Genomic DNA, 56164 nt, shown 5'->3' with positions numbered 1-56164 from the left:
GCTCATCAACGGGATGCGGTCCGGCGCCCTCGACGACATGACCAGCGCCCTGGTCGGCAGGCTCGCCGTGCTCGTCTCGGCGGGCCTCTACGCGCTCGGCTTCTTCCTCATCAACCGCCTCACCCGCGTCCGTATCTGATCCATGTCCGTATCTGAATCCGTGTCCGTATCCGGTCCGTGTCCGTCTGACGATCCGTATCCGAAGGGAGGGAGTACACCATGGGACTGCTGCTCGCGGCCGTCATCGGACTCGCCGTCTACGGAGCCTTCCTGGGCGTGCGCATGTACCGCGCCGAGGCAAAGCTCCCCGGCGACCTCGCCGTCGCGCTGGAGGTAGGCGCCACCCGCACCACCGCAACAGGTTCCGTCATCGACCGCCTGGGTATGCGGTACGCCCCGTACGTCCTGCGCATGATGGGGCCCAAGCGGGTCGACGCGGTCCGTCGGAAGCTGGACATGGCGGGCAACCCGGGCGGTCTGACCGTCGACCGCTACGCCGCCCGGCGCGCCGTGTACGGCGGCCTCGGCTCACTGGTGGCCCTCGGCATGCTGATGAACGGCCGGTTCGTACTCGCCGTGTTCTTCGTCCTGTACGGCCTGTTCTGGACCGACATACTCCTGTGGGCGGCCATCAGCAGGCGCAAGGACGACATCGAGCGCACGCTCCCGGACTTCCTCGACGTCCTCGCCGTCGTGGTCTCCGCAGGACTCGGGTTCCGGCAGGCCCTGGAGCGTGTCGCGGAGAAGTACGAGGGGCCCTGGGCGGACGAACTGCGGATCACCCTGCGCCAGATGGACATGGGAGTGAGCAGGCGCGAGGCCTTCGAGCAGCTGCGCAGACGGAACCAGTCGGAGCAGGTGTCGATGTTCGTGTCCGCGCTGCAGCAGGGCGAGGAACTCGGAGCGCCGATCGTCGACACCCTCATCCAGATCGCCAACGACATGCGCAGGACCGACGCGCAGAACGCCCGCCGCAAAGCAGCCAAGGCCGTCCCCAAAGCCACGCTCATCGTCACCAGCTTCATGCTCCCGGGGACGATGATCCTGATCGTGGTCGGCTTCTACTACGCCGCCAACGTCAATTTCAGCGACATCTTCGGAGGCTGAACCGGACATGGGACGGGTTCCGCGGCCGACCAGGACGGCGCTGACCGGTGGGGCCGGGACGAGCGCGCCCGCGAGCGCCCCGGGACATGTGCCGTCGCTGCCGATCCAGGTCAACGCGCTCCAGGCGCTGTGCCGCCAGCTGTTCGGCTTCCGCCTGGCCATGACCGCGCTCGCCACCCCGTTCGCCCTCGCACGCGTCGACCGGGGGCTGGGCGGCTGGCTGGTGGGCGCGGCCGTTCTCGTCACGGTCATGGTGTCCTATGTGCTGCTGCGCGACTGGGAGCGCTTCGGCCCCGTGCTGCTGCGGCACCCTTCGCTGCTCGCCGTCGACATGCTGTTCGGGGCACTGCTGCTGTTCTCCGCCTCGCCGGGTTCCACGCTCACCTACGTCACGTTCTGCACCCCGCTCCTCGCCGGGCTCGTGTACGGGTGGCGCGGTGCCGCGATCTTCGCGCCGCTCCAGTCCCTGCTGCTCGCCGCCGCCTACGCCATCAACCAGGAGATCGAGGCGGACGCGTCGGCGCTGCTGATGGTCGGCCTCTGTGTGATGGCGGGAGCCGTCGGCAGCACGCTGCGCAACCTCCTGCTCGGATTCGGCGCCGCGTCCCAGGCGCTCACCGAGACCCGGGCCCGGCTCGCCGTCAGCGACGCGGTGGAGGAGGAGCGGGCCCGGCTCGCCCGCGAGATGCACGACTCCGTCGCCAAGACGCTCCACGGCCTGGCACTGGCGGCCGACGGCCTCGCCCGCACCGCCGACAGGATGGACCCGCTGACCGTCAGGCACCAGGCCGAGCTGGTGGCCCGCTCGGCCCGCCGGGCCGCGACCGAATCACGCGAGCTCCTGTCGGATCTGCGCCGCGAGTCCGGCCTGGACGGCGGGGTCGACATCCTTGCCGAACTCCGCGCCAGGACGGAGGACTTCGCCCGCCGCCACGGCATGCGGGCCGGCTTCCGCGGGCTCGGCGACATCCCCGTGCCGCCGGTGCCCCAGGCGGTCGCCCGGCAGGCCCTGACCATCGCCACCGAGGCCATGGAGAACGCCTATCGCCATGCGCACCCCACCTGTCTGGACGTCTCGGCGGGACTTGTGGGCGAGGTGCTGAGAATCAGCGTGTACGACGACGGGCAGGGCTTACCTCCCGGGACCACACTGGAAGACCTGCGGCGGGCGGGCCACTTCGGCCTGGTCGGCATGGTCGAGCGTGCCGCCGCCATCGGGGCCCGTATCCGGATCGGCAGAGGCCGGGCGGCGAAGGGCACCGAAGTCCGCCTGGACCTGCCTGCCGCCGTACTGAGACTCGCGCCCGGCATCCCCACGCAACCAGCTCGGCCCGCGCACCACCGGACCCCGCTGCTCAACTGACCTGCTCAACCGATTTGTTCACCGATCTGTTCACTGACCTGCTCACTACCTCAACCCAACCCACCGTCCCCCACTTCCGAGACGAGGCTGCAGCATGCCGGACGACATCTCCCACAGCTCGGGGCAGAACTGGACCCAGCAGTCCCATGTCTCGCAGCACACGTCCTCGCACGCCACCCCGGTCAGCTCCGGCCACACCACGGGCATTCCCCCGGCCTCCGCGCCACCCGCATCACCCGTACCCACCGGCGAGTTCCCCGCCCTGCCGGGACCGGCCCGCATGCCCAAGGCCCCGCCCCTGCGCGTTGTCGTCGCCGACGACAACCCGGTCGTACGGGCGGGCCTGACCGTTCTGCTCCAGGGCCGCGACGACCTCGAGGTCGTCGCGGAGGCGGCGGACGGACGTCAGGCCTACGAGGCCGCGGTCCAACTCCGCCCGGATGTCGTACTGTTGGACGTCCGCATGCCCGGCGTCGACGGTATATCGGCCCTGCCGCACCTGGTGCGACTGGCCCCGGTGCTGATGATGACCTACAGCCGGGAGAGCGAGATCGTCCACGAGGCGCTGCGCCTGGGCGCGGGCGGCTATCTCGTACACGGCGAATTCACCGCCGACCAACTCGTCACCGCAGTACGGGAGATCAAGCTGGGCCGGGTGCACTTCACGCACTCGGCCTCCAGCGCACTGCTGGCGAGGGTGCGGGACGAGGGGGCGGGCGGGGGCCGCGGCCCGGCGTTGCCCGACGGTCTGGGCACGGCGTTCACCGGCCCCTGCCAACGGTCGGCTTCGCCCGAGCAACCGTCTGCGTCCGTGTACGGCGCGGACCCACACGCTGCGGGCGACCGGTCAACGAGCCAGTCGCCAGCTGCCTTTCCAGCCGACCTGGTGGCACAGGGATTTGCTCGAATGCCTTCGCTTTCGCAAGCGGATGTGGCACATTCGTCTCGGGGCCGCGGAGTGGCCGCAGGGCTGCGCGGAGTGATCACGGAGCTGAGCCGACGGGAGGTGGAGGTGATGGAGCTGATTGCGTCCGGCATGACCAACCAGCAGATCGCCGCGTCCTGCTTCATCAGCCAGAAGACCGTCAAGAACCACATCAACCGCATCTTCGGCAAGCTGAACGCGGGGAGCCGCGGCGAAGCCATCGCCATCTGGCACGCCGTTGCGCGAGGGGGGTCGGCAGCGCATGGCTGAGCGTGTGCCGCCCCGTTGGCAGAGGGCCCAGCCCGGGGTTTGGGCCCGGAGTTGGGCCCTGAGGCCCATGGCGGGCGATTCCTTACAGTCGTACGTTTCCGGTGTCGCCGGGTCCGGTCAGGGGGAAGCCGGAAACGGGAGAGCCGACATCAGGGAGTCGTACAAAACCGGAGGGGAACGCCATGACGGACGTCGGGCTGAAGGCCGCGACAGCGGCCAGGGTCTATGTGGCCGGCTGGAGGGACTCGGTCCTCGAGGGCATCAAGAGCCGCAAGGACAGGGGTCAGGGCGCGATCGAGTATGTGGGCATCACGATTCTGGTGGTGGCCATCGTGGTGCTGTTGCTGCAGACCAACATGGGTACTCAGATCGCAAACACGTTCCGGGAGAAGATCAACTCGGTCCTCAACAGCGGCGGTGGGGGCGGTGGTGGAGGGGGCGGCGGAGCCGGCTGATTCTGCCAGTACAGACAGACACGGGGCAGGCCACACCGCTGTACATCACAGCGGTGGTTGGCCTGCTCTTTTTTGCGCTCGTATACCTCGCGTTCGGTCAGGCGGACATCAGCCGCAACGGCACCCAGACGGCGGCCGACGCCGCTGCCCTGGCGGCCGCCCAGGAGTCCAGGGACCAACTGGATCTGGCGGATTTCGTCAATGACTTGCCAGGCCTTTTCGACGGAGATGTGACAGGGACGGCCAACGGCTGCTTGGAAGCCACTCGGTTCGCCGCCCGCAACGACGCGAGCGTTGGCTGCACCCAGCTCACGGACGGGCGCTGGGGTTTCACCGTGGAGGCCACGTCCCTCAAGCCAATGGGGGACAACATCGTCGAGGGGACGGCAGACCGGCACGCGACGGCCAGAGCCACGGCTGTGGTCGAGCCCCGCTGCGCCTTCACGCCTCGTGAGCCGGATGAGTCAAAGGGGCCTCCCGGGAGTGGGGACGAGAAGGAGAAGCCGCCTCTGGGCAAGCTCGTCTGCGATACCCAGGAGTGGGAGATCGACCCCGGGCACCTGGAGCTGCTTCCCGACGTTGCGGACCTCTTCACCGTCCGACTGGCCGAGGACTGACCTCGAATGAGTGCAAAGGAACAGGATTGATGAGTATGCGGCACATGAGGACCATGCGCCGGGCCGGGGCGGCTGCGTTGCTCTCTGCGGCCCTGACCTTTTCGCTGACCGCTTGCGGGGGTGACGGTGGAGAGGACAAGGGCAAGGAGCCGGCCTCCTCTTCCTCGGCCCCGGACAAGAGCGATGACGGGAAGAGCGACAACGCGACCGCGCCCACGTCCGGAGACCCCATCGCGAACGTCAAAGGCGATGGAGGGCTGGAGCTGGCCGTCTATTCAGCAAAGCGTGATGACGGCGGATTTCTCACTGTGGACGGACAGTTCAAGAACCCTGGCAGTGAGGGGTACACCGTACCCGTGAGCTGGAACGGCCTGGAGCAGTCTGTAGCAGCTACGGGCAACTCATTCGCGGGAATGACGCTAGTCGATTCCAAGGGCAGGAAGCGCTACTACGTACTGCGCGACACCGACAACCGCCCCCTGACCACGTATGCCTACAACAGCTACATCAAGCCCGGTCAGATTCTCACCTTCTTCGCCCAGTTCCCCGCGCCGCCGACCTCCACTACGAAGGTCGCCCTCCAGCTCCCGGGGTTCCCCAGCACGACGATCGAGATCTCCTGATGAGCGCCCCCACCACCCACACCCGGCGCCGCTCGCGCTCGGCGGTGACCGTCCTCGTGGGCGCCCTCTCTCTGGGCCTTGTGGGTCCCGTGGATGCCGTGGCCGAGGACGGACCGTATCCCACCCCGTCGGCTTCCGCGCCCGTCCAGATCGATGCCAAGGACTCCGACCTCAAGCTCCCTGAAGGGGCAACTCTCGCCGCGCCCAAGGTGATCGACATCAAGTCGGTCGTCGAGGAGATCGGCGGCGAGGAGCGCCGCGAGGACACCAACGCCGACATCACGTTCGCCCTTCAGGCCGAAGTCCTCTTCGGCAAGGACAGCGCGAAGCTCTCCAGCGAGGCGAACGCCCGCATCGCCGCGATCGCCGCGGAGATCAAGAATCAGGACGCCAAGAAGGTCCGCGTCTTCGGCTTCACCGACGATCTCGGTACCTCCGAGCACGGTGACGTGCTGTCGAAGCAGCGCGCGGTCGCCGTACACAGTGTGCTGTCACAGCAGTTGAGTTCCCTCGGCATCACCTATGAGATCCGTGGGTACGGCGAGCAGTACCCCATCGCGAACAACGCGACCGAAGAAGGACGCAAGAAGAACCGCCGGGTCGAGGTTTCCTTCCCCAAGGGGTGAAAGTCCCGGCGAGGGCCGGCCCGCAGCATGCCGCGGGCCGGCCCTCGCCTGTGCGGGCAGACCTGGCGGGCAGACCTGTGCGTGCAGACTGGTCGGGTGCGGAGGAGAGCGGATCAGTGACAAGTGGCAGAGCCGGAGCGGTCATCGTGCTGGCCCTCTGTACCCTCGGTTTGGCGGCCGTGCCGGTCGAGGCCTCGTCTCCGGTCGGGCCGGAGAACCTGGCGCCGTACCGGACGGCTCAGGGCGCCATTCCCGTACGAGGAGCCGCGGCGAGTACCGATGGGCCGAGGCTGCGGCCGGGGACGTACACCGACACCATCTCCGCCGGGCAGAAGAAGTACTACCGGGTGGAACTGGATGCCAGGACCAATGCCTACGTCTCGGCCGTTCTCGCTCCACCGCCCGGGAGCGCGGTGCAGCCCACGGACGGAATCCGGGTCACGCTGGAGTCCACCGACGGCGTGAAGTGCAGCGTCAGCAACGAGGTCAGCTTCGGCAGCGCCACCTCCCGTCCCATCGCCGACTACGCCACCCGGCGCATCGGGGACGGCCGGGAATGCCAGAGCGCGGGCGACTATCTCTACAGCGTCGAATGGACCGGTTCCGGCAGCGGCCCGGGCACAGGTGGCTGGCCAGTGGAGCTGAAGTACATGACGGAGCCGGGGCTGAAGGCCGGGGCGGTGGTGCCGTCGGCGCCGTCCACATGGGGTACGCAGGCACCCGAGCCCGCTGCCGGGACAGCAAAGGGTGTGAGCGGCGGCACCGGCTTCAACGATGCGCCCGCGGTGGGACAAGGGGCCTGGAAGGACGAACTGAGCCCCGGTGAGAGCCGCTTCTACAAGGTGCCGGTCGACTGGGGGCAGCAGCTGTTCCTCGACGCGGAGTTCGCGAATACGACGACCGAACAGGCGCCGGTGGTGGTCGGCGGGCTGCGGCTGTCCCTGTTCAACACCGCCCGTGGATTCGTGCGGAGCGCAGACACCAACTACCTGGGCAAGCCCGCGGCGGTCGGCTTCGGCACTGCTCCGGCCGCCTTCTCCAACCGTGTCTCGGCCCAGGACGACACGGGCGCGATGCGCTTCTCCGGCTGGTACTACGTGAGGGTCACCCTCGACCGCCAGATCGACAGCACCCTCCCCATGACCCTGCGCGTGGGCATCGGGGGCGAGCCACAGCAGGGCCCGGCGTACGACGGGGACGCGACGGCGGCCGGGTTCGGCATCACGGACGCGGACCGGGCGGCCGCCCAGGAGGGCCGCATCGAGGACGGCGGCGCGGAGAACGCGGCGCTGAAGGCGCTCGGCATCGGGGCGATCGGACTGGGGACGGTACTGCTGCTGGGGCTCGGCGCGTGGGCGCTTGTCGGGCGTCGCGGAGAGGCGACGGAACAGGTCCCGTCGCCGTGGGAGCTCTGAGCCGCCACCGCGACGACCCGCGCCGCGCCCAACAGGAGCCGTGGCCACGTCGCCCGGCCCGCCCAACAGGTCTGAGCCGTCGCCACGACTGACCCCACAGGTGGCTGCGTACAGGTGGCTGAGCTCGCTGAGCTCAGGCAATCATCACCTGCACACCCGGGCGCAGGCCCCAGCCGGCCATCGCCCCCGCCTCCGCCTCCAGTACATGCCGCGCCCTCAGCCGTGGCCTGCCGAGCCGCCCCGGCTCCATCACATTTAGGTCGACGACCCTCAACTCCTTGTCCAGATACGCCACATCGATGGCGAAGCGCATCCGGAAGGTGTGCACGCTGTTGCACGGCGTCAGCAGGATCGCGCCCTCGATCCCGTCCCGCCCCAGCAGCCCCCGCCGCCGCGGCCCGTACGTGGCCGCGATCTCCACCGGCACCGCCGCATCCCGTCCGGAAACCCTCAACGTCCCTGTGCCGCCGTGCCATTGATGCCGTCCAGCCATGGTCGTAGACCGTAGCGCCCGGCGTGCGGTCATGGGCCCTGGAGCGCCAGGAGTGGGCCCCAGGGCCCATGACCGGACCCGGACCGGCCGCCTACGCTCGCTGCCGTGTACGCCACGCTGATCGCCGTCGCCGTCCTCTGGGGCGCCGCCGCCGGGCTGCTCGTCCCGCGCGCCGCGTACCGGCTCTCCGTCGAGCCGGGGGAGGCGTGGCGGGACGCGTGCCCCGCCGGGCACCCCTTCACCGGGCCCGCTGGGGGCTGGCTCGGCGGCTCTTCGTGTGCAGCCTGTGCGGTCCCTGCGGTCTGTGCCACGGCCGTTCCGGTCCGTACGGCCGACGGTGCGGCGACACGAGAGCCCGACGCGCCGCCCCGGTACACCGTCCCCCTCGTCACCGCCGTCAGCTGCGCCGTCCTCGCCGCCGCCACCGGGCCGCGCCCCGAGCTGGCCGTCTGGCTGCTGCTGACGCCCTTCGCCGTACTGCTAGCCGTCGTCGACCGCACGGTCCACCGGCTGCCCGACCAGCTCACCCTCCCGCTGGCCGCCGCGGCCGCCGCCCTGCTCGGGCTCGCCGCACTGTTCCCCGGCGCCGCGGGCTCCTGGCCCGCCGCGTTGCTCGGCGGGCTCGTCCTCGGGGCCGCCTACCTGGTGCTCTTCCTGATCCACCCGAACGGCATGGGCTTCGGCGACGTCAAACTCGCGCTCTCGCTCGGTGTCGTCCTCGGCTGGTACGGCTGGACGGTCCTTTTCTTCGGCGCCTTCTCCGGGTTTCTGCTCGGCTCGCTGTACGGCCTCGGTCTGATGGCCCTGCGCCGCGCCGGCCGCAAGACCTCGATCCCCTTCGGGCCCTTCATGATCGCGGGGGCGCTGTGCGGTCTGCTGCTCGGAGCCCTCGCGGCGACGAGGTAGCACCGGCTGCGCACGGCTCGGCCACGGCGTGGCACCGCCGCCGCACGGCTCGGCGACGCGCTTCCTCATCGAGGCGGTCAAGCCCGTCCGGCGCCGTCAGGCCCGTCTAGCATCCGGATGCATGCGGACATTTTCTGACAATGCGGTGGCGCGACGTGGACTGCTGCGGTCCCCCGTCCCCGCCCCTTCGCCGGAACCCGGATCCCGCCCGACTGCCCGCTTCCCCGCCGCCCTGCTCCCCTGGACCTGGGCGGCGGCGTTCTTTCTGCTCTACGCCACCGTCGCCGTACGGCGCCACCTGCTGCTGCGCACCACCGGCTACGACCTCGGCATCTTCGAGCAGGCCGTACGCGCCTACTCCCAACTGCGGCCGCCCATCGTGCCGTTGCGCGGTGAGAAGTTCAATCTGCTCGGCGACCACTTCCATCCGGCGCTCGCCGTCCTCGCCCCCCTCTACCGCCTGTGGCCGTCCCCCCTGTGCCTGCTGCTCGCCCAGTCCTCGTTGCTCGCGCTGGCCGCCGTGCCGCTCGTGCGCCGGGCGCTGCGCGTGCTCGGCCGCCGTCCGGCGCATGCCGTCGCCCTCGGCTACGGCCTGAGCTGGGGCATCGCATCCGCCGCCGCCTTCGACTTCCACGAGGTCGCGCTCGCCGTGCCGCTGCTCTCCTTCGCCCTGGAGGCGCTGGCCCGACGTCGCTGGGTCCCGGCGGTCGCCTGGGCGGCACCGCTGGTGCTGGTCAAGGAGGACCTGGGGCTCACCCTCGCCGCGCTCGGCTGCTACGTCGCCTGGAAGGGCCCGCGCCGGCTCGGCCTCGTCACCGCGGCGGCCGGCCTGCTCGCCTCGGCGATCGAGATCGAGCTGCTGCTGCCCGCCTTCAATCCGGCGGGCGGCTACGCCCATGGCGAGAACCTGGCCGAGGGCACACACAGTTCGCTGCTCACCACGATCGCCTTCGCCCCGCTCGACGCGCTGCGCCCCGACATCAAGGCCATGACCCTGATCCTGGTCTTCGCGCCGTCCGCGCTGCTCGCCCTGCGCTCACCGCTCGCGCTGCTCGCCCTGCCCACACTGGCCTGGCGGATGCTGTCCCAGAACGGCTTCCACTGGGGCACGTCCTTCCACTACAGCGCCGTACTGATGCCGGTCGTCTCCGCCGGGCTCATCGACACGCTGCGGCAGTGGCGCGGCGCGGATCATCCGCTCGCCGCCCGCCACATCCGCGCCTCGCTCGTCACGGTCCTCGCGGTCACCGTCGTCATGCTGCCGTCGTTCCCCCTCGCCCAGCTGGCCCAGCGCGCCACCTGGCAGACGACCCCCCATATCGAGGCCGCCCGCTCACTCATCGCGAAAATCCCCGACGGCGCCACCGTCGCGGCCTCCAACCGCCTCGCCCCGCAACTCACTTCACGCTGCGAGGTGGTTCTCTTCCCGACCTTCCCGGTCCGCGCGCGGCTCTATGAGTACGACACGAAGCGGCTGCCCCGCCCCACCGCCGAGTGGATCATTCACGACAGCAGGGCGCCCGAGGCCTGGCCGTACCGCACGGGCCACTGGCCCTATCCGCTCGCGCAGCAGGTGGCCGAACTCGGCCTGGCACAGCGCAGGTACGGCTACGAGCGCATTGCCCAGCGCGACGGCATCACCCTGCTGCGTCTCAGGCATGCGGCCCGACCGTGACCCTCCCCACCGTCAACTCCGCCCGGCCTTCCAGAACTTCGCCGACCCGCCGCACCTGCTGCGTCAGCTCACCGCGTGCGGCGGCGGAGGCCGGCCCAGCCCCGATCGGCTCCACCGTCACCGCGATCCGCCGCCCGGACCGCCGCTGGTGCCAGACGCCGGCGACGGTCCCGTCCACCAGCACCACCGGGTAGTTCCCGGCCTGTCCGCCGGCCAGCGCCCGCTCGTAGGCGGCACCGGGGAAGAGCAGCTCGCGGGGCTGGGAGGCGATGGTGTACGCGTCGAAGTACGGCAGCAGCCGCACACCCCGTGGCGGCGCGTCGGGGAAGGCCGTGTCACCGGCCGCCACCCACGCGGGGCTTCCCTCGAACGCCACCTCCTCGATCGTTCCCTCGCCCGCCAGGGTCGTGAACAGCTCATCAGCCCAACTCTTCGGAGTGGCAAGCCACTTGGCGAAGTGCTGCGGCGTTGCGGGCCCGTAGGCGTGCAGATACCGCCGTACGAGCTCCGAAAGCGCGGCGGCTGACTCCATGGGGGTCACGCCGGGGCTGGTGTAGGTCACTTTGCGGCCGCGGTTGGGCCCGAAGGCAAGCACCCCGCGGTGCGCGGCCGTGTGCGTCATCTGCCGCCAGCGCGGCCACTTGTCCTGGAAGGCGTCCATCACCCGGTCCCCGGCCCACGGCCCGGTGCGCGCCACGATCGCATCCGTCAGCTCGTCGATCGTCAGCTCGGCACCGGCGAGTGCGTCCCCGATGGCCGCGACGACCTCATCGGTCTGCTCGGCGGTCATCCGTACGTCCGCCGGCATCGGGCTCGCGCCGGACGGGATCGCGGACAGCGCCCCGGTCCACATCGGCAGATCCGCCGTGGCCAGCAGATGGACCGTGCCGCGCGGTCCGTACGTCTTCACCAGGCTGCGCTCCGTCCACAGCGCCTCGCGCACATCGGCCCGGGTCGCGCCGCCGTCCAGCCGCAGCGCGAGTGACAGCTCGGCGGCGGACAGCACCTGCGCATGCGCGCCGAGCATGGCGGCGGCCATCGCGGTGGGGGAGCTCTTGGCGGGTTCGGCCAGCCCCTGGCGCAGCATCCGGCGGGCGTTGGCCCCGGTCCACGTCACACTGTGCGTCGTCATGGGACGACTCTAGGGCCGAATTAGGCCAGTTTCTGTCCGCATTACCGCTCTGGCTCGGGCCTCGCCCTCGTACGGTGGTGTACTGGCGAAACGGTAAGTGTCGCCAAGTGTCGTACATCTGCGAGGAGTTGCGGTGGCCAAGATCAAGACTTCCTACCGCTGCGGCCTCGACGCGGCTGTGGACGTCGTCGGCGGAAAGTGGAAGCCCCTCATCCTGTGGGTGCTGCACGACGGGACGTACCGCTTCGGAGAGTTGAAGCGCCGGGTGAGCGGCGTCAGCGAGAAGATGCTCATCCAGCAGCTGCGCGAGCTGGAGGCGGACGGCATCGTCCACCGCGAGGTGTACCGGGAGGTACCGCCGCGCGTCGAGTACTCCCTCACCGAAATGGGCCAGGCGCTCAACACCGCTCTGCTCCCGCTCGGCGAGTGGGGTGACACCTTCATGGAGCGGATTCTCGCCAACAAAGCCCGCCAGTCGTAGGCCTGACCCGCCGTCAACCTGGCGCCCGTATGCGGGGGTCGCTCTTGTGGGGTACGGCCCCGGCAGCGGTCCGCCGCCGACCGTGCGCTGTACGCGGAATCCGCAGCATGGTTGCGGCATGGCGTGGCACCCAGCAGGACGTACGAAGGGTTATGGTGGAAACCCCCCCTCGGGCCGGTCCGTATCCCCCCCACGGACCGGCCCGTTTTCTCTTCCCGGTTCCGCCCGTCAGCTCCGCCCGGCCCAGATGTTGGTGCCCTCGGTGTCGACCGCGAAGGTGTCGATCTCCTTCAACTCCTCCGCGCTCAGCGGCGGTCCGGCCAGCGCCGCGACGTTCTCCTCCAGCTGCCGCACGCTGGACGCGCCGATCAGCGCGGAAGTCATCCGCGGGTCTCGCAGCACCCAGGAGATCGCCAGCTGGGCGAGGGACTGACCGCGCGCGGCCGCGATGTCGTTCAGACCCCTCAGCCGCCGCAGAACCTCCTCGGAGAGCAGGTTCGGGTCCAGGGACTTGCCCTGGGTGGCCCGCGAGCCCTCCGGGATGCCCTTGAGGTACTTGTTGGTGAGCAGGCCCTGCGCGAGCGGCACGAAGGAGATGCATCCCATGCCGGCGCTCTCCAGTGTGTCGAGCAGTCCGTCGTCCTCGATCCAGCGGTTGATCATCGAGTACGAGGGCTGGTGGATGAGGGCGGGGACGCCCATCTCCTTCAGCAGCCGGGCCGCCTCGGCACTCTGCTCGGAGCTGTACGACGACACGCCCACGTACAGCGCCTTGCCCTGCTGTACGGCGGAGGCCAGCGCGCCCATCGTCTCCTCGAGCGGAGTCTCCTTGTCGAAGCGGTGGGAGTAGAAGATGTCGACGTAATCCAGGCCCGTCCGCTTCAGGGAGGCGTCGAGGGAGGAGAGCAGATACTTCCGCGAACCCCACTCGCCGTAGGGCCCGGGGTGCATGAGATAGCCTGCTTTGGTCGAAATAACCAGTTCATCACGGTATGGCGAGAAATCCTGTGCAAAGATCTTGCCGAAATTGAGCTCGGCCGAGCCGGGCGGTGGACCGTAGTTGTTCGCCAGGTCGAAGTGCGTCACACCCAGGTCGAAGGCGCGGCGCAGGATGGCGCGCTGCGAGTCCAGGGCGCGGTCGTCGCCGAAGTTGTGCCAAAGGCCGAGCGAGATCGCGGGGAGCTTGAGCCCGGAGCGGCCGCTGCGCCGGTACTCCATCGACGCGTAGCGGTCCGTGTCGGCTCGGTAAGAAGGGGTATCAGTCACGCATCCCTCCTTATCACGGACTTGTGACAGACCGGGTTGGGCCGCTGTGGCCCGTGCGCAGTACTGTGGCGGCTTCGGGGACTGCGGCCCGGAGGGGCGAAGCGGTGCCGCATCTCGCGGGGACCGGTCCCCGGGACCCCGCCAGGGGACGGACGATCCCCGACGGAACCGAGAGGTGGACTCAGTGAACTTGCGCGACCTGGTGTACGGGCTCTACGCACGCCGGGTGGAAGGCCGACTCGACCACGCCCAGGTGCCCAAGCACATCGGCGTCATCCTGGACGGCAACCGTCGCTGGGCCAAGGCCTCCGGCGGTACGGCCGCGCAGGGCCACAAGGCCGGGGCCGACAAGATCTCCGAATTCCTCGGCTGGTGCCACGAGACCGATGTCGAGGTCGTCACGCTGTGGATGCTGTCCACGGACAACTTCGACCGGCCCGAGGACGAGCTGATCCCGCTCCTCGGCATCATCGAGAACACGGTCCGCGGCCTCGCCGCCGACGGCCGCTGGCGCGTCCACCACGTCGGCACGCTGGACCTGCTGCCCGCCCGCACCCAGTCCGTACTGAAGGAAGCCGAACAGGCGACCGACGGCATCGACGGCATACTCGTGAACGTGGCCGTCGGCTACGGCGGCCGCCAGGAGATCGCCGACGCGGTCCGCTCCCTCCTGCTGGAGCACGCCGACAAGGGCACGAGCTTCGAGGAGCTCGCCGAGATCGTCGATGTCGAACACATCTCCGAACACCTCTACACCCGCGGCCAGCCCGACCCGGACCTGGTCATCCGCACCAGTGGTGAGCAGCGTCTGTCCGGCTTCATGCTCTGGCAGAGCGCCCATTCGGAGTACTACTTCTGCGAAGTTTTCTGGCCGGCCTTCCGCAAGGTCGACTTCCTGCGTGCGCTGCGCGACTACGCCGCCCGCCACCGCCGCTACGGCGCCTGACGAGAGACACGCGCGACTCCCGCGCACCTGAGTGAGCGCTGTCACCCCCCGTTCACCCACGCGCCGTCATATGCCATGGCATGGCTGCGCTTGTTCGAGGGAATACCCCTTCCAGAGTGAGTGGCACAGAGTCCGCTCACCCGGGAGGCCCTTTGCACCAGGACGACCGTGCAGTACCTGTACGGACGACGCGGAGGGCCGGTGTTCGGCCCGCGCAGCGAGGCCCGAGCCCGGCCCCATCCCCCCGCGACGCCGTCGCAGTCGCACCCCGACCTCATCCGAGGGGGTACGTCCTTCCGTGGTGAACAGCACAAAGCGCCGCATGCCCGACAGGCGCACCTACGTTCTCGACACCAGCGTCCTGCTGGCCGACCCGAACGCCCTGAGCCGCTTCGACGAGCACGAAGTCGTGCTCCCGATCGTGGTGATCACGGAGCTGGAGGCCAAGAGGCACCATCCGGAGCTCGGTTATTTCGCCCGTCAGGCACTGCGCCTGCTGGACGACTTCCGGATCCGGTACGGACGCCTCGACGACCCCATCCCCATGGGTGACCTCGGCGGCACGCTCCGTGTCGAGCTCAACCACTCCGATCCCGGCGTCCTCCCGGCCGGCTTCCGATTGGGGGACAACGACTCACGGATTCTGGCGGTAGCGCGCAATCTGCAGGCCGAGGGGTACGACGTCACGGTCGTCTCCAAGGATCTGCCGCTGCGTATCAAGGCGTCCTCCGTCGGCCTGCTGGCCGAGGAGTACCGGGCAGAGCTGGCCATCACCGACTCCGGCTGGACCGGCATGTCCGAACTGCCGCTCTCCGCCGAACAGGTGGATCTGCTGTACGGAGAGGACACGCTGTACGTCCCCGAGGCGGCCGAGCTGCCCGTGCACACCGGCCTCGTCCTCCAGTCCGAGCGCGGCAAGGCGCTGGGCAGGATCACCGCCGAGGGCAATGTCCGGCTGGTGCGCGGCGACCGGGAGGCCTTCGGTATCCACGGCCGCAGCGCCGAGCAGCGCATCGCCCTCGATCTGCTCCTCGACCCGGACGTCGGCATCGTCTCGCTGGGCGGTCGGGCAGGCACCGGAAAGTCGGCGCTGGCGCTCTGCGCCGGTCTGGAGGCGGTCCTGGAGCGCAGGCAGCACCAGAAGGTGATGGTCTTCCGGCCCCTGTACGCGGTGGGCGGGCAGGAGCTCGGCTATCTGCCCGGCACCGAGGCCGAGAAGATGAGCCCCTGGGCGCAGGCGGTCTTCGACACGCTGTCGGCCGTGGCGGGCCGCGAGGTGATCGAGGAGGTGCTGGGGCGCGGCATGCTGGAGGTCCTGCCGCTCACTCATATCCGGGGCCGCTCGCTGCACGACGCGTTCGTCATCGTCGATGAGGCCCAGTCGCTGGAACGGAACGTCCTGCTGACTGTTCTGTCCCGTATCGGGGCGAATTCCCGGGTTGTGCTCACGCACGACGTGGCACAACGGGACAATCTGCGCGTCGGCCGATATGACGGAGTCGTCGCGGTTGTCGAGAAGTTGAAGGGTCATCCGCTCTTTGCGCATGTCACCCTCACCCGCTCCGAGCGCTCGCAGATCGCCGCGCTCGTGACCGAAATGCTGGAGGACGGCCAGATCTAGTACGGAATAAGGCAGTTGGCGCCGCCCGGCAGAACGCAAGAGCGTAGCCGGGCGGCGTCGTGCTGTGCGCCGGTTTCTCCAAAACTCCTGGCGTAAACGGGGTGTGAGCTTTCACACGCAACGAAGAATTGCCTTGCGGTGTCGGCTTCCGGCAGAGTCTTGCTTCCGTCAGGCCCCGCATACGACACACCAGCACCACCCGGTGCACCGCACCACACAACTCAAGACCCGCCGTCGTGTGCCGCCCGAGAGCATCATGCGGCTTCTCCCGTGAGGGAGTTGCCCACCGGGTCCGCGCCTCCCGTGACCCAAGCAGCAGGGAGGCCAGTGCCAGGGGCACGATCGCGCTCGCAAGGTCACCGAAGCGGGCGATGCTGGAAGGAAACCGTGTGAGCCGGATCTCGGTCCGGGGATTCGCGGTGGCATCTGCCACTGCGGTCACCACCGTCGGCGCCGTCGTGGGCGTTGCGTCGGGCACTACGCAGCCCTCGAACGACAACCTCGAGGCTACGGCGGCCGACGCGACTCTCCTCGCAGACATACCCATGGGCCAGCAGGCCCAGGTTCAGGTCTCGTCCCTGACGCAGCAGGCCGAAGCACAGGCCGCTGCCGCGGACGCGGCTGCGAAGAAGTCTGCCGAGGAAGCCGCCCGCCTCCAGGCCGCCAAGACCGCCGAGGCGAAGAAGGAGGCCGCCGACAAGGAGGCCGAGCGCAAGCGCGAGGAGGCGGAGGCGCGCGCCAACCGCGACTCCCTGCGCGACGCGTCGAGCTTCTCCGCGAAGAGCTCCTACACCGTCGCCGAGGTCAAGGCGATCGCACGGCAGATGGTTCCCGCCGACCAGTTCCAGTGCTTCAGCAACATCGTGAACCACGAGTCCACCTGGAACTACCAGGCGCAGAACGCCTCTTCCGGTGCTTACGGTCTCGTTCAGGCGCTGCCCGGCTCGAAGATGGCCTCGGCCGGCGACGACTGGCGGACAAACCCGGCAACCCAGATCAAGTGGGGCCTGAACTATATGAACAGCCGCTACGACAGCCCCTGTGGCGCGTGGTCGTTCTGGCAGGCCAACAACTGGTACTAGGCCCAGCCCGGGTTCGCCCCCCGCTCAACTTCACGCAGCCCCTCGCCGTCCTACGGTGGGGGGCTGCGTGCGTGTACCGTCGGTCCGGAACGGCTCCCGGGGGGAGTGGTGGGGGGAAGAGGAAAGATCATGTCACGACTGCCAGGATGGCTCGCCGGGCTGGGCGCCGGACTGACCCGGATCAGTGAGCGCCTGGACGAGCGCCGCAACGAGGCCGAGGCGGACGACGTGCCCGATGTCGCCGTCGTCCCGGCCGCCCGGGACAACATCCCGCCGCCGCCCGCCTACGCCCCCACCGTCGCGGCCCGACCCGATCCGGTCGCCGCGATCCCCTGGGGCATGCGCGTCGCCGCCGAGGCCGGCTGGCGGCTGCTCGTACTGGCAGGCACGCTCTGGGTGTTGATACGCATCATCAGCGCGGTCCAGCTGGTGGTCCTCGCCTTCGTCGCGGCGCTGCTCGTCACCGCGATGCTCCAGCCCACCGTCGCCCGGCTGAAGAGGCTGGGCCTGCCGCGCGGTCTGGCCACCGCGGTCACCGCGATCGCGGGCTTCGTCATCATGGGCCTGGTCGGCTGGTTCGTGGTCTGGCAGGTCATGGACAACCTCGACAATCTCTCCGACCGGGTCAGGGACGGCATCGAGGAGCTCAAGCGCTGGCTGCTGGACAGTCCGTTCCATGTCACCGAGCAGCAGATCAACGACATCGCCAAGAACCTCAGCGACACCATCGGGACCAACACCGAGGAGATCACCTCGGCGGGTCTGCAGGGCGTGACGGTGATGGTGGAGATCCTCACCGGGATACTGCTGGCGATGTTCTCCACGCTCTTCCTGCTGTACGACGGGAAGCGCATCTGGCAGTGGGTGCTCAAGCTGGTCCCGGCACAGGCCCGTGAAGGGGTCGCGGGGGCGGGGCCGCGCGCCTGGCGGACGCTGACCGCGTATGTGCGCGGCACGGTGATTGTCGCCCTGATCGACGCGATCTTCATCGGACTCGGCATCTACTTCCTCGATGTGCCGATGGCCGTGCCGCTCGCCGTCTTCATCTTCCTGTTCGCCTTCATCCCGCTGGTCGGCGCGGTCATCTCCGGTGCGCTGGCGGTGGTCGTCGCGCTGGTCACCCAGGGCGTGTTCACCGCCCTGATGGTGCTGATCGTCGTCCTTGCCGTGCAGCAGCTCGAGGGCCATGTGCTCCAGCCCTTCATCCTGGGCCGGGCGGTGCGGGTCCATCCCCTCGCCGTTGTCCTGGCGGTGGCGGCGGGTGGCCTGACCGCGGGGATCGGCGGCGCGGTGGTGGCCGTACCGCTGGTGGCCGTCACCAATACGGTCGTGGGCTATCTGCGCGCGTACGGCCAGGAGCAGGCGCTGCGCGGTGCGGCGGCGATCGAGGCCGCGCCGACGGCTGAGCCGGCGCCTGTCACGGCGTCCGGGCCGGCGGCGGTGGGCACGTCGGCCGCGGCAGGAGCCGAGGGGCGCGAGTGATATCCGAGCCGGAACTGGTGGGGGAGGACGAGCCGTTCGGCGTCGCGGAGATCCCCGGCCCGCGGGCCGAGCTGGACGCCGAGCCCGAGACGGTCGGAACGGACGACGCCTCCCGCGTTCGGCGGCCACCGCTGAAGTCATGGCTGTGGGCGCTCGGGGGCGCGGTGGCCGCGTCGGCGGTGTGGGCGGGTGGCCTGTACGCGTACGAGAGGCCGGACCCGGACGTCGGCGGGTATCGGACCAGCCGCAACCTCTGCGTCGAGACCGAACTGAAGGCGCTGTCCACGGCACTCGGCACGGCGGAGACGCCGACGCCGTCGGGGCGCGAGCACGAGGGCATGGACGTGGCGTCCTGCTGGATCACGCTGCGGGACAGCACGCAGAAGCAGTCGTACGAGTCCATGCCGACGAGTGCCTTCCTCACCTACACGCTGCACAAGAAGACCGACCCGGGGCCCGAGTTCGAGGCAAGCGTGGTCTCGCCGACGACGGCACTGTTCGGCGGGGAGACCCTGGTCAAACTGGAGCGGGTCCAAGAACTCGGCGAACGCGCCTTCTTCGCCAAGGCCGAGGGCGACGACTCGCCCATCCTCCATGTCCTGGACGGCCAGGCGGTGCTGACGCTCGGCGTCATGGCAGGCAGCTCACCGGGGCCGGACGGCCAGGAGGCGCCGACGGACCTGTCGGGGATCAAGCCCTTCATGATCGAGGACATGAGGGAACTGATGGCGAAGCTGCAGAACTGACGGGGAAGACGCGCCCGCCGCGGACGTATCGCCGTGGCAGCCCACAACGACAAAGGGCGCCCCCGCCCGGCTCAGAGCCGGGCAGGGGCGCGCTCCTCCGCCCGGACTAATCCGCCAACACAGCTTCCGCGTCCAGCGTCGTGCCCACCGCCTGCAGTACCGCGGCGATCTTGAAGGCCTCCTGGATCGTCTCGCGGTCCACGCCGGCCTTGCGGAGCACCTGCTCGTGCGAGTCGAGGCACTGACCGCAACCGTTGATCGCGGAGACGGCGAGCGACCACAGCTCGAAGTCGACCTTCTCCACACCCGGGTTGCCGATGACATTCATCCGCAGACCCGCGCGCAGCGTCCCGTACTCCGGGTCCGACAGCAGGTGCCGGGTCCGGTAGAAGACGTTGTTCATCGCCATGACGGCCGCGGCCGACTTGGCCGCGGTGTACGCCTCGGGCGAGAGGTTCGCCTTGGCCTCGGGCTCGAGCTCGCGCAGCACCCGCGGCGAGCGCGAGGCGATCGCGCAGGCCAGGACCGTGCCCCAGAGCTGCTGCTGCGGCAGGTCGCTGTTGCCGATCACCGAACCGAGGTTCAGCCGCAGGTCCTTGGCGTAGTCCGGTACCGCGGACTTCAGTTCATCGAGAGACATCCGTGATCACTCGCCCGACAGGAGCGCGGCCGGGTCGAGGGTGTTCTCGCCCTTGTTCCAGTTGCAGGGGCACAGCTCGTCGGTCTGCAGGGCGTCCAGCACCCGCAGGACCTCCTTGGGGTTACGGCCCACGGAACCGGCGGTCACCATCGTGAACTGGATCTCGTTGTTCGGGTCGACGATGAAGACGGCGCGCTGCGCGAAGCCGTCCTCGCCCTCGATGCCGAGGTCGCGCATCAGCTCGTGCCTGGAGTCGGCCATCATCGGGAAGGGCAGGTCACGCAGGTCGGCGTGGTCCTTGCGCCAGGCGTGGTGGACGAACTCGGAGTCGCCGGAGAAGCCGAGGATCTGGGCGTCACGGTCGGCGAACTCGTCGTTCAGCTTCCCGAAGGCCGCGATCTCGGTGGGGCAGACGAAGGTGAAGTCCTTGGGCCACGCGAAGACGACCTTCCACTTGCCCTCGTAGGACTTGTGGGTGATCTCCTCGAACTCCTTGCCGCTCTCCAGCGAGACGCAGGCGGTCAGTTCAAACGTGGGGAACTGGTCACCGACAGTGAGCACACGCTCTCCTTGCGAAGGGGAAGCCCCTTTTGAGGGCTTCCATGGGGGTTGGACGGATTCTTGATCCTGTCACAGGGTCTATTGATCACAGAAATAGCTAGACTGGGTCAGCGTGATCGGAGGTGCCTATCAGTGGCCGCGTTGAACGGTGCCGTACCCAGGGGCAAGCAGCCCACCCTGGCGCAGCTGCGCGCCTTCGCCGCCGTGGCCGAGCATCTGCACTTCAGGGACGCGGCCGCCGCGATCGGGATGAGCCAGCCCGCCCTGTCCGGTGCGGTCTCGGCGCTGGAGGACGTACTCGGCGTGCAGCTGCTGGAGCGTACGACCCGCAAGGTGCTGCTCTCGCCGGCCGGTGAGCGGCTGGCGGTACGGGCCAGGGCCGTCCTCGACGCGGTCGGCGAGCTGATGGAGGAGGCCGAGGCGGTACGGGCGCCCTTCACCGGGGTGCTCAGGCTCGGGGTGATCCCGACCGTCGCGCCCTATCTGCTGCCGACCGTGCTGCGGCTGGTCCACGAGAAGTACCCGGACCTCGATCTGCAGGTCCATGAGGAGCAGACCTCGTCCTTGCTCGACGGACTCGCGGGCGGGCGGCTCGACCTGCTGCTGCTCGCCGTACCGCTCGGCGTGCCCTTCGTCACCGAACTCCCGCTGTTCGACGAGGACTTCGTCCTGGTCACGCCCGAGGACCACTGGCTGGGCGGCCGCCAGGACATCCCTCGTGAGGCGCTGAAGGAGCTCCATCTGCTGCTTCTCGACGAGGGGCACTGCCTGCGTGACCAGGCCCTCGACATCTGCCGGGAGGCGGGCCGGGCGGACGGTGCCGCGGTGACCACCACCGCGGCCGGCCTGTCCACATTGGTACAGCTGGTCGCGGGCGGGCTCGGTGTGACGCTGCTGCCGCGGACCGCCGTCCAGGTGGAGACCGGACGCAACGACCGCCTGGTGACGGGGTACTTCGCCGATCCGGCGCCGACGCGCCGGATCGCCCTGGCGATGCGCGCGGGTGCGGCACGCCAGGGCGAGTTCGAGGAGTTCGCCGAGGCCCTGCGGGACGCGATGCGGCCGCTGCCCGTACGGGTCCTCGGCTGACCGCTCCGTACGCGGGCGACTACTCCGTACGCAGACCGTCGGGGCGCATCAGTCGCCACAGCGGCGGCAGGCTGAGCAGCGTCACCAGCGCGATCAGACCGCCGCCGACCCCGACGGTCGGCAGGAAGGCGCGGCGAGGTGACCAGGGCGCGGGCGACGGCGACGCGCTGCCCCTGGCCGCCGGAACTTGTGCCCGACGTCGGCGACTTCGAGGCGCTCCATCCACTCCTGGGCGGTGCGCTCGGCGGCCTTGCGCCTGACGCCGGTGAGCCGCAGGGGCAGGGCGACGTTCTCCGTACAGCTCAACTCCGGTACGAGCTGGCCGAACTGGAAGACGAAGCCGAACTCCGTACGGCGCAGGGTGCTGCGCTCGGCGTCCGACATCGCGGTGAGGTCGCGTCCGCCGTAGCTGATCGACCCGGCGTCCGGCCGCACGATCCCGGCGAGGCAGTGCAGCAGGGTCGATTTTCCGGAACCGGAGGGTCCCATGACGGCGACGACCTCGCCGGGATGGATGGAGAAGGACGCGCCGTCGAGGGCGGGGGTGGGGCCGTAGGCCTTGTGCAGGTCGGCGGCGGCGAGGAGGGAGCCTGCGGGGGTCATCCGAGCACCGCCTTTTCGAGCTGACCGAGCCGGGCGGCGGTCAGCTCCAGCCAGCGCAGATCGGCTTCGAGGTGGAAGAGGGCGTGATCGCAGATGAGCTGGTCGGCGAGGTCGCCGCGGCGCTTGCGGTCGGTGAGGATGCGCATGAGCCGCAGATGCTCGGCCCGCTGCGTGTCGAGGAGATCGGCGGCGCTGCGGCCGGTGAGCAGGGCGAGAACGATCTTGGTGTAGAGGGTCGACTGGAGGTACGGCTCGGGTTTCTCGGGCTGCGCGAGCCACTGCGAGACGTCGGTGATCCCGGCGTCGGTGATGGCGTACCGCTTCCGCTCGGGTCCGCCGCCGGCCTCGATTCCGTCGACCTCGACGAGACCGTTCTTCAGGAGGCGGGACATGGTCGAGTAGACCTGCCCGTAGTGGAGGGGCCGGTCGTGGCCGAACTTTTCGTCGAAGGTGCGCTTGAGGTCGTATCCGTGGCGCGGGCCGGACTCGAGGAGCGCGAGGAGGGTGTGACCGATGGACATGGGAGCACTGTACACGTGGTGTATACGCGCCGTGTATAGCCGGGGTGAATACTGGGGTGAATACACGTAGGGGGAGCCTCTGGACCACCACCAGCGGCCCGCGCCGGCCGGCGCGGGCCGCTGGTGGTGTTGCTCGCTACTCCGGGGTCGCCGGGGGCTTCGGGGGACGCCCCCGGCGGGGGATCGGAGCCACGCTGCCCGGGAGGCGGCCCGCTTCCGACAAGGCGCGGCGGAGGATGAACTCGATCTGCGCGTTCGTACTGCGCAGCTCGTCCGACGCCCACCGCGCCAGCGCTTCGTACACCGCCGGGTCCAGCCGCAGCAGTACTTGTTTGCGCTCGGGGGGCGGCGTCACTGGTAGAGCGTGCCCGTGTTGAGGACCGGCTGTGCCGCGCGGTCTCCGCACAGCACCACCATCAGGTTGGACACCATCGCCGCCTTCCGCTCCGCGTCCAGCTCGACGATGTCCTGCTCCTGGATCCGGACCAGTGCCGCCTCGACCATGCCCACCGCGCCGTCCACGATCTGCCGCCGCGCCGCGACCACCGCGCCCGCCTGCTGGCGCTGGAGCATCGCGGACGCGATCTCCGGCGCGTAGGCGAGATGCGTGAAGCGCGACTCGATGATGTGCACGCCCGCCGCCTCCACGCGCGCGTGCAGCTCGACCGCCAGCTTCTCGGTGATCTCCTCCGCGTTGCCCCGCAGCGAAAGTCCGTCCTCGTCGTGCGCGTCGTACGGGTACTCGATCGCGATGTGCCGTACCGCCGCCTCCGTCTGCGTGGAGACGAACTCCAGGAAGTCGTCCACCTCGAACATCGCCTGCGCGGTGTCCTCCACCTTCCAGACCACGACCGCCGCGAGCTCGATCGGGTTGCCGTACGCGTCGTTCACCTTCAGCACCGCGGTCTCGTGGTTGCGTACCCGCGTCGAGATCTTGGACCGTGAGGTGAGCGGGTTGACCCAGCGCAGTCCGTCCGTACGGATCGTGCCCCGGTAGCGCCCGAAGAGCTGCACGACCCGCGCCTCGCCCGGCGCCACCGTGTTCAGCCCGCACATCGCGACGAACGCCGCGACCGCTATCACGATGCCGACCAGGATCAGCGCCACCTTCGCGCCCGTCGAGGCGAGGGCCGAGCCGGCGACGATGAGCACGATCCCGAGGCCGAGACCGACCAGACCCAGCAGCAGGGCAAGCCCTCCGCCGATGTTGTGTGCCGGAAATTCACGAACCTGTGGCGCCGGCATCTGAGGCAGGTCGTCCGTCGTTCCGGTGCTGGTGGCAGGCATGATCGCTCCCCGTTTCGGTGGTCGGCGCCCCTCGCCGACCCTTTAGCAGAGTGATATCACATTATCTTCGATGGCAACCCTGCGCACCTCTCATGAGTCGGTTCCATGAGACGGGGTGCTGATTCTCACGTCCGGAAAAGGCCGGATCGGTCGCCCTTTGTCTGGACGAGCGGTGTTAGCTTTCTGAGCTGATTCCGAGCGGGTGGGCGGTCCGTTCCGGACCGAATCCGGCAAGAGACCACAGAAGACGAAGAGCGGAGCAACGAAGCGATGGGCCGAGCGGAAGCGCGACAAGCCCGGCAGCGCGGGGCGCGCCGGGCGAAGAGAGCCAAGCCCACGGGCATACGGCGCTTCTTCACCTGGAGGAAGCTGCTGGGCACCTTCCTCGGCCTCTGCCTGCTGGTGATGGGCGCGTTCTTCGTGATCTATCTGCTGGTCCCCGTGCCCTCGGCCAACGCCCAGGCCGAGATGCAGAGCAACGTCTACAAGTACAGCAACGGCAAGATCCTCGCCCGCACCGGCAAGATCAACCGCGAGATCGTCGGGCTCGAGAAGATCCCCAAGGACGTCCAGTTCACCTTCGTCGCCGCGGAGAACAAGACCTTCTTCAAGGACAACGGAGTCGACTTCAAGGGCACTGCCCGCGGCCTGATGAACACCCTCACGGGCGAGGGCAAGCAGGGTGGTTCGACCATCACCCAGCAGTACGTCAAGAACTACTACCTGAACCAGGACCAGACGGTCACCCGCAAGCTCAAGGAGCTGGTGATCTCGCTCAAGGTGGACCAGAAGAAGGAAAAGAGCGAGATCCTCGCGGGGTACATCAACACCAGCTACTACGGTCGCAACGCGTACGGAATCCAGGCCGCGGCCCAGGCGTACTACCGCAAGGACGCCAAGGACCTGAACGTCGCCGAGGGCGCGTACCTCGCCGCTCTCCTCCAGGCGCCGAGCCAGTACGACTGGGCGGCCGCGTCGCCCACCGGCAAGAAGCTGGTCACCGAGCGCTGGAACTACGTACTCGACAACATGGTCGAGGAGCACTGGCTCGACGCCTCCGTCCGGGAAGGCCTGAAGTTCCCCGTGCCCAAGACCCCCAAGGCCGCCCCGGGCATGGAGGGTCAGACCGGCTACCTCGTCGACGCCGCCAACGCCGAGCTGGAGCGCCAGGGCATCAGCGAGGAGGACATCAAGGCCGGCGGCTGGACGATCACCCTCAACATCGACGAGAAGCGCCAGAAGCAGCTGGTCAAGTCGGTGGACAAGCAGCTTGAGGAGAAGCTGGAGCGCAAGAAGGACAAGGCCGACGCGACCGTTCAGGCGGGCGCGACGTCGGTCGACCCGAAGACCGGCCATGTCGTCGCGCTCTACGGCGGTATCGGCGCCACCGAGCACTGGCTGTCCAACGCCACCCGCCGCGACTACCAGCCCGCATCGACCTTCAAGCCCGTCGTCCTCGCCTCGGCACTGGAGAACGGCGCCGAGACCCAGGACGGCGAGAAGATCGGCCTCAACACCAAGTACGACGGCACCAGCAAGCGGCCGGTCGAGGGCAGCGACACCCCCTTCGCGCCGGAGAACGAGGACGACCAGGACTACGGCCCGGTCACCGTCCAGCGGGCGACCAACAGCTCGATCAACTCCGTGTACGCGCAGATGATCGTGGACGTCACCCCGCAGAAGGCGAAGAAGACCGCGCTCGATCTGGGCATGAAGGACGGCCAGGGCTGGCCGGAGCGCCCCGCGATGTCGCTCGGCACGATGGGCGCCTCCACCTGGGACATGGCCGCGGCGTACGCGACCCTCGACAACCACGGCAAGAAGGTCACGCCGACGATCGTGAAGTCCGCCGAACACGCGGTCCGCAAGGCCGATCCGAAGGACCCGATCGGGGACCAGGTCATCAGCCGTGAGGCGGCGGACACCGTGACCAAGGCCCTGACGGGCGTGGTGAGCAGCGGCTCCGGCACGAACGCGGCCGGCGACTACTCGGCGGCCGGCAAGACCGGTACGTCGGAGAACAACCGCTCGGCGTGGTTCGTCGGCTACACCCCCGATCTCGTCACGGCCGTCGCCCTCTTCGGCGAGAAGCCCGACGGCACCGGCCAGGTCACCCTGACCGACACCGTCAACGAGGGCCGCGCCAACGGTGGTGGCGTCCCGGCCAAGATCTGGAAGCAGTACACGACGGGCGCCCTCGACGACGAGGCGGCCGGCGACGAGTTCGACCTGGAGGTCGACGAGAGCGCGATCGTGGAGCCGGACCCGACGCCGTCGGACAGCCCGTCCCAGACGCCCTCGCAGAGCCCGTCCAGGTCGCCGGAGAAGACTCCCTCGCAGACTCCGAGCAAGTCGCCCACCAGGACGCCGACGAAGGACCCGACGGGGACGCCGAGCAGTACACCATCGGTGACGCCGAGCTTCAGCCCGCCGGTCGAGCCGGGAAGCGGCGACCCGGGCCGGCCGAACGGCAATTCCGTCGCCAAGCCCTGACGGCACGGCTGTGACGGCATGACTGTGCCCGCGGCACCCGGTTCCCGGGTGCCGCGGGCACACTTGGGCCAGATGTGGGCTACGTACGGGTGGGCAGCTCGAACCAGACCACCTTGCCGGTCGAGAGACGAGTCGCTCCCCACCGTCTGGCCAGCCGGTTCACCAGGAACAGACCGCGGCCGCCCTCGTCCGTGTCCCGGGCGCGGCGCTGCCTCGGCAGTTGCGGAGAGTCGTCACCGACCTCGCAGCGCAGCACGTCCGTACGCAGCAGCCGCAGCGTCACCGGACGCTCCGCATACCGCACGGCATTGGTGACCACCTCGCTGACCAGCAGCTCCACCGAGTCGCTCAGCTCCTCCAGGCCCCAGCGGGCCAGTGCCCTGCGGGCCAGGCGGCGGGCCCGGCCGGGGGCCGCGTCCTCCGGCTCCAGGAACCAGTACGCGACATCGCTCGGCGCGATGCCGTCGAAGCGGGCCGCGAGCAGCGCGATGTCGTCGTCCCGGTCGCCCGGCCCGAGCATGTCCAGCACGTCGTCGCAGAGCGCTTCCAGCGGCGGCGAGTGGTCGGGGCCGGTCAGCTGGGCCGTGTCGGCGAGCCGCTCCCGCAGCTGCTCGATCCCCGTCCACACATCGCGCAGCCGGGACTCGACGAGACCGTCCGTGTACAGCAGCAGGGTCGCGCCGGCCGGGGCGTCCAGCTCCACGGCCTCGAAGTCGACGCCGCCGACCCCGATCGGTGCGCCGGGCGGCACCCGCAGCACCTCGGCCCGCCCGCCCAGGTGCAGCAGGATGGGTGGCGGGTGGCCCGCGTTGGCGATGGTGATCCGGTGCGAGACCGGGTCGTACACGGCGTACAGGCAGGTCGCCATGCGGTCGGTGCCGAGCCGCTGGGCCTGCTCGTCGAGATGGTGCAGGACCTCCTGCGGCGGCAGATCCAGCCCGGCCAGGGTCTGCGCGGTGGTCCGCAGCTGACCCATGATCGCGGCCGAGGTCATCGAATGCCCCATGACATCGCCGACCACGAGCGCCACCCGGCTGCCCGGCAGCGGGATCGCGTCGTACCAGTCGCCGCCGACGCGGGCCGTCTCGGCGGCCGGCAGATAGCGGGAGGCCAGCCGTACACCGGTCGGCTGGGGCAGCGAGTCGGGCAGCATGGTGCGCTGCAGCTCGTCGGCGATGTACGCCTCACGGCCGTACAGCACGGCCTTGTCGATGCCGAGGGCGGTGTGCGTCGCCAACTGGGCCGCGACCAGCAGATCGTTGGGCTCGAACCCGGCCCGGTCGGGCCGGCGCAGAAAGACGGCCGCGCCGATCACCCGGCGCCGGCCGCGCAGCGGGGCCAGTATCGCGCGATGGCCGCTCGGCACGGTCCGTCCGTCGCCCAGCAGCTCGGGCAGCGCGGCCCGCGCCGCGGCGGAGTCGCCGAAGACCGGCCGAACCCCGCGCAGCACCTCGGAGAGCGCACCGCCGGACCGCACCTCGCACAGCTCGGAGGCCGGAATGAGGTCGGTCTGCGGGTCGAGGACCGGGATGGACGCGGACGGGCCGAGGTCGGTGTCCTCACCGGCTAAACGGAGCCGGTCGGTGCGGCGCAGCCGTAGTACGAACGGGGAAACGGGCCGCTCGTCGCCCACCGGCAGCGGATCGCGGAGATAGACGAGGATCGCGTCGGAGAAGGTCGGCACGGTCGCCCTGCACAGACCGAGGACGATCTCGTCCAGGTCTATCCCGCGGGCGATCCGCCGGGTGGCCGCCCCCACGAAGCGCAGCCGGTCGCCCTCGCGCCGTGCCGTGCCCGCCAGATCCTGCGGCGGCGGCCCGGGCGGCGAGGGCACGGCCGAGGGGCCTGCCTCCGACCGCGGCCGGGTGCGCTCGTGCGACCGGGCAGCCAGGGGCTGCCGGCCTTCGTGGGACGTGGGCTGCTCCGTCACGCGTGGGATTCCGTCCGTCCGGGCCGGTTGTGCGATGCGATGGCCTCGTGAAGCGGTGCTGCACTCTCTCGGGGGATAACCCCCGAGCCCCCGGCCGAAACAACCGTTCTGGGGGTGGCGTCGACAGGGTGGCCGGCATCCGGCACAGCTCCACCCCCTTGAATGACTCGAGATGACTTACGGTCAGGTCGTCTGCTGCGCTCAATGGTTGTCGAAACGACTCAGCCTTGCGGACGACGATCCTACGTTTGCCCCCCGGGGGCGCATCAAGAGTCTCATGAGGTCGTACGCGCCGGTGAGGTGTTACTGGACAGGAGTCAGCCAAGGCGATCACGCCCCCGGATCACCGTCCCGCGTGGCGCTCAGGACGTCAGCTGCGCGGTCGTACGTCCCCAGTCCGCGGGCAGTTCGGGCACCCGCCAGGCCGGGTCCGGGCGCCAGCGCTCCCAGCCGTCGCAGAACGGCGCTCCCCAGGCCCGGATCACCTCGACGGCCGCCTGGCCCGCCTCCCGTACCCGCCCGGCCTTCTCCGGGTCCATCAAGCCGACCTGTTGGGCCTGGGCGAACTCGTCCTCGTCGTGCCAGCGCCAGCTGCGGTCCGGATGGACCGAGAGGTCCAGGAAGTGGTCCTCCGAGTCGATGCCGCCCGACCAACGGGTGTGCGGCTCCTCGAGGTTCACGTACCAGTTGCGGAACGTCCAGCCGCGCTCCCAGAACAGCCACACCGACCACGGCTGCCCCGGCCGGGCCAGCTTCAGCACCCCCGCACCGAACCACCGGGAGCGGGTCACCGTGCGCGGGGCGGTGTAGCGGGTGGCCAGCGGCTCCTGGTGCACCGGGGTGCCGTCCGCGAGCACCGGCTTCACGCACTCCGTGCCCGGCGCCATCCACGCCGCGAGGAGGTCCTCGGTGTCCTGTACGACGGTCACCGGGCGGCAGATGTGAATGCTCGAGCCCGACAGGTCCGGGGCATGGCCGCGATAGCGCCAGAGGATGTGGTCCCCGGGCGTCCAGCGTGTGCTGCGTTCCGTACCTGTCATGAGCAGATCTTAGGAGGACGGCCCGGTCCGCGCAGCGATCCAGGTCACGGGCGTCGCGTCAGGGGTGCGTCATCCGCAGCACGTCAAGGGCATGGTCCAGCTGCTCGAGGGTCAGCGCTCCACGCTCCACATAGCCGGACTCGAGGACGACATCGCGGATCGTCTTCCGCTCGGCGAGCGCCTTCTTGGCGACCTTGGCGGCCTCCTCGTAGCCGATGTACTTGTTCAGGGGGGTGACGACGGACGGCGAGGACTCCGCGTACTCCCGGGCCCGCTCGACGTTCGCCGTGATGCCGTCGACCGTGCGGTCCGCGAGCAGTCGCGAGACGTTCGCGAGCAGCCTGACCGACTCCAGCAGATTCTTGGCGATCACCGGGAGCATGACGTTCAGCTCGAAGTTCCCGGCGGCACCGGCGGTGGTGACCGTGGCGTCGTTGCCGGTCACCTGGGCGGCGACCATCAGGGCGGCCTCGGGGATGACCGGATTGACCTTGCCGGGCATGATCGACGAGCCCGGCTGGAGGTCGGGGAGGTTGATCTCCGCCAGACCCGTGCGCGGGCCCGAGGCCATCCAGCGCAGATCGTTGGAGATCTTGGTGAGCGAAACTGCGATGGTGCGGAGCTGACCGCTCGTCTCCACCAGTCCGTCCCGCGCGCCCTGTGCCTCGAAGTGGTTGCGGGCCTCCGTCAGCGGCAGCCCGGTCGCGCGGGCGACCTCGGCGATGACGGCGGCCGAGAAGCCGGGCGGGGTGTTGATGCCGGTGCCCACCGCCGTGCCGCCGAGAGGCAGTTCGGCGAGCCGGGGGAGCGACGCATCGAGCCGCTCCACGCCGTACCGGATCTGGGCGGCATAGCCGCCGAACTCCTGGCCCAGCGTCACCGGAGTGGCATCCATCAGATGCGTACGCCCGGACTTGACGACGTCCGCGAACTCGGCCGACTTGCGCTCCAGCGAGGCCGCCAGATGCTCCAGCGCGGGGATGAGATCGCCCGTCACGGCCGCCGTCGCCGCGATGTGGATGGAGGAGGGGAAGACGTCGTTGGACGACTGGGAGGCGTTCACATGGTCGTTGGGGTGCACCTCGCGGCCGAGGCGCTCGGTGGCGAGCGTCGCGATGACCTCGTTGGCGTTCATGTTCGATGAGGTGCCGGAGCCGGTCTGGAAGACGTCCACCGGGAAGTGCTCGTCCCAGCGACCCTCGGCGACCTCGGCGGCGGCGTCGGCGATCGCACTCGCGATGTCCTTGTCGAGCACGCCCAGTTCGGCGTTGACCTGCGCGGCGGCTGCCTTGATCCGGGCCAGGGCCTCGATGTGGGAGCGCTCGAGGCGCTGCCCGGAGATGGGGAAGTTCTCCACCGCCCGCTGGGTCTGGGCCCGCCACTTGGCGTGCGCGGGGACCCGCACTTCACCCATGGAGTCGTGCTCGATCCGGTACTCGCTCGTGTCGTCCATCGCCGCCACGCCTCCTCGTCACTGGGCTGTGTCCCTCCGGGGCGACCCCGAATCCCCAAAAAGGTGAGCACTTGTCTTGTTACGCCTATTCCCAAGTGCGCTACCCGCCAGTAAATACCCGGATCAACCACAAACCGGGGAGGCGCAATGACGCGCACCAGGCACAGACTTCGCTGTACGGTCGCGGCCGTCGCCGCACTGGCCGCGGGCCTGGGAGGAATGGCGGCCACGGCCACCACCGCCCGGGCCGCCGAGGCCGGCACCTCCCGTACAGCCGCAGGCTTACCGCTCCCGCCCGAACTGGAATCCATCCGCGCGGCCGAGGCCGTCAAGCTCTACGGCAGCCCCGCCGAACGCCCCCTCGCCGACCGCAAAACTGGCCTGATCTCGCTGGGCGACAGCGAGATCTCGGGCGAAGGAGTCGGCACCTACGAGCCCGGCACCAACGGCCCCGACAACTGGTGCCACCGTTCGCCCGACGCCGCCATCCACCGCACCGGCATCGCCGCGGACCTCACGTACAACGTCTCCTGCTCCGGCGCGGGCACCGGAAACATCAGGATCGGCGGCTCGAAGCAGCACGCCGACGAACTGGTCCAGAGCGACGCTCTCGCCATCAAGGCACGCAACACCCGCATCAAGATGGTCCTGTTGGTGGCCGGCGCCAATGACGACCTGCAGTTCGGACCCGTGATGACCGACTGCGTCACGCGCTATGTGCTGTTCCAGGGGCCGTGCGAGCCCACGTACGCCCCCGGCTGGCAGACCCGCGTCGACGGCCTCGTCCCCAAGGTCGAGCAGACCGTACGCGACCTGCGCACCGTGATGCGCGACGCGGGTTACGCGGACGCCGACTACAAACTGGTCCTGATGGGCTACCCGAGCCCCGTCGGCCCGGACTTCCGCGACAACCCGCACTTCCCCGGCAAGCTTCTCTGCGGCGGCATGGGCTACGACTCCGACACCGTCTGGGGCCGCAACACCGCAGTCCCCGCCTTCGAGCGCGGCATGCGCAGGATCGCGCAGTCCACGGGGGCGGTCTACCTCGACAACTCCCGGCTCTTCCACGGCCATGAGGTCTGCATGGAGGACACCTGGGCGCGCGGGCTGTACATCGATCTGTCCAACCCCTTCCCGCCGGACTCCAATTCGGTCCGCCAGTCCTTCCACCCGAATGTGCGCGGGCATGCGGCCTTCGCCTCCTGCCTCACCCAGCTGTACAACTCGGGTCTGCGCGAGGCCAGTTGCGCGGATGTGGCGTCCAGCGGGAAGCCGCAGCTGTACGCGGGCGCGTGGGACGAGGCGTACCGGCCGCTGAAGAACGAGGCGACGGGTGCGTGCGTGGACGTCTCCGGCGCGGTCAGCCGCAATGGCACGGCGGTTCTCGGGTGGGACTGCCACGGCGGCCGCAACCAGGGCTGGTGGTACGACGCGGCGCGCGGCTCCCTGCATACGGAGCTGACGCAGGACCGGTGCCTGGATGTGCCGGGCGCGAAGTACGAGGCGGGGGCGGCGCTGATCGTCTGGAACTGCTCGGGCGCGACGAACCAGCGCTTCGTCCGCGCCTCGGGCACGATCCGGCCGACGTCGGCGGAGGGCCTGTGCGCGACGCTGGGGTCGGCGCGGGATTCTTTGCGCCTCCAGCCCTGCAATGGCTCGGCCGGACAGCGCTTCGCGTGAGTTTCCCGGGGGCTCCGCCCCCGGACCCCCGGTACGCCCTTCGGGCGTGTCCTCAATCTCCCCCAGACTTCGTCCGGGGGGACCCCCGGACGGGCTTGAATTTCCGCCCGTCCGGCGATTGAAGGCCGCCCGGGCAAATCAAGCCTCGCCGGCGATTGAGGCGCTGGGGGTCCCCCCACGCCCGCAGGGCGTAGGGGGGTTCGGGGGCGGAGCCCGGTTACGGGATGGGGGTACCTCCCACGGCCGCCAGAGCGGGAGGGGCACAGGCCGCCGCAGGCGTTAGCCCAGCCCCGGACCCCGCACCGGGATCGACGTGAACGTCGGCGCCGGCGCCGGCTCAGTGAAGAAGTCGTTCCCCTTGTCGTCCACCACGATGAACGCCGGGAAGTCCTCCACCTCGATCCGCCACACCGCCTCCATCCCCAGCTCCTCGTACTCCACGACCTCCACCTTCTTGATGCAGTCCTGCGCGAGCCGCGCCGCGGGCCCGCCGATCGACCCCAGGTAGAAGCCGCCGTGCGTCCCGCACGCGTTCGTCACCTGCTGCGAGCGGTTGCCCTTCGCCAGCATGACCTTCGAGCCGCCCGCCGCCTGGAACTGCTCGACGTACGAGTCCATGCGGCCCGCGGTCGTCGGCCCGAAAGAGCCGGAGGCGTAGCCCTCGGGCGTCTTCGCCGGACCGGCGTAGTAGACCGGGTGGTCCTTCAGGTACTGCGGCATCTCCTCGCCCGCGTCCAGCCGCTCCTTGATCTTGGCGTGCGCGATGTCGCGCGCCACGACCAGCGGGCCGGTCAGCGAGAGCCGGGTCTTGACCGGGTACTTGGTCAGTTCGGCGAGCACCTCGTCCATCGGCCGGTTGAGGTGGATCTTCACGACGTCACCCGCCTCGTCCAGATGCTCGTCGGTCGTGTCGGGGAGGAACCGCGCCGGGTCGGTCTCCAGCTGTTCCAGGAAGACGCCGTCCGCGGTGATCTTCGCGACGGCCTGCCGGTCGGCCGAGCAGGAGACGGCGATCGCGACGGGCAGCGAGGCGCCGTGCCGCGGAAGCCGGACGACGCGCACGTCGTGACAGAAGTACTTGCCGCCGAACTGCGCGCCGATGCCGATCTTCTGGGTGAGCTCGAAGACCTTCTCCTCCAGCTCCTTGTCCCGGAAGCCGTGACCGGTGGGGGAGCCCTCGGCGGGCAGCTCGTCGAGGTAGTGCGCGGAGGCGTACTTCGCGGTCTTCAGCGCGAACTCGGCGGACGTACCGCCGACGACGATCGCGAGGTGGTACGGAGGGCACGCGGCAGTGCCCAGCGAGCGGATCTTCTCCTCCAGGAACTTCATCATGGAGGCCTCGTTCAGGACCGCCTTGGTCTCCTGGTAGAGGAACGACTTGTTGGCGGAGCCGCCGCCCTTGGCCATGAACAGGAACTTGTACGCGCCGCCGTCGGTCGCGTAGAGCTCGATCTGGGCGGGGAGGTTGGAGCCGGTGTTCTTCTCCTCCCACATGGTGAGGGGAGCCATCTGCGAGTAGCGCAGGTTGAGCTTGGTGTACGCGTCGAAGATGCCGCGCGAGAGGGCTTCCTCGTCGCCGCCCTGCGTCAGGACGTTCTGGCCGCGCTTGCCCATGACGATCGCCGTGCCGGTGTCCTGGCACATGGGCAACACACCGGCCGCGGCGATGTTGGCGTTCTTGAGCAGGTCGAGCGCGACGAACTTGTCGTTGGAGGAGGCCTCCGGGTCGTCGACGATACGGCGCAGTTGCGCGAGGTGGGCGGGCCGCAGGTAGTGCGAGATGTCATGCATGGCCTCGGCGGCGAGCTTGCGCAGCGCCTCCGGCTCGACCTTGAGGAAGGTACGCCCGTCGGCCTCGAAGGTGGAGACTCCCTCGGCGGTCACCAGGCGGTAGGGCGTGGTGTCCTCTCCCAGCGGGAGCAGATCGGAGTACGCAAACTCTGGCATTACGGCCATTCCTTACTCGGCAGACGGCGGCGCGGCCTCCATTGGCAACGCGCCCTCAAGCGTAGAACGCGGTTGGCTGACGCAGTCTGTGAGGTAAGGCTCACCCGCGGGACCCGAACCAGGGGCGCGGCCCGGTTCGGGGGACCCGCTGCCGCACCCCCTAGTCGCGATCTATCGCGTTTCGCTACCCTGGCACGGTGGACCTCGACAAGCAGCCCCAGAAGCCGGTCGCCCCCGCGGACCTCACCCCCGCCACCGACATCCGTGCCTCAGACGCCGACCGCGACCGGATCGCGGACATCCTCAGGGACGCGCTGGCCGAGGGCCGGCTGGACGCCGAGGAGCACTCCGAGCGCATCGACGCCGTCTACCGCGCCAAGACCGTCGGTGAACTGGAGCCGCTCGTCCGGGACCTGCCCACGACCCGCAAGCGCCCGGACCCCACCGCGTACACGTACGGGCCCGAAGAGCCCGCCGGGCCCGCCGACAACCTGATCGCCGTCTTCTCCAGCTCCACCCGCAAGGGGCGTTGGCGCGTCGGCCGCCGGACCAACGCCTTCGCGCTCTTCGGCACTATCGAGATCGACCTCACCGAGGCGCTCTTCGAGCAGCGGCTCACCGTGATCAACGCGACGTCCATCTTCGGCAATGTCGAAGTGCGGGTCCCGGAGAACATCTCGCTGCGCGGCAGTGGCACCGGATTCTTCGGGAACTTCGACGTCCTCAGCCTGGAGGCCGCCGACCCCGAGGCCCCGGTCGTCGTCGTCAACGGCTACTCGGTTTTCGGCAATGTCGAAGCCAAGCCGAAGAGGGGCCGGCTGATCGCCGATCTCCATGACCGCCTGCGCAAACACCTGGGCTGACGGCTCCGCCCCGGAGTGCTTTCCGGCCGCGAGCGCCCGTCCGCAATTCCGTACCCCGGAACTCAGTGCCACTCAGTGAATAGGAGTGCGTACAGCGGGTAGGGAGTGCTGCATCGTCTCTCGCTCGCGAAGCCGTCGTCAGGAGTAGACCGTGCTGCAACTGCCGCATCAGTCCTTGCAGGTCGCCGCCCTTGCGCCCCAGCGGATTCCCGCTCGGGAAGATCAGGCCGGACCCTGGCACGCGGAGGCGGTGTGCCGCCGGGACGAGGCCGGGCTTTTCTTCGCGCCATCCAAGGAGCCAACGGCCGCACGGCTGTCGCGCGAGGAGGCTGCCAAGCGGGTCTGCGCGCGCTGCCCGGTGATGGTCGAGTGCCGGGAACACGCCCTGCTCCAGCCCGAGCCGTACGGCGTGTGGGGCGGGCTCACCGCGGCCGAGCGCCGCGTGGTGCTGGCCCGGCGCAGGCGGCGGGAGGTCGAGATCAAGAAGCCGGCCTCGGCGGCCTGAGGCATACCCGCGCAGGGACGCGTACCTACGGGAAGGGGCGCCCCACCGCATGGGAGCGCCCCTTCCGTATGCACCGTGTCTCCCGTGCGTACGGGAACTGCTTCCGTGCGGGACCTACTTCGCGCGGTCGAAGTCGATCGCGCTGTACGCGCGCAGCTTCGACAGCCGGTGGGTCGAGTCGATCTGCCGGATCGTGCCGGACTTGGAGCGCATCACCAGCGAGGACGTGGTGGCGGTCTCCGCGCGGTAGTGCACGCCGCGCAGCAGCTCGCCGTCGGTGATGCCGGTCGCGACGAAGAACACGTTGTCGCCGCTGACCAGGTCGTTCGTGTGCAGCACCCGGTCCAGGTCGTGGCCGGCGTCGAGCGCGCGCTGCCGCTCGGCGTCGTCCTTCGGCCAGAGCTTGCCCTGGATCGTGCCGCCGAGACACTTTATGGCGCAGGCGGAGATGATGCCCTCCGGCGTGCCGCCGATGCCCATCAGCATGTCGACGCCGGTGCCTTCGCGTACGGCCATGATCGAGCCGGCGACGTCGCCGTCCGAGATGAACTTGATCCGGGCGCCGGTCTCGCGGATCTCCTTGACCATGCCCTCGTGGCGGGGGCGGTCGAGGATGACGACGGTGATGTCCTCGGGATTGGCGCCCTTCGCCTTGGCGACGCGCCGGATGTTCACCGAGACGGGGGCGTTGATGTCGACGAAGTCGGCGGCCTCGGGGCCGGTGACCAGCTTCTCCATGTAGAAGACCGCGGACGGGTCGAACATGGTGCCGCGGTCGGCGGCGGCCAGGACGGCGATGGCGTTCGGCATGCCCTTGGCGTTGAGCGTGGTGCCGTCGATCGGGTCAACGGCGATGTCGACCTCGGCGCCGGTGCCGTCACCGATATGCTCGCCGTTGAACAGCATCGGGGCTTCGTCCTTCTCGCCCTCGCCGATGACAACGACGCCGTTCATCGAGACGGTGGAGACGAGGGTCCGCATGGCCCGGACGGCCGCGCCGTCCGCGCCGTTCTTGTCCCCACGCCCGACCCAGCGACCGGCGGCCATGGCAGCGGCCTCGGTGACCCGGACGAGCTCCAGGGCGAGGTTGCGGTCGGGGGCTTCGGGCGAGACCTCGAGCTGAGGCGGCAGATTGTGCTCGGTCATCGGAGCGCACCTTTCTGTACGACGACGGCCGGAAAAGAGGGTGATGCGACTCTATCGGTACGTCGACAAATTGAGCAGAGGGGGCCACGTTTGAGCACGCCACCTTGATGCGAACATGGGGGCGTGGCAGGTATGCGAGGCAGACAGACGGTGCGGGACATGGTGCTGTCGATGGCGGTGATCGGCGCCGTCGTCGCAGTCATCTACATGTTCATTCCGCACGACGACACGGCGGACCCGATCAAGGCGGTCGACTACCGGGTCGAGCTGGTGACGGCGCGGCGCGCGGCGCCGTACCCGGTGGCGGCGCCGGAGGGCCTTGCGAAGGAGTGGAAGCCGACCTCGGTCTCGTACGAGCGGACCGACGGCGACGCCTGGCACCTCGGCTTCCTGGACCCGGACGGCGAGTACGTCGCCGTCGAGCAGTCCACGGCACCGGCGAGGAAGTACATCCCGAAGGTCAGCCAGCAGGCGCACGAGACCGGGAAGACCCAGCAGATCGCCGGCGCGACGTGGCAGCGCTGGGAGGGCCCGAAGTACGACGCGCTGGTGCGCGAGGACAAGGGCTCGACGACCGTGGTGACCGGGACGGCGTCGGCGGAGCGGCTGGCGGAGATGGCGGCGGCGCTGGGGACCGGCAAGGCCGGTCAGCAGTAACCGCGCGGAGCCGCGCAGAGGGTAGCCGCACAGGTAACAGCGCGGAGCTCAGAAGGGCTCGGGCAGGTACTTCTGGATGTGTTCCCGGCGGATCTTGTCCGGGGTGAGCAGCAGCCCGAGTACGACGGGTGGGGCCGGGGGCACGGTGGCAATGATCCAGCCCCTGTCCGGGCCGTGTCCGATGACGCGGTACCAGGCCCGTTCGGCGAGCGGTGTGGTGGTCGTGTCGCACCGGTCGAACACCGACCAGACGTCGGCGTACGCGTCCAGGAAGAAGTAGAACGGCGGCGGAAACGGCAGTTCGGCGCAGAGTTCGGCCTCGTACGGCGTCGTCCGGAAGTGTTCGGCCACGTTCTGTGCCGCCCGCTGCATCGGCAGGACCGACGCGGAGTCCGGTGCGGGATCGACCGCGGGACTGGTTACGGCACTGGGTGCGGGACTCGGTGAGGGATCGGTCGCGGAATCGGTTCGGCTGTGAGCCCGGCTGCGTGCCTGCCGCTGGGCCGCCTTCTGCAGGCGCTTCGCTTCCCGCCACCGTCCCCGCCAGTGCGCCGAGAGCTTCTCGCGGGCGTCGGCCGGGGCGTCGGCGGCGAGCAGCTGGACCAGCCGCAGCGTGACGTCGATCGACGGCAGACGTTTCCCGTTGAACGCGTCGCTCATGGTCGATTTGCCCACCCGGCGTCCGCGGCTCGCGACGGACCGGTCCATCAGGCTCTGCAGGGACGGCGCGTCGTGCAGGTTGTGCAGGTCGCTCAGGTCCCCGGCGAACGCATCGAGGGCACGGTCGTACGCCGCCTCCGCGTCCTCGTGCTCGGCCGCGGGCTCTTCTTGGCGCGGTGCCATGTGCTCCATCCTTACGCGCCGGTGCGGAAGTGAGATGGGCATCGTAGACGTGAAGTGACCGTTCGCTCACACTGTGCTCGTCAGTGATGCGTCCGGGGTGCATCAAGGGCGTACGGTGGGATGTTTCGCGGCTGCTGCCAGGGGTCCGGTGCCCGGTCGGCGCCGAACGCCGAACGGCCGCGGTGATCCGCGGCGGCCGGGCTTGTGCGCTCGATTGGAGTAGTCGCGGCAGGCTCCGCTGAGCTGGGCGCATGGACAACGACGACGCACAGAAAGCGTCCAAAGAGCAGCTGCCCGAGGAGCGTCGCAGAGATGTGAGCGCCGTCGAACTCGGCGCGCTGGCCCTGCTGTTGGGGCTGGTGACCGTGGTCTATCTGGTCACGGGCAGCGCGAACTTCTCCCTGGTCATCGCGGCGGTCACCGGCCTCTACGGCGCCTGGAGAACCCGGCGCTGACGCGCCTGGGCAAGCCGACGGCCCCGGAGCACGGTGTGCTCCGGGGCCGCGTGACGTATGAGGACCTCTGGACCCGTAGGTCAGACGGTGGTGACGACCTCGTCGTACTCCAGTCGCGGCGAGCGCGGGGACCACGCGTCGTCGCCCGGCTTGCCGATGTTGACGATCATCAGCGGGGTGTGGTCGCCGTCCAGGAACTCCTTCTGGACGCCGGCGAAGTCGAAGCCGGTCATCGGGCCCGCGGCCAGACCCGCGGCGCGGACGCCGACGATGAAGTACGCGGCCTGCAGCGCGGCGTTGAAGCCCGCAGCCTGCTCACGGACCGGGCGCTCCGAGAAGAACGCGTCCTTCGCCTGCGGGAAGTGCGGGAACAGGGCAGGGAGCTCCTCGTGGAACTCGTTGTCGGCGGCGAGGATCGCGACCAGCGGGGCGGCCGCAGTCTTCGGCCGGTTGCCCTCGGCCATGTGCTGCACCAGGCGCTCGCGGGCCTCCTCCGAGCGGACGAGGACGACGCGCAGCGGGCTCTGGTTGAAGGCGGTCGGGCCGAACTTCACGAGGTCGTAGATCGCCTCGACCTGCTCCTCGGTCACCGGCTCGTCCGTGAACGTGTTGGCGGTGCGGGCCTCGCGGAAGAGGAGGTCCTGGGCGGCGGGGTCAAGAACGAGAGACATGCTGGCGTACCTTCCGGGACGTGCAGAGGATCTGTACGGCGGGTGTAACCGCACCGCAGTAGATTAAATTTCAACTACACGGTGATGGTGACCCGACTCACACCCGCACGTCCGCGCCCGTCACACCCGCACGTCCGCGCCCGGCTCGCTCCCGGCGTCCCCGGCGTCAGTCCTCGTCGGTTTCTGCGGCCTCGTCCGCGCCGCCGGACAGCGCGGCGTCCAGCCGCGCGCGGGCGCCCTCCAGCCAGTGGCGGCAGACCTTCGCCAGCTCCTCGCCACGCTCCCACAGCGCCAGCGACTCCTCGAGCGTCGTACCTCCCGCCTCCAGGCGGCGTACGACCTCGATCAGCTCGTCCCGTGCCTGCTCATAACCGAGCGCGGCCTCGTCCGTGTTCGCAGCCATGCCATCCACCCTATGTGCGAGGTACGACAACGACGTTCACCGCGGGCAGGACGTTCACCGGGCCCGGCGGTCGTCCCGCGATCACGCGGCGACGGCGGTCACTCGGCGACCCGTACCGCGAACTCGCCCTCCGAGACTCGTGCCCGCAGCTCTTCGCCCGCCGCCACGTCCTCCGGCGAGCGCACGACCGCCCCGTCCGCCCGCTGAAGCACCGCATACCCCCGCTCCAGCGTCGCCGCCGGCGACAGCGAGACCACGCGCGCCCGGGTGTGCGCAAGCTCCGAGTCCGCGCGGTCAAGGAGGTGGCCGAGCACCCGCCGGCTGCGGGCGACCAGTGCGTCCACCTCCGCCTCGCGCTCGTCCACCATCCGTTGCGGATGCTCCATCGAGGGGCGGGCCAGCGCATGCGCCAGACCGCGCTCCTCCCGTTCCAGCAGCCCCCGGACGGTGCGCAGCGCGCGCCCGCGCAGCTGGTGCACCCGGTCCAGCTCCTCGCCGACGTCCGGGACGACCTTCTTTGCCGCGTCCGTCGGCGTCGACGCCCGTAGGTCCGCCACCAGGTCGAGCAGTGGCGAGTCCGGCTCGTGCCCGATCGCCGACACCACCGGCGTACGGCACTCGGACACCGCCCGCACCAGCTGCTCGTCCGAGAACGGCAGCAGGTCCTCCACGCTGCCCCCGCCGCGCGCCACGATGATCACGTCCACGTCGGCGAGCTCGTCCAGCTCCTTGACCGCCTGGACGACCTGGGCGACCGCGTGCACCCCCTGCACCGCGACATTGCGGACCTCGAAGCGGACGGCGGGCCAGCGCCGCCGCGCGTTCTCCAGGACGTCGCGTTCGGCTGCCGACGCCCGCCCGCAGACCAGGCCCACCCGGTGCGGCAGGAACGGCAGCGGCCTCTTGCGGTCGACCGCGAACAGCCCCTCGGCGCCGAGGGTCCGCTTCAACTGTTCAAGCCGCGCGAGCAGTTCGCCGATCCCCACCGGCCTTATCTCCACGGCCCGCAGCGACAGCTGCCCCCGCGGCGCGTACCACTCGGGCTTGGCGAGCATGACGACGCGCGCGCCCTCCGCCACCACGTCCGCGACCGCGTCGAAGACCTGCCGGAAGCAGGTGACGCTGACGGAGATGTCGTAGGAGGGATCGCGCAGCGTCAGGAAGACGACCCCGGCGCCCGGCCGCCGTGACAGCTGGGTGATCTGCCCCTCCACCCAGACCGTGCCGAGCCGGTCGATCCACCCGCCGATGAGCCGTGACACCTCGCCGACCGGCAGAGGAGCTTCCGCGGACGTGTTGAGAGCCATACGGGCGAGCGTATCGGCCGCGTACGACAAAGCCGCCCGCCGCGACCGTGCCGACGGCCGTTCCTAGGACGTGCCGCGACCGCGCCTACAGCTGTTCCGAGGGTCCGACGCGTCCCCACTGCACCGCCAGCACGATCAGCCCGACCCCCAGCCACACCACGCCGACCACCTGCGCCGAACCCGCCGCCGTCACGATCACCGCGGTCAGCACCCCGGCGCCGAGCAGTGGCACCAGGACATGCCGCAGCCAGTCCGGCGGGCCGTCCATCCGGCGCACCACGAACCAGCCGATCACGCTCGCGTGCAGCAGGATGAACGCCGTCAGCGCCCCGATGTCGACCACCGACACCAGATGGTCCATGCCGTCGTCCCGCCGCGCCGCCCACAGCGCCGCGATCATCGTCACCGCGGCCGCCGTCAGCAGTGCGATCCGCGGCACGCCCGAGTCCGCACGGGACAGGGCGTGCGGCATCCGCCTGTCGCGTGCCATCGCGAACAGCAGCCGGCCCGCGGCCGCCTGCCCGGCCAGCGCCGCGAACGCCGCGCCGATGGCCTTGCTCGCCGCGACCAGGTCGTGCAGCCACCCCCCGACCGAGGCGTCCACCGCGTCGTAGAAGGCCGACCCCTGCTTACCCGGCTCCGCGGCCAACTGCGACGACGACAACGGCTCGAGGAGGGCCACCAGATATGTCTGTGCCACGAACAGCACGCCCGCCAGCGCCAGGCAGAACAGCACCGCCCTGGCCACCTGTCGCGAGCCGCCGGTGACCTCCTCCGCGAACGACGCGATCGCGTCGAAGCCGAGATACGACAACACCGCAACCGACACAGCGCTCAGCACCGCGGTCAGCGAGAAGCCCGCATCCCCGGCGAACGGCGACGCCCAGCCGCGCTCCGCCCCGTCCCGTACGAGCACCACCACCGCCGACACCACGAACACCAGCAGCACCACGGTCTCCATCGCGAGCACCGCGAACCCGACCCGGGCCGCCGCCCGTACGCCCCAGAGGTTCAGCAGCGTGGTGACGACCACCGCAATCGCGGTCCACACCCACCGGTCCACCGCCGGTACCAGCGCCTCCATCGCGATCCCGGAGAAGAGATACGCCACGGCCGGGATCAGCAGATAGTCGAGCATCGCCATCCACCCGGCGATGAACCCGGGCCCGTCGCCGAGCCCCTTGCGGGCGTAGGTGAAGACCGAGCCGGCCTGCGGCGCGACCTGGACCATCTGGGCGTAACTCACTGCGGTGAACGCCATGGCGATCGTCGCCACGACATAGACGAGCGCGACGGCCCCGTGCGACTTGGCGTCGAGTGTGCCGAAGATGCCGACCGGAGCCATGGGCGCGATGAACAGCAGTCCGTAGACGAGCAGATCCAGGAATCCGAGTGTGCGCCGCAGCTCACCGCCCGTGGCGTCCCCCTTGTCCGGCACCTCCGCTGCCGCCATCGGGGCCCTCCGTCGCTCGCGTCCCGCCTCAGTCTTCCCGCTGTGGGTGATCTCTCGCCTCTTCTGGGCGGCCTTACGATGGGGGACATGACTGCTACGACTCCTGCCCGACGCGTCCTTCTCGCCGCTCCCCGTGGCTACTGCGCGGGCGTGGACCGTGCCGTGATCGCCGTGGAGAAGGCCCTCGAGCAGTACGGGTCCCCGATCTATGTGCGCCACGAGATCGTCCACAACAAGTACGTCGTACAGACCCTGGAGAAGAAGGGTGCGATCTTCGTCGACGAGACGGCGGAGGTCCCCGAGGGGTCGATCGTCATGTTCTCCGCGCACGGTGTGGCGCCGGTCGTCCACGAGGAGGCGGCGGAGCGCAGGCTCGCGACCATCGACGCGACCTGCCCGCTGGTCACCAAGGTCCACAAGGAAGCGGTCCGCTTCGCCAACGAGGACTACGACATCCTGCTCATCGGCCACGACGGCCACGAGGAGGTCATCGGCACGTCCGGCGAGGCACCCGAGCACATCACGCTCGTGGACGGCCCCGAAGACGTCGCGAACGTTTCCGTACGGGACGAGTCGAAGGTCGTCTGGCTCTCGCAGACCACGCTCTCGGTCGACGAGACGATGGAGACGGTGGACAAGCTGAAGGAGAAGTTCCCGCAGCTGATCTCCCCGCCGAGCGACGACATCTGCTACGCCACGCAGAACCGCCAGATCGCGGTCAAGCAGATGGGCGCGGAGGCGGACCTGGTCATCGTGGTCGGCTCCAAGAACTCCTCCAACTCCGTGCGGCTGGTCGAGGTCGCGCTGGGCGCGGGCGCCACGGCCGCCCATCTCGTGGACTTCGCCGAGGAGATCGACGAGGCATGGCTGGACGGGGTCTCGACGGTCGGCGTCACGTCGGGCGCCTCGGTGCCGGAGGTGCTGGTCGAGGGCGTACTGGAGTGGCTGTCGCAGCGCGGCTTCGAGGACGTCGAGATCGTCAAGGCGGCGGAGGAGTCGATCACCTTCTCACTGCCGAAGGAACTGCGCAGGGATCTGCGCGCGGAGGCGGCCGAGCTTGCCGGGAAGCCGTCCGGAAAGTAGTCCTGAAAGCAGCCCGGGACGTATCGGGGACGTAACTGTCAGGGGCTGCCCGTAACGTTGTGTCCATGGACGTGTTCGGAGTGGACATCGGCGGATCCGGCATCAAGGGCGCACCAGTGGACCTTGAGCGCGGCGACCTGGCGCAGGAGCGCCACAAAGTTCTGACCCCGCAGCCGGCGACGCCGGACGCGGTGGCCGACGGCGTGGCGGAGGTGGTGGGCCATTTTGACTGGTCGGGCCCGGTCGGCATCACCTTCCCCGGCGTCGTCACGGGCGGCGTCACGCGCACGGCGGCGAACGTCGACAAGGGCTGGGTCGACGTGGACGCGGGCAAACTGCTCGCCGACCGCCTCGGCGGCCTGCCGGTGACGATCCTGAACGACGGTGACGCGGCGGGCATCGCGGAGATGGCCTTCGGCGCGGGCCGCGGCCGCAAGGGCACGGTGATACTGCTGACGTTCGGTACGGGCGTCGGCAGCGCGGTCTTCATCGACGGCCGGCTCGTTCCGAACACCGAGCTCGGCCACCTCGAGCTGCACGGCCACGACGCCGAGAAGCGCGCCTCGACGAAGGCCAAGGAGGACGAGGACCTGAGCTGGCACCAGTGGGCGCACCGGGTGCAGAAGTATCTGGCACACGTGGAGATGCTGTTCTCGCCGGAGCTGTTCATCATCGGCGGTGGGGTGAGCCGCAAGGCGGACAAGTTCGTGCCGTTGATCGAGGGCATCAGGGCGGAGATCGTGCCGGCGGAGCTGCAGAACAATGCGGGCATCGTGGGAGCGGCGATGGCGGCGACGAGCCGCTAGCGGGGGGTGCGTGGGCCCGGCGCGGGCGTCAGCCCTGGCGCACCGGAGGGCCCGGCGCACCGGCGGGCTCGGCGGGAACGTCAGCCCCGTCGTACCGGCGGCCCCTGGCGGGGGCGGCGCAGCCGGCGGCTCATCACCCGGATCTTCCGTACGCAGGTGATGAGCCCCGCGACCAGCGTGCCGCCGTACAGCCAGCCCGCGTGCACGGCCAGCGAAGTCACCACGGCCATCGCCTGTCCGCCGAAGCCGCCCGTACCACCCGAGATCGGCACGATGCCGGCCGCGAAGGCGATCGGCACGCTGATCGGCGCGGTGACCAGGTCCGCCTCCCGCACCCAGAGCGCGGTCAGCGCGCTGACGGGCAGGAACAGCACCCCGTACACCACCGCGGAGCCGTCGAACAGCAGCCAGTCCAGGCAGCCGAACGTCAGCATGGTCGCGGTGCCGAAGAGCCCGGCGCCGAGCCCGGTCAGCCGGGGATTGGGCAGTCTGCGCAGCGCGAGCACCACCGGCGGGACGGTGCGCGCGGGCCGGGCCGCCACCCGGTACACGGCGGGGCCTTCGCCGAGCGTGCCCTCCGCGAGCGCACTCTGCGGGGAAAGAGGGGCCTGCGGCCGCTGGCGGCGCTGAGGGTGACTTGTCCTGTGCTGCTCCACCTGACCAACGTAGGTCGCAACTGGGGATGAAACAGGCCTGGGACACGCCCTTTGGGTGACCTTGAGGTTGAGTTCGAGCCACGGCTCCCGTCACGGCCCCGCTTGACCCGCCCGTAAACTGGGGAATCGGCCCACCTCCGGGCCGGGCGCCCATCAGCCAGTCCTCACTCCAGGAAGTCGCCAACGTGTCGCTCACGATCGGAATCGTCGGCCTGCCGAATGTCGGCAAGTCGACCCTGTTCAACGCCCTGACCAAGAACGACGTGCTGGCGGCCAACTACCCGTTCGCCACCATCGAGCCGAACGTCGGCGTCGTCGGCGTCCCGGACGCCCGCCTCGCCAAGCTGGCCGAGATCTTCGGTTCGCAGCGCATCCTCCCGGCGACGGTGGACTTCGTCGACATCGCGGGCATCGTGCGCGGCGCGAGCGAGGGCGAGGGCCTGGGCAACAAGTTCCTGGCGAACATCCGCGAGTCGGACGCGATCTGCCAGGTCATCCGGGCCTTCAAGGACGAGAACGTCGTTCACGTGGACGGCAAGGTCTCGCCGAAGGACGACATCGAGACGATCAACACGGAGCTGATCCTCGCCGACCTCCAGTCGATCGAGAAGGCCGTCCCGCGCCTGACGAAGGAGTCCCGCCTCCAGAAGGACAAGGTCGCGGTGCTCGCGGCGGTCGAGGAGGCGCAGAAGATCCTTGAGGCCGGCACGACGCTCTTCGCGGCGGGCATCACCGCCGGCACGGAGAAGGGCCGCCTGCTGCACGAGCTGCACCTGCTCACCACCAAGCCCTTCCTGTACGTCTTCAACGTCGACGAGGACGAGCTGGTCGACGAGGACTTCAAGAACGAGCAGCGCGCGCTGGTCGCCCCGGCGGAGGCGATCTTCCTCAACGCCAAGATCGAGTCGGAGCTGATCGAGCTCGACGACGACGAGGCGCTGGAACTCCTCCAGTCGATGGGCCAGGAAGAGCCGGGCCTGGCGACGCTCGGCCGGGTCGGCTTCGACACCCTGGGCCTTCAGACGTATCTGACGGCGGGCCCGAAGGAGACCCGCGCCTGGACCATCAAGAAGGGCGCGACGGCTCCGGAGGCTGCCGGTGTGATCCACACCGACTTCCAGAAGGGCTTCATCAAGGCCGAGGTCATCTCCTTCGAGGAGCTGGTCGAGACGGGTTCGGTCGCGGAGGCCCGCGCGAAGGGCAAGGCGCGCATGGAGGGCAAGGACTACGTGATGCAGGACGGCGACGTCGTGGAGTTCCGCTTCAACGTCTGAGCGGTTGAAATAACACCACGTTGGTGTCCTGGCACATACGCAGGTCAGATGGGGTCCGACTCTTCGGAGTCGGGCCCCTGGTTTTTGCCCGTGCTGGGATGGCGCTGGGAAATCAGCCGCGATGCTCGTTGCGTGTGAGGTTCGTTCGCGTGGCTGGTGGAGTCAGGACCACGTCCGTGCGCCCACCCGTCACCCTCGCTGGCGGGCTTGCCTCCACCGCCTCCGCGCCCTCTGACAGTCACCCTCGCCGAGAAGGATGCCGGCTCCAATCCGCAATCTCGCCCTCCGTACCCGCCTCTGCACTCCATCCACTAGGTCGCTTGAGGTGAAGTAAGATTCAATCTACGTAATAATCTATCTACGTTAATCCCCGGGGGTGTCGTGGAGTTCCAAGGTCGGGCCGGAGATCTTGAACTGCTGGCCGAGCAGTACAGAACAGTGGCAGAGGGTGTTGGAGTCACTCGAGGGCGGGCTGTGATCATGACGGGCCGGCGCCGAGTGGGGAAGTCGCGACTTGTCCAGGAGTTCTGCGACCGCTCGGGAGCGCCCTACGTGGTGTTCCAGGCCACCCGGGGGCGTAACCCTGTGACTGAGCGCGCCGACTTTGCCGCGACCCTCGCGCTGTCGCTACTGCCGGGGGCGGAGCTAGTCGCCGGCCTCCAGGCGCAGGACTGGAACCAGGCCCTGCGCGCGCTGGCGCTCGCGGTTCCCGATGACTCACCCAGCATCGCGGTGATTGACGAGGTGCCCTGGCTGGTTGAGCAGGATAAGGAATTCGAGGGCGCACTCCAAACTGTCTGGGACCGTCACCTGTCTTCCAAGCCCGTGCTTCTGCTGCTGGTTGGCAGCGATACATCGGTGATGGAGGCACTGCAGTCGTACGGGCGCCCGTTCTTCGGCCGGGCAGCGAAAATGACCGTCCATCCCCTGAACCTGGCCGACGTGCAGGCCATGACAGATCTCGATGCCGCCGGGGCCGTCGACGCTCAGTTGATCACGGGAGGATTCCCCGAGATCGTGCAGTCATGGCGGCCGGGTATGGGACGTACAGCCTTCTTGCAGGCTTCGGTCGCCAATCCTCTCTCGCCCCTGCTGGTGGCTGGCGAGCTGTCCCTGCTGGGCGAATTCCCCGAGGCTTCGCATTCACGGGTCGTACTGGAAGCGGTTGGCAGCGGTGAGCGCACGTTCAGCGCGATCGCAGCCCAGGCCGGCGGCGCCAGCGCGCTGCCGTCCGGCACGCTCTCCCCGCTGCTGGCCATGCTGCAGGCCAAGCGAGTCCTGGCCGCTGACCTCCCCCTGTCCCTCAAGCCGGACAGCAAGAACAAGCGCTACCGGATCGCCGACCCGTATCTGCGGTTCTGGCTGGCCTTCCTGGCACGCGCGATCCCACTTATCGAGCGTGGCCGAGGTGACTTGGCACTGGAACGCATCGAGCGGTCATGGACCACTTGGCGCGGGCGAGCGGTCGAGCCACTGATCCGCGAGTCCTTGCTGCGTCTGATGCCCAATGACGAGTGGCCCGAGACCGAGGCCATCGGCGGTTGGTGGAACCGTCAGAACAACCCCGAGATCGACCTCATCGGTGCAGACCGCGAGCCGGTGGCCCGGCAGGTGCACTTCGTCGGGTCGGTCAAGTGGATGGAGACCCAGCCCTTCGGCCGTCATGAGTACGACGCCTTGGTCCGCGACATGCTCGCTGTCCCCGGTACCGCCCCGGACACTCCGCTGGTCGCGGTCTCCCGCTGCGGGGTGGCTGATGATCTGCCACTGACCGCGCACTGGGGACCTGAGGACCTCGTACGGGCGTGGCAGCCCCGATAGCCGGGGAGCCTGAGGTCTCTCACCTCGCGAGTGCCCCTCGAACTACGGAGCTGCTTGAGGTTCACGCTGTGAAGGGTGATGTGAGGCGTCTGAGCCCACGCAGGTTTCCGCATCCGGCAGCAGGCGTCCTCTTTCGGTGATTCCGTGAGGGCCCGCCGGACCGGAATGTGCCACCAGTCGTACTTCGTCCGGCGCGAACCAGGTGCGGTCACCGTCGGAGTCCGGTCAGTTCGGGCCCTACGCCGCATTGCTTTCCAGCAGGCCCTTGAGCTTCTGCTCGTTCCTCGGCATCTCCTTCCGTGCGTGCGGGCGGACGACCAGCGGAACCAGCAGCTTGCCCATCCCGTGGGCCTCGAAGTCGAGGTTGAGCGTCAGGCGTGACCGTTCGCCGTCGCCGAGTGGTTCGATCGTGCCGTGGACGTCGCCTCTGACGGGCCCGTCGACGCCTCTCATGTGCCAGCTGCGGGGAGGGTCGAGCTCGGTGACCTCCATGGTCATCGGGAACTCCCGGCGGCCGATGCGCCGGGTCACGACCATGCGGGACCCCACGCTCATCGGGGTGTCGCCCAGGGGCCTCACGGATACGGCGCTCTCCTGCCACTCGGGGAGGTGGGAGGGGTCGGTCACGTAGGAGTAGATGTCCTCGGGGCGGCGGGAGATGTCTACGCTCTCCTTGATGGCGGACATTTCGCCTCCTTTGTCAGGTTCTGTCACCAAGGATCCCACCTGGGGCAGGAGAAGGTGAGCCGACCAGGCAGCTCGGGGCGTCAGCGGTCGGCGGGTGCGTTACCGGACCAGCATGGTGTCCGTGTGCACCGAGCCGAGCATCCGGTAGCAGTGCGCGTACAGCTCGCGGTCACGTCATCCATGGCGGCCATCATTCCGGGCCGGCATCCGCCAGTTCCGCGATGACCTCGGCGTGACACCGCTCCGGCACGCACCAGCAGCCGAGTCTGTGGCCGCGCAGCGCAGGGAGGAGTTCGAGGAGGTCCGGACGCGACAGCAGATGGACGCGGTACTTCTCGAGGACCTCCTCACGCGTTCCGTCGGGGCCCGGACGGAAGGGACTGGCCAGCGGCGATCCGGCGAGATGCCAGCCACCGCGGTGCATGGCACGGCCCACGTACACGACGTCCGCGTAGTCGGGGTCGTCGCGATGGCCCTTGAGATTGACGACCGTCGTCCTCTTCATGTGCTGGATCCTCCGGCTTCGGGGCGCGTCCCGCCAGGCGAGGACCAGGACGTGGTGGCGAGCATCGGTCGGAACGACCGGGCCCGCGGGCCGCAGTGTGCGACCCGCGGGCGTCACCGTCAGGGAAGCTTGACCGCCAGCAGGTCCACGGGACGGATGTCCGGCGCCGTGCTCAGCATCGTCTCCGCCGCCTCCATCAGCGCCGCGGCGATCCGGCCCTGCAGATGGCCGGCCCTTCCCTCCTCGTTCTCGAACGTGTCGAAGACTCCGAAGACCGTGGCGCTCTCCCGGAACGCGAACCAGGTGACCGTGTGCTCCTCCTCGCGAGCGAGCTGCAGCGCGTCGCTCAGCAGGCCCTCGACCTTGTCCGCGTACTCCGGCTTGGCTTCGATCCGGGCCAGCAGTCCGATGTTCATGACGTGTCACTCCGTAGGTCGGGGTCGGGTCGGCGTCCCGATCAGCGGGACGTCAGCAAACCTAGGCTCGCGAGAACCGCCACCCCAGTGGCGCAAACGACTACTCCGATAGCGTTTCCGTCATGGATGTGGCAGTGGTCGTCTATGACGGCGTATTTGATTCAGGGCTCTCCGCGATCCTCGACGTGCTCGACGCGGCCAACGCCATGCGGGGCGAGCTCCCGCAGCCGCCGCCCGCCTGGCAGGTGACCACGGTCGGTTTCCGCCGCCGGGTCCGCACCGGCGTGGGCCATCTCGTCGCCACCGTGCCGGTGGCCGAGGCCGAACGAACGGACCTGCTGATCGTGCCGGCCCTCGCCGAGCGGCGGCCCGATGCGCTCATCGCCCATGTTTCCGGCCCCGACTCGGCAGCCGTACGGAGACTCGTGACCGATGCGCGCGGACGCGGCACACCCGTGGCCTCGGCCTGTACGGGCACGTTTCTGCTGGCCGAGGCGGGGGTGCTGGACGGCCGCAAGGCGACCACGAGCTGGTGGCTGGCGCCGGCCTTCCGGCAGCGCTATCCGGCGGTCACCATCGACGAGACGCGAATGGTGACCACGTCGGACGGTGTGACGACGGCCGGCGCGGCCTTCGGTCATGTCGACCTCGCGCTGGCCGTTGTCCGGATGAGCAGTCCCGCGCTGGCCGATCTTGTCGCCCGCTATCTGGTCGTCGACGAACGACCGTCCCAGTCCGCGTACACGATCCCGAGCGCACTCGCCCAGAGCGATCCGGTCGTCGCGGCCTTCGAGCGCTGGGCCAGGCTGCATCTGGAGGAGCCGGTCGACGTCGGCGCGGCGGCGCACTCGCTGGGGGTGAGCGAACGCACCCTCCAGCGGACCGTGCGCCGCGTGCTCGGCACGTCCCCTGTGCGTTTCGTCCAGGACCTGCGGGTCGAACAGGCCTCACATCTGCTGCGCACGACGGACATGTCACTGGACTCCATCGCCCGCAAGGTCGGCTACGAGCACGCGAACACCCTGCGGATCCTGCTGCGCGAACGCACGGGCAGCACGGCGGGTGCCTTGCGCGGCCGCTGACCAGCAGTGTCGGCGCAACAGCCTTAGTTGGAATTGACAACCCTCTCCTCGCGGGGCAGGGTTGAGGGAGTAGGTTTGAAGTTCAAACCATTGCAGGGGATGGGGAGGTTGTCGTGGTGCGGGACGCGGTGATCGTCGAGGCGGTTCGTACGCCGGTCGGCAAGGGCAAGCCGGGAGGGGCGCTGCACGACGAGCGCCCCGTGGACCTGCTGGCCCGTACACTCGCGGCGCTCGTCGAGCGGGCCGGGATCGATCCCGCGCTCGTGGACGACGTCATCGGCGGCTGTGTCACCCAGGTCGGGGACCAGGCGCTCAACATCACCCGGAACGCGGTGCTGGCCGCCGGATTCCCCGAGAGCGTGCCGGGCATGACGGTGGACCGGCAGTGCGGCTCGTCCCAGCAGGCCGCGCACATCGCGGCGCAGGGAGTGATCAGCGGGGCGTACGACATCGCCATCGCCTGCGGTGTGGAGTCGATGTCCCGGGTGCCGATGGGATCCAACGTGCTGCCGGGCAGCGATCCGTTCGGGCGGCGGATCGGCGAGCGGTATCCGGAGGGGCTTGTCGGCCAGGGGATCAGTGCGGAGCTGATCGCGGCCCGCTGGAAGATCTCCCGGGAGGAGATGGACGCGTTCGCGCTGGAGTCGCACCGGAGGGCGGCGGGCGCGTGGGAGCGCGGGGAGTTCGACCGGGAGGTCGCCTGGGCCGGGCAGCGGGACGAGACCGTACGACCCGGAACGTCGGCGGAGGTGCTGGCAGGGCTTCGGCCGGCGTACTACGACCCGTCGACCGAGCAGCGGTTCCCCGAAATCGGCTGGCAGGTCACGGCGGGCAACAGCTCACCGATCAACGACGGCGCGGCGGCGCTGCTGATCATGGGCGCGGATGTGGCGGAACGGCTGGGGCTGCGGCCGCGGGCCCGGTTCCACTCCTTCGCGGTGGTGGGTGACGATCCGCTGCTGATGCTCACGGCGATCATGCCGGCGACCGAGAAGGTGCTGGCCAGGGCCGGTCTCGGCATCGAGGACATCGATCTGTTCGAGGTGAACGAGGCATTCGCGTCGGTGGTCCTTGCCTGGCAGCGGGAGACGGGCGTCGGCGCGGACAGGCTGAATGTGCGCGGCGGCGCGATCGCGATCGGGCACCCGCTGGGCGGCAGCGGGGCGCGCATCATGACGACGCTGCTGCACAACCTGGAGGACCGGGGCGGGCGGTACGGGCTCCAGACGATGTGCGAGGCGGGGGGCCTGGCGAACGCCACGATCATCGAACGCCTCTGAACGCGGTGGAACGCCTCTGAACGCGGCGGAACGTGTCCGAACGCGTCCGAACGCCTCCGGGCGGCCCGGACCGGGAGCCCGGTCCGGGCCGCCCGTCGCGCTCGTCCAGAACGTTTGGATTCGCAACTGACCGTCCTGGAATGACCGTATGTCGAAGAGCGTTCAGTCGAAGAGCGTCCGGCCCCGGGAATGCTCCATCGCCCGAGAAGAGGAGACGTACATGTCGTATCCGGACCCGAAGTACGTGGACGGCAAGGGCGAGATCAGCGCCGAATTCCGGCCCGCGGACACCCGGGCGAACCTGGAGAGCAGGAACGGAAGCCGCACCCACTACCTGGCCACCACTGCCTCCACGGGCGGGGAGTTCGGGCTCTACCGGATGGACATGGCTCCGAAGGCGGGCGGCCCGAAGACGCACTTCCACAAGTCGATCTCGGAGTCGTTCTTCATCATCGAGGGGACGGTGCGGCTCTACAACGGCGACAGCTGGATCGACGCGACCGCGGGCGACTTCCTGTACGTCCCTCAGGGCGGGCTGCACGCCTTCCGGAACGACTCGGACGCGCTCGCGTCGATGCTGCTGCTCTTCACGCCGGGCGCGCCCCGCGAGGAGTACTTCGAGAAGGTCGCCGAGGTCGCCACCGAGTGGTCGCCCGAGCAGCAGGCGGAGTTCTTCATCAAGCACGACACCTACTGGACCGACTGACCCGCGTTCACGGCTGGGGCGCCAAGCCGGTCTTGAGGCCCGCGCCGCACAGCGGGACGACGGCCGTGCGGTCGGTCCAGGCGCCCGTGGCCGCCCAGCAGGCGACGCCCGTGGACTCGACGAACAGTCCGCGGGCGGCCAGATCCAGCTGTGCCGCCCGGATCTGCTCCTCCGTCACCGTCAGGAAGGTGCCACCCGATTCGCGTACCGCCCGCAGGATCTGCCGGGCCCGGGGCGGACGCGGGATGGCGATGCCCTCGGCGAGAGTCGGCCGCAGCGGCGCGCGTTCGTCCAGGAGTCCGTCGGCGCCCGCGTGGAACGCGGCGGCCAGCGGGGACACCGCCTCGGCCTGGACCGCGATCAGGGCGGGGCGCCCGGCGATCAGCCCGTGGGCGTGGAGCTCGCTGAGAGCGAGCGCCGCACCCAGGAGCAGTGTGCCGTTCCCGACGGGGACGACGATCGCCTCGGGGAGCCTGCCGCCGAGGTCCTCCCACAGTTCGTAGACGTAGGTCTTCGTGCCGTGCAGAAAGTACGGGTTATAGACGTGACTTGCGTAGAAAATTCCCTTTTCGTCCGCCGCCGCGCGGGCCGCGTCCGCCGTCGCCTCACGGTCGCCCGGTACAAGTTCGAGATGCGCCCCGTGCGCCCGGATCTGCTCGACCTTCTTGGCCGAAGTGGCCTCGGGGACGTACACCGTGCAGTCCAGACCGGCCCGTGCGCAGTACGCGGCGACGGCCGTGCCCGCGTTTCCGCTGCTGTCCGCGATCACCCTTCGGCCCCCGAGGCGGCGGGCCAACTCCACCAGCATCACCGCGCCGCGGTCCTTGAACGAGAGCGTCGGCATCAGATAGTCGAGCTTGACGGAGACGGTCCCGGTGAGCGGTACGAGAGGGGTGCGGCCCTCACCGAGCGAGAGGGCGGGCGCGGCGAGGGGCAGCGCCTCCTCGTACCGCCACAGTGAGTTGACCCTGCCCGGCAGGGACTTGAGGTCGACCGGCAATGCGGTGAACTCCAGATCCCAGGGGCTGCGGCAGTCCGGGCAACGCCAGGCGGCAGCTTCGACGGGGGACCGGGTGCCACACTCCGGGCAGTGGTAGGAGATCATGGGTCGCCAGCATGGCAGCTGTGTGGCGCATGTGTTACGTCCCTCCCCGAGCCCTTGTGGGATTCATATGGATCCGACAATCTTTCGCTCGGCAGGCGAGACGAGGACGCAGCGAATACAGCTTGTATCCATTGTCATGGGCCTGCCGGACCCCCACAGCAGCGCACCACCAATGAGGAGGACCCCTCACATGTCAGTGATGCGTAGTTCGCGTCGAAGACTTGCCGCAGCCAGCGCGATATCCGTCGCCGCGCTGGCGATCGGCGCGACTTCAGCCCTCACGGCCAACGCGGCCGAGCCGACCCCCGTGGGCGTGATTCAGAACGCGGGAGCCCCCGGCGCCATCAAGGGCAGCTACATCGTCACACTCCGCGGGACCGCGGCCGACGCCGGATCGCTGGCGGGCAAGGCGCTCGCCGCGAAGTACGGCGCGAAGATCAAGAGGACGTACAACGCGGCGCTGAACGGCTACTCGGTACAGCTCTCGGAGGCGCAGGCGAAGAAGTTCGCCGCGAACCCGGCCGTCGTCTCCGTCGTGCAGAACCGCGTCTTCAAGGCAACCGGCACCCAGCCGAACCCGCCGTCCTGGGGCCTGGACCGGATCGACCAGAAGACCCGCCCGCTCAACCAGAGCTACACCTACCCCGACACCGCGGGCGAGGGGGTGACCGCGTACATCATCGACACCGGTGTACGGATCACCCACAGCGACTTCGGCGGCCGGGCATCGTACGGCTATGACGCCATCGACAACGACAACACCGCGCAGGACGGCAACGGTCACGGCACGCACGTCGCCGCCAACGTCGCCGGCAACACCTACGGCGTGGCCAAGAAGGCCAAGATCGTCGGCGTCCGCGTCCTCGACAACTCGGGCTCGGGCACGACCGAGCAGGTTGTCGCGGGCATCGACTGGGTGACGCAGCACGCCGTCAAGCCGGCCGTCGCCAACATGAGCCTCGGCGGCGGAGTCGACCCCGCGCTCGACACGGCGGTGCGCAACTCCATCGCCTCCGGTGTGACCTACGCGGTCGCGGCGGGCAACGACGGGGCCAACGCCTCCAACTACTCGCCCGCGCGCGTGGCGGAGGCCATCACGGTCGGCTCCTCGACCAGCACCGACGCCCGCTCCAGCTTCTCCAACTACGGAACCGCGCTGGACATCTTCGCTCCGGGCTCGTCGATCACCTCGGCCTGGAACACCAGCGACTCGGCGACGAACACGATCTCCGGTACGTCGATGGCCACCCCGCACGTCACGGGTGCGGCCGCGCTCTACCTGGCGGCCAACAAGACCGCGACCCCGGCCCAGGTCTCGGATGCCCTGACCAGCGCCGCGACGACCGGCCTGGTGACCAACCCGGGCACTGGTTCCCCGAACCGTCTGCTGTACGTCGGCACCGGCTCCACCCAGCCTCCGGGTTCGAAGTTCGAGAACACCGCGGACTACACGATCAGCGACAACTCCACGGTGGAGTCGCCGATCACCGTCAGCGGCGTCGCCGGCAACGCGCCGTCCAGCCTGAGCGTGCCGGTCGACATCAAGCACACGTACATCGGCGACCTGCGCATCGACCTGGTCGCGCCGGACGGGACGGTCTACAACCTGAAGGCGTACGGGTCCGGCGGCAGCACGGACAACGTGATCACGACGTACACGGTGAACGCGTCGTCCGAGGTCGCGAACGGCACGTGGAAGCTGCGGGTCAGTGACAACGCGGCGCAGGACGTCGGCAAGATCGACTCCTGGGCTCTGCAGTTCTGAAGTCGGACCCGATTCTGAGCTGATTGAGCTCATTTGGGCTGATTGGGACTGGTTCGGTACTGGTTCGGTGGGGGGGGGGGGGGCCCCCGCGCCCCCCCCCCCCCCCCCCCCCCCCCCCCCGCCCCCCCGATTATAACCCCGCCCCTTAGCGGGATCCCCCCCCCGCCCGATGAGGAGCACAATAACCAGGCCAAATAAAC

Annotated in this window: 55 protein-coding genes and 1 pseudogene (1 of these 56 only partly in view); 32 read left to right on the top strand and 24 right to left on the bottom strand. The window is 69.4% G+C overall.

From position 1 onward, the window contains the following. The 9 genes from ACI2LP_RS11865 to ACI2LP_RS11825 all read left to right on the top strand — a co-directional run. Positions 1–139 carry the end of a type II secretion system F family protein gene (locus ACI2LP_RS11865; protein ID WP_404724348.1) on the top strand. The gene continues 803 nt to the left of window position 1, outside the view, so 139 of the gene's 942 nt are visible here — the last part of the coding sequence; the start codon falls outside the window, past its left edge; it ends in the stop codon at positions 137–139. Positions 140–219: 80 nt separating this feature from the next. After that, positions 220–1107, top strand: coding sequence for a DUF5936 domain-containing protein (locus tag ACI2LP_RS11860; RefSeq protein ID WP_404724347.1), 888 nt, complete (start codon positions 220–222; stop codon positions 1105–1107). Between the two features lie 7 nt (positions 1108–1114). Then, positions 1115–2470, top strand: a complete 1356-nt coding sequence (locus ACI2LP_RS11855) for a sensor histidine kinase (protein WP_404724346.1) — start codon at positions 1115–1117, stop codon at positions 2468–2470. A gap of 94 nt (positions 2471–2564) precedes the next feature. Beyond that, a complete protein-coding gene (locus ACI2LP_RS11850; RefSeq protein WP_404724345.1) occupies positions 2565–3665 on the top strand; it encodes a response regulator in 1101 nt (366 codons plus the stop codon). 182 nt (positions 3666–3847) lie between these two features. After that, complete coding sequence (locus tag ACI2LP_RS11845; protein WP_404724344.1) at positions 3848–4120, top strand: hypothetical protein; 273 nt, start codon at positions 3848–3850, stop codon at positions 4118–4120. Continuing rightward, positions 4117–4737 (top strand): pilus assembly protein TadG-related protein, encoded by a 621-nt coding sequence (locus ACI2LP_RS11840; protein ID WP_404724454.1) that lies wholly within the window; start codon positions 4117–4119, stop codon positions 4735–4737. Before ACI2LP_RS11845 ends, ACI2LP_RS11840 begins: the two co-directional genes overlap by 4 nt. A 44-nt stretch (positions 4738–4781) precedes the next feature. Next, the gene (locus ACI2LP_RS11835; RefSeq protein ID WP_404724343.1) at positions 4782–5360 is read left to right on the top strand and encodes a hypothetical protein; all 579 of its coding nucleotides are present in this window, start codon (positions 4782–4784) and stop codon (positions 5358–5360) included. Continuing rightward, the gene (locus ACI2LP_RS11830; RefSeq protein ID WP_404724342.1) at positions 5360–5986 is read left to right on the top strand and encodes an OmpA family protein; all 627 of its coding nucleotides are present in this window, start codon (positions 5360–5362) and stop codon (positions 5984–5986) included. Before ACI2LP_RS11835 ends, ACI2LP_RS11830 begins: the two co-directional genes overlap by 1 nt. Positions 5987–6102: 116 nt before the next feature. Continuing rightward, positions 6103–7401, top strand: a complete 1299-nt coding sequence (locus ACI2LP_RS11825; RefSeq protein WP_404724341.1) for a hypothetical protein — start codon at positions 6103–6105, stop codon at positions 7399–7401. A gap of 133 nt (positions 7402–7534) precedes the next feature. On the opposite strand, the gene ACI2LP_RS11820 is transcribed toward ACI2LP_RS11825, so the two are convergent. Further along, positions 7535–7894, bottom strand: coding sequence for a DUF192 domain-containing protein (locus ACI2LP_RS11820; RefSeq protein ID WP_404724340.1), 360 nt, complete (start codon positions 7892–7894; stop codon positions 7535–7537). A gap of 105 nt (positions 7895–7999) precedes the next feature. Between ACI2LP_RS11820 and ACI2LP_RS11815 the strand changes: the two genes are divergently transcribed. Beyond that, entirely contained in the window at positions 8000–8800 is an 801-nt protein-coding gene (locus ACI2LP_RS11815) for a prepilin peptidase (protein WP_404724339.1), read from the top strand. A gap of 121 nt (positions 8801–8921) precedes the next feature. Beyond that, on the top strand, positions 8922–10475 hold the full coding sequence (locus tag ACI2LP_RS11810; RefSeq protein WP_404724338.1) for a DUF2079 domain-containing protein: 1554 nt from the start codon (positions 8922–8924) through the stop codon (positions 10473–10475). Here the strand turns inward: ACI2LP_RS11810 and ACI2LP_RS11805 are convergent. Beyond that, complete coding sequence (locus tag ACI2LP_RS11805) at positions 10453–11607, bottom strand: winged helix DNA-binding domain-containing protein (RefSeq protein ID WP_404724337.1); 1155 nt, start codon at positions 11605–11607, stop codon at positions 10453–10455. The two genes, ACI2LP_RS11810 and ACI2LP_RS11805, sit on opposite strands and share 23 nt — an antisense overlap. Positions 11608–11740: 133 nt before the next feature. Between ACI2LP_RS11805 and ACI2LP_RS11800 the strand changes: the two genes are divergently transcribed. Beyond that, complete coding sequence (locus ACI2LP_RS11800; RefSeq protein ID WP_404724336.1) at positions 11741–12088, top strand: winged helix-turn-helix transcriptional regulator; 348 nt, start codon at positions 11741–11743, stop codon at positions 12086–12088. Between the two features lie 228 nt (positions 12089–12316). Here the strand turns inward: ACI2LP_RS11800 and mgrA are convergent, their stop codons facing one another. Further along, a complete protein-coding gene (gene mgrA / locus ACI2LP_RS11795) occupies positions 12317–13354 on the bottom strand; it encodes an L-glyceraldehyde 3-phosphate reductase (RefSeq protein ID WP_404724335.1) in 1038 nt (345 codons plus the stop codon). Between the two features lie 184 nt (positions 13355–13538). On the opposite strand from mgrA, the gene ACI2LP_RS11790 reads away from it, so the two are divergent. The 5 genes from ACI2LP_RS11790 (at position 13539) to ACI2LP_RS11770 (ending at position 19231) form a co-directional block, all read left to right on the top strand. Further along, entirely contained in the window at positions 13539–14300 is a 762-nt protein-coding gene (locus tag ACI2LP_RS11790) for an isoprenyl transferase (RefSeq protein WP_404724334.1), read from the top strand. Between the two features lie 298 nt (positions 14301–14598). Continuing rightward, positions 14599–15921: a PhoH family protein gene (locus tag ACI2LP_RS11785; RefSeq protein WP_404724333.1), complete on the top strand. Its 1323-nt coding sequence runs from the start codon at positions 14599–14601 to the stop codon at positions 15919–15921. 371 nt (positions 15922–16292) lie between these two features. Next, positions 16293–17003 (top strand): transglycosylase SLT domain-containing protein, encoded by a 711-nt coding sequence (locus ACI2LP_RS11780; RefSeq protein ID WP_404724332.1) that lies wholly within the window; start codon positions 16293–16295, stop codon positions 17001–17003. Between the two features lie 129 nt (positions 17004–17132). Then, positions 17133–18485, top strand: a complete 1353-nt coding sequence (locus tag ACI2LP_RS11775; RefSeq protein WP_404724331.1) for an AI-2E family transporter — start codon at positions 17133–17135, stop codon at positions 18483–18485. Continuing rightward, positions 18482–19231, top strand: coding sequence for a hypothetical protein (locus ACI2LP_RS11770; protein ID WP_404724330.1), 750 nt, complete (start codon positions 18482–18484; stop codon positions 19229–19231). The genes ACI2LP_RS11775 and ACI2LP_RS11770 overlap by 4 nt, the downstream gene beginning before the upstream one ends. A gap of 106 nt (positions 19232–19337) precedes the next feature. On the opposite strand, the gene ACI2LP_RS11765 is transcribed toward ACI2LP_RS11770, so the two are convergent. Both ACI2LP_RS11765 and ACI2LP_RS11760 read right to left on the bottom strand, forming a co-directional pair. After that, a complete protein-coding gene (locus ACI2LP_RS11765) occupies positions 19338–19871 on the bottom strand; it encodes an alkyl hydroperoxide reductase (protein ID WP_404724329.1) in 534 nt (177 codons plus the stop codon). Between the two features lie 6 nt (positions 19872–19877). Continuing rightward, complete coding sequence (locus tag ACI2LP_RS11760; RefSeq protein WP_404724328.1) at positions 19878–20432, bottom strand: peroxiredoxin; 555 nt, start codon at positions 20430–20432, stop codon at positions 19878–19880. A 132-nt stretch (positions 20433–20564) separates the two neighbouring features. Between ACI2LP_RS11760 and ACI2LP_RS11755 the strand changes: the two genes are divergently transcribed. Next, positions 20565–21521 carry a LysR substrate-binding domain-containing protein gene (locus ACI2LP_RS11755; RefSeq protein WP_404724327.1) on the top strand — a complete coding sequence of 319 codons (957 nt, stop codon included), beginning with the start codon at positions 20565–20567 and terminating at the stop codon, positions 21519–21521. Between the two features lie 125 nt (positions 21522–21646). Here ACI2LP_RS11755 and ACI2LP_RS11750 read toward each other — a convergent pair. The 4 genes and pseudogenes from ACI2LP_RS11750 to ACI2LP_RS11735 all read right to left on the bottom strand — a co-directional run. Beyond that, a pseudogene (locus tag ACI2LP_RS11750) lies at positions 21647–22124 on the bottom strand (ABC transporter ATP-binding protein); the annotation flags it as partial. Continuing rightward, positions 22121–22645: a PadR family transcriptional regulator gene (locus ACI2LP_RS11745; RefSeq protein WP_404724326.1), complete on the bottom strand. Its 525-nt coding sequence runs from the start codon at positions 22643–22645 to the stop codon at positions 22121–22123. The gene ACI2LP_RS11745 and the pseudogene ACI2LP_RS11750, both read right to left, overlap by 4 nt. Before the next feature lie 136 nt (positions 22646–22781). Continuing rightward, positions 22782–23051: a hypothetical protein gene (locus tag ACI2LP_RS11740; RefSeq protein WP_404724325.1), complete on the bottom strand. Its 270-nt coding sequence runs from the start codon at positions 23049–23051 to the stop codon at positions 22782–22784. Next, positions 22997–23932: an SPFH domain-containing protein gene (locus ACI2LP_RS11735; protein ID WP_404724324.1), complete on the bottom strand. Its 936-nt coding sequence runs from the start codon at positions 23930–23932 to the stop codon at positions 22997–22999. The genes ACI2LP_RS11740 and ACI2LP_RS11735 overlap by 55 nt, the downstream gene beginning before the upstream one ends. A 270-nt stretch (positions 23933–24202) precedes the next feature. Between ACI2LP_RS11735 and ACI2LP_RS11730 the strand changes: the two genes are divergently transcribed. After that, entirely contained in the window at positions 24203–26425 is a 2223-nt protein-coding gene (locus ACI2LP_RS11730) for a transglycosylase domain-containing protein (RefSeq protein ID WP_404724323.1), read from the top strand. Positions 26426–26504: 79 nt separating this feature from the next. On the opposite strand, the gene ACI2LP_RS11725 is transcribed toward ACI2LP_RS11730, so the two are convergent. The 3 genes from ACI2LP_RS11725 to ACI2LP_RS11715 form a co-directional block, all read right to left on the bottom strand. Next, positions 26505–28355 carry a SpoIIE family protein phosphatase gene (locus tag ACI2LP_RS11725; protein WP_404724322.1) on the bottom strand — a complete coding sequence of 617 codons (1851 nt, stop codon included), beginning with the start codon at positions 28353–28355 and terminating at the stop codon, positions 26505–26507. Between the two features lie 362 nt (positions 28356–28717). Beyond that, entirely contained in the window at positions 28718–29395 is a 678-nt protein-coding gene (locus ACI2LP_RS11720; RefSeq protein WP_404724321.1) for a DUF402 domain-containing protein, read from the bottom strand. A 58-nt stretch (positions 29396–29453) separates the two neighbouring features. Then, on the bottom strand, positions 29454–30848 hold the full coding sequence (locus ACI2LP_RS11715) for a class II fumarate hydratase (RefSeq protein ID WP_404724320.1): 1395 nt from the start codon (positions 30846–30848) through the stop codon (positions 29454–29456). A 147-nt stretch (positions 30849–30995) separates the two neighbouring features. Between ACI2LP_RS11715 and ACI2LP_RS11710 the strand changes: the two genes are divergently transcribed. Continuing rightward, on the top strand, positions 30996–32528 hold the full coding sequence (locus tag ACI2LP_RS11710; protein ID WP_404724319.1) for a ricin-type beta-trefoil lectin domain protein: 1533 nt from the start codon (positions 30996–30998) through the stop codon (positions 32526–32528). A gap of 279 nt (positions 32529–32807) precedes the next feature. On the opposite strand, the gene ACI2LP_RS11705 is transcribed toward ACI2LP_RS11710, so the two are convergent. After that, complete coding sequence (locus ACI2LP_RS11705; RefSeq protein WP_404724318.1) at positions 32808–34484, bottom strand: fumarate hydratase; 1677 nt, start codon at positions 34482–34484, stop codon at positions 32808–32810. A 188-nt stretch (positions 34485–34672) separates the two neighbouring features. On the opposite strand from ACI2LP_RS11705, the gene ACI2LP_RS11700 reads away from it, so the two are divergent. Both ACI2LP_RS11700 and ACI2LP_RS11695 read left to right on the top strand, forming a co-directional pair. Next, entirely contained in the window at positions 34673–35338 is a 666-nt protein-coding gene (locus ACI2LP_RS11700) for a DUF1707 domain-containing protein (RefSeq protein ID WP_404724317.1), read from the top strand. A gap of 151 nt (positions 35339–35489) precedes the next feature. After that, on the top strand, positions 35490–35843 hold the full coding sequence (locus ACI2LP_RS11695) for a WhiB family transcriptional regulator (RefSeq protein WP_360879220.1): 354 nt from the start codon (positions 35490–35492) through the stop codon (positions 35841–35843). 114 nt (positions 35844–35957) lie between these two features. Here ACI2LP_RS11695 and glpX read toward each other — a convergent pair whose 3' ends face one another. Then, the gene (glpX, locus tag ACI2LP_RS11690; RefSeq protein WP_360879217.1) at positions 35958–36989 is read right to left on the bottom strand and encodes a class II fructose-bisphosphatase; all 1032 of its coding nucleotides are present in this window, start codon (positions 36987–36989) and stop codon (positions 35958–35960) included. Positions 36990–37121: 132 nt separating this feature from the next. Here glpX and ACI2LP_RS11685 point away from each other — a divergent pair, with 132 nt between their 5' ends. Beyond that, the gene (locus ACI2LP_RS11685; RefSeq protein ID WP_404724453.1) at positions 37122–37646 is read left to right on the top strand and encodes a DUF4245 domain-containing protein; all 525 of its coding nucleotides are present in this window, start codon (positions 37122–37124) and stop codon (positions 37644–37646) included. A gap of 48 nt (positions 37647–37694) precedes the next feature. On the opposite strand, the gene ACI2LP_RS11680 is transcribed toward ACI2LP_RS11685, so the two are convergent. Beyond that, complete coding sequence (locus ACI2LP_RS11680) at positions 37695–38489, bottom strand: hypothetical protein (protein WP_404724316.1); 795 nt, start codon at positions 38487–38489, stop codon at positions 37695–37697. A 251-nt stretch (positions 38490–38740) separates the two neighbouring features. On the opposite strand from ACI2LP_RS11680, the gene ACI2LP_RS11675 reads away from it, so the two are divergent. Continuing rightward, positions 38741–38944, top strand: coding sequence for a hypothetical protein (locus ACI2LP_RS11675; protein WP_404724315.1), 204 nt, complete (start codon positions 38741–38743; stop codon positions 38942–38944). An 80-nt stretch (positions 38945–39024) separates the two neighbouring features. Here the strand turns inward: ACI2LP_RS11675 and ACI2LP_RS11670 are convergent, their stop codons facing one another. From ACI2LP_RS11670 to ACI2LP_RS11655, 4 genes are all read right to left on the bottom strand, one after another. Further along, complete coding sequence (locus tag ACI2LP_RS11670; protein ID WP_404724314.1) at positions 39025–39615, bottom strand: malonic semialdehyde reductase; 591 nt, start codon at positions 39613–39615, stop codon at positions 39025–39027. A gap of 166 nt (positions 39616–39781) precedes the next feature. Continuing rightward, positions 39782–40018, bottom strand: coding sequence for an exodeoxyribonuclease VII small subunit (locus ACI2LP_RS11665; protein WP_404724313.1), 237 nt, complete (start codon positions 40016–40018; stop codon positions 39782–39784). Positions 40019–40116: 98 nt separating this feature from the next. After that, positions 40117–41325, bottom strand: a complete 1209-nt coding sequence (xseA, locus tag ACI2LP_RS11660; protein WP_404724312.1) for an exodeoxyribonuclease VII large subunit — start codon at positions 41323–41325, stop codon at positions 40117–40119. A gap of 85 nt (positions 41326–41410) precedes the next feature. Further along, positions 41411–42778 carry an APC family permease gene (locus tag ACI2LP_RS11655; RefSeq protein ID WP_404724311.1) on the bottom strand — a complete coding sequence of 456 codons (1368 nt, stop codon included), beginning with the start codon at positions 42776–42778 and terminating at the stop codon, positions 41411–41413. A gap of 78 nt (positions 42779–42856) precedes the next feature. Between ACI2LP_RS11655 and ACI2LP_RS11650 the strand changes: the two genes are divergently transcribed. Both ACI2LP_RS11650 and ppgK read left to right on the top strand, forming a co-directional pair. Further along, a complete protein-coding gene (locus tag ACI2LP_RS11650; RefSeq protein WP_404724310.1) occupies positions 42857–43861 on the top strand; it encodes a 4-hydroxy-3-methylbut-2-enyl diphosphate reductase in 1005 nt (334 codons plus the stop codon). 65 nt (positions 43862–43926) lie between these two features. Next, positions 43927–44667 (top strand): polyphosphate--glucose phosphotransferase, encoded by a 741-nt coding sequence (gene ppgK, locus ACI2LP_RS11645; protein WP_404724309.1) that lies wholly within the window; start codon positions 43927–43929, stop codon positions 44665–44667. A gap of 80 nt (positions 44668–44747) precedes the next feature. On the opposite strand, the gene ACI2LP_RS11640 is transcribed toward ppgK, so the two are convergent. Next, positions 44748–45323 (bottom strand): DUF6542 domain-containing protein, encoded by a 576-nt coding sequence (locus ACI2LP_RS11640; RefSeq protein ID WP_404724308.1) that lies wholly within the window; start codon positions 45321–45323, stop codon positions 44748–44750. A 185-nt stretch (positions 45324–45508) separates the two neighbouring features. On the opposite strand from ACI2LP_RS11640, the gene ychF reads away from it, so the two are divergent. Together ychF and ACI2LP_RS11630 are read left to right on the top strand one after the other, a co-directional pair. Then, a complete protein-coding gene (gene ychF, locus ACI2LP_RS11635) occupies positions 45509–46597 on the top strand; it encodes a redox-regulated ATPase YchF (protein WP_404724307.1) in 1089 nt (362 codons plus the stop codon). Positions 46598–46978: 381 nt separating this feature from the next. After that, positions 46979–48418 (top strand): ATP-binding protein, encoded by a 1440-nt coding sequence (locus tag ACI2LP_RS11630; RefSeq protein WP_404724306.1) that lies wholly within the window; start codon positions 46979–46981, stop codon positions 48416–48418. A 237-nt stretch (positions 48419–48655) separates the two neighbouring features. On the opposite strand, the gene ACI2LP_RS11625 is transcribed toward ACI2LP_RS11630, so the two are convergent. The 3 genes from ACI2LP_RS11625 to ACI2LP_RS11615 form a co-directional block, all read right to left on the bottom strand. Continuing rightward, positions 48656–49105 carry an SRPBCC family protein gene (locus ACI2LP_RS11625; protein WP_404724305.1) on the bottom strand — a complete coding sequence of 150 codons (450 nt, stop codon included), beginning with the start codon at positions 49103–49105 and terminating at the stop codon, positions 48656–48658. Between the two features lie 190 nt (positions 49106–49295). Next, positions 49296–49610 (bottom strand): DUF4326 domain-containing protein, encoded by a 315-nt coding sequence (locus ACI2LP_RS11620; protein WP_404724304.1) that lies wholly within the window; start codon positions 49608–49610, stop codon positions 49296–49298. 119 nt (positions 49611–49729) lie between these two features. Then, on the bottom strand, positions 49730–50026 hold the full coding sequence (locus tag ACI2LP_RS11615) for a putative quinol monooxygenase (protein WP_404724303.1): 297 nt from the start codon (positions 50024–50026) through the stop codon (positions 49730–49732). A gap of 122 nt (positions 50027–50148) precedes the next feature. On the opposite strand from ACI2LP_RS11615, the gene ACI2LP_RS11610 reads away from it, so the two are divergent. The 3 genes from ACI2LP_RS11610 to ACI2LP_RS11600 all read left to right on the top strand — a co-directional run bounded on the left by ACI2LP_RS11610 (position 50149) and on the right by ACI2LP_RS11600 (position 53094). Further along, a complete protein-coding gene (locus tag ACI2LP_RS11610; protein ID WP_404724302.1) occupies positions 50149–51108 on the top strand; it encodes a GlxA family transcriptional regulator in 960 nt (319 codons plus the stop codon). Between the two features lie 116 nt (positions 51109–51224). Further along, entirely contained in the window at positions 51225–52388 is a 1164-nt protein-coding gene (locus tag ACI2LP_RS11605; protein ID WP_404724452.1) for a thiolase family protein, read from the top strand. Positions 52389–52608: 220 nt separating this feature from the next. Continuing rightward, the gene (locus tag ACI2LP_RS11600; protein ID WP_404724451.1) at positions 52609–53094 is read left to right on the top strand and encodes a cupin domain-containing protein; all 486 of its coding nucleotides are present in this window, start codon (positions 52609–52611) and stop codon (positions 53092–53094) included. A gap of 7 nt (positions 53095–53101) precedes the next feature. Here ACI2LP_RS11600 and ACI2LP_RS11595 read toward each other — a convergent pair whose 3' ends face one another. Beyond that, on the bottom strand, positions 53102–54199 hold the full coding sequence (locus ACI2LP_RS11595) for a pyridoxal-phosphate dependent enzyme (RefSeq protein WP_404724301.1): 1098 nt from the start codon (positions 54197–54199) through the stop codon (positions 53102–53104). Between the two features lie 190 nt (positions 54200–54389). Here ACI2LP_RS11595 and ACI2LP_RS11590 point away from each other — a divergent pair, with 190 nt between their 5' ends. Further along, positions 54390–55964 (top strand): S8 family peptidase, encoded by a 1575-nt coding sequence (locus tag ACI2LP_RS11590; RefSeq protein WP_404724300.1) that lies wholly within the window; start codon positions 54390–54392, stop codon positions 55962–55964. Positions 55965–56164 lie beyond the last annotated feature (200 nt).

The organism is Streptomyces sp. NPDC019890, from assembly GCF_044903445.1.
Lineage (GTDB): Bacteria > Actinomycetota > Actinomycetes > Streptomycetales > Streptomycetaceae > Streptomyces.
The sequence above is the reverse complement of the archived record's forward strand: the minus strand, read 5'-3'. Positions and strand labels throughout refer to the sequence as shown.

Bases quoted from the DNA above. Each gene is read 5' to 3' on its own strand.
- ACI2LP_RS11845 (WP_404724344.1), top strand. From the start codon at position 3,848: ATGACGGACGTCGGGCTGAAGGCCGCGACAGCGGCCAGGGTCTATGTG.
- ACI2LP_RS11680 (WP_404724316.1), bottom strand. From the start codon at position 38,489: ATGGCACCGCGCCAAGAAGAGCCCGCGGCCGAGCACGAGGACGCGGAG.
- ACI2LP_RS11780 (WP_404724332.1), top strand. From the start codon at position 16,293: ATGCTGGAAGGAAACCGTGTGAGCCGGATCTCGGTCCGGGGATTCGCG.
- ACI2LP_RS11595 (WP_404724301.1), bottom strand. From the start codon at position 54,199: ATGATCTCCTACCACTGCCCGGAGTGTGGCACCCGGTCCCCCGTCGAA.
- ACI2LP_RS11620 (WP_404724304.1), bottom strand. From the start codon at position 49,610: ATGAAGAGGACGACGGTCGTCAATCTCAAGGGCCATCGCGACGACCCC.
- ACI2LP_RS11600 (WP_404724451.1), top strand. From the start codon at position 52,609: ATGTCGTATCCGGACCCGAAGTACGTGGACGGCAAGGGCGAGATCAGC.
- ACI2LP_RS11745 (WP_404724326.1), bottom strand. From the start codon at position 22,645: ATGTCCATCGGTCACACCCTCCTCGCGCTCCTCGAGTCCGGCCCGCGC.
- ACI2LP_RS11625 (WP_404724305.1), bottom strand. From the start codon at position 49,105: ATGTCCGCCATCAAGGAGAGCGTAGACATCTCCCGCCGCCCCGAGGAC.
- xseA (WP_404724312.1), bottom strand. From the start codon at position 41,325: ATGGCTCTCAACACGTCCGCGGAAGCTCCTCTGCCGGTCGGCGAGGTG.
- ACI2LP_RS11715 (WP_404724320.1), bottom strand. From the start codon at position 30,848: ATGGACGACACGAGCGAGTACCGGATCGAGCACGACTCCATGGGTGAA.
- ACI2LP_RS11665 (WP_404724313.1), bottom strand. From the start codon at position 40,018: ATGGCTGCGAACACGGACGAGGCCGCGCTCGGTTATGAGCAGGCACGG.
- ACI2LP_RS11710 (WP_404724319.1), top strand. From the start codon at position 30,996: ATGACGCGCACCAGGCACAGACTTCGCTGTACGGTCGCGGCCGTCGCC.
- ACI2LP_RS11670 (WP_404724314.1), bottom strand. From the start codon at position 39,615: ATGTCTCTCGTTCTTGACCCCGCCGCCCAGGACCTCCTCTTCCGCGAG.
- ACI2LP_RS11775 (WP_404724331.1), top strand. From the start codon at position 17,133: ATGTCACGACTGCCAGGATGGCTCGCCGGGCTGGGCGCCGGACTGACC.
- ACI2LP_RS11805 (WP_404724337.1), bottom strand. From the start codon at position 11,607: ATGACGACGCACAGTGTGACGTGGACCGGGGCCAACGCCCGCCGGATG.
- ACI2LP_RS11850 (WP_404724345.1), top strand. From the start codon at position 2,565: ATGCCGGACGACATCTCCCACAGCTCGGGGCAGAACTGGACCCAGCAG.
- ACI2LP_RS11765 (WP_404724329.1), bottom strand. From the start codon at position 19,871: ATGTCTCTCGATGAACTGAAGTCCGCGGTACCGGACTACGCCAAGGAC.
- ACI2LP_RS11735 (WP_404724324.1), bottom strand. From the start codon at position 23,932: ATGCCTGCCACCAGCACCGGAACGACGGACGACCTGCCTCAGATGCCG.
- ACI2LP_RS11610 (WP_404724302.1), top strand. From the start codon at position 50,149: ATGGATGTGGCAGTGGTCGTCTATGACGGCGTATTTGATTCAGGGCTC.
- ACI2LP_RS11650 (WP_404724310.1), top strand. From the start codon at position 42,857: ATGGGGGACATGACTGCTACGACTCCTGCCCGACGCGTCCTTCTCGCC.
- ACI2LP_RS11855 (WP_404724346.1), top strand. From the start codon at position 1,115: ATGGGACGGGTTCCGCGGCCGACCAGGACGGCGCTGACCGGTGGGGCC.
- ACI2LP_RS11655 (WP_404724311.1), bottom strand. From the start codon at position 42,778: ATGGCGGCAGCGGAGGTGCCGGACAAGGGGGACGCCACGGGCGGTGAG.
- ACI2LP_RS11860 (WP_404724347.1), top strand. From the start codon at position 220: ATGGGACTGCTGCTCGCGGCCGTCATCGGACTCGCCGTCTACGGAGCC.
- ACI2LP_RS11730 (WP_404724323.1), top strand. From the start codon at position 24,203: ATGGGCCGAGCGGAAGCGCGACAAGCCCGGCAGCGCGGGGCGCGCCGG.
- ACI2LP_RS11590 (WP_404724300.1), top strand. From the start codon at position 54,390: ATGTCAGTGATGCGTAGTTCGCGTCGAAGACTTGCCGCAGCCAGCGCG.
- ACI2LP_RS11720 (WP_404724321.1), bottom strand. From the start codon at position 29,395: ATGACAGGTACGGAACGCAGCACACGCTGGACGCCCGGGGACCACATC.
- ACI2LP_RS11615 (WP_404724303.1), bottom strand. From the start codon at position 50,026: ATGAACATCGGACTGCTGGCCCGGATCGAAGCCAAGCCGGAGTACGCG.
- ACI2LP_RS11830 (WP_404724342.1), top strand. From the start codon at position 5,360: ATGAGCGCCCCCACCACCCACACCCGGCGCCGCTCGCGCTCGGCGGTG.
- ACI2LP_RS11835 (WP_404724343.1), top strand. From the start codon at position 4,782: ATGAGGACCATGCGCCGGGCCGGGGCGGCTGCGTTGCTCTCTGCGGCC.
- ppgK (WP_404724309.1), top strand. From the start codon at position 43,927: ATGGACGTGTTCGGAGTGGACATCGGCGGATCCGGCATCAAGGGCGCA.
- ACI2LP_RS11820 (WP_404724340.1), bottom strand. From the start codon at position 7,894: ATGGCTGGACGGCATCAATGGCACGGCGGCACAGGGACGTTGAGGGTT.
- ACI2LP_RS11675 (WP_404724315.1), top strand. From the start codon at position 38,741: ATGGACAACGACGACGCACAGAAAGCGTCCAAAGAGCAGCTGCCCGAG.
- glpX (WP_360879217.1), bottom strand. From the start codon at position 36,989: ATGACCGAGCACAATCTGCCGCCTCAGCTCGAGGTCTCGCCCGAAGCC.
- ACI2LP_RS11705 (WP_404724318.1), bottom strand. From the start codon at position 34,484: ATGGCCGTAATGCCAGAGTTTGCGTACTCCGATCTGCTCCCGCTGGGA.
- ACI2LP_RS11810 (WP_404724338.1), top strand. From the start codon at position 8,922: ATGCGGACATTTTCTGACAATGCGGTGGCGCGACGTGGACTGCTGCGG.
- ACI2LP_RS11685 (WP_404724453.1), top strand. From the start codon at position 37,122: ATGCGAGGCAGACAGACGGTGCGGGACATGGTGCTGTCGATGGCGGTG.